Origin of the sequence: Paraburkholderia ginsengiterrae (genome assembly GCF_001645125.1) — a bacterium.
Taxonomy (GTDB): domain Bacteria; phylum Pseudomonadota; class Gammaproteobacteria; order Burkholderiales; family Burkholderiaceae; genus Paraburkholderia; species Paraburkholderia ginsengiterrae.
The window spans coordinates 1-56,981 of sequence record NZ_LXKA01000243.1 but is presented as its reverse complement, the minus strand read 5'-3'; the positions used below and the strand labels follow the sequence as shown (position 1 = coordinate 56,981).

52 protein-coding genes and 2 pseudogenes (1 of these 54 running past the window's edge) are annotated in these 56,981 nt (G+C 64.6%); 33 read left to right on the top strand and 21 right to left on the bottom strand.

Annotated elements, in window-relative coordinates:
• The 3 genes in view from A6V37_RS19080 to A6V37_RS19070 are tightly spaced (at most 27 nt apart) and all read left to right on the top strand, a layout consistent with a single transcriptional unit that may run on beyond the window.
• Positions 1–49, top strand: the 3' portion of a protein-coding gene (locus A6V37_RS19080; RefSeq protein WP_082902925.1) for an aromatic ring-hydroxylating dioxygenase subunit alpha. Its footprint begins 1,028 nt before the window's first position; the window shows 49 of its 1,077 coding nt (coding positions 1,029–1,077); its start codon lies beyond the left edge, outside the window; its stop codon occupies positions 47–49.
• Between the two features lie 27 nt (positions 50–76).
• Positions 77–244, top strand: coding sequence for a rubredoxin (locus A6V37_RS19075; RefSeq protein ID WP_064272164.1), 168 nt, complete (start codon positions 77–79; stop codon positions 242–244).
• Positions 241–1,425 (top strand): NAD(P)/FAD-dependent oxidoreductase, encoded by a 1,185-nt coding sequence (locus A6V37_RS19070; protein WP_064272163.1) that lies wholly within the window; start codon positions 241–243, stop codon positions 1,423–1,425. Before A6V37_RS19075 ends, A6V37_RS19070 begins: the two co-directional genes overlap by 4 nt.
• A gap of 157 nt (positions 1,426–1,582) precedes the next feature.
• Here the strand turns inward: A6V37_RS19070 and A6V37_RS19065 are convergent, their stop codons facing one another.
• The gene (locus A6V37_RS19065) at positions 1,583–2,503 is read right to left on the bottom strand and encodes a LysR family transcriptional regulator (protein ID WP_064272162.1); all 921 of its coding nucleotides are present in this window, start codon (positions 2,501–2,503) and stop codon (positions 1,583–1,585) included.
• 407 nt (positions 2,504–2,910) lie between these two features.
• On the opposite strand from A6V37_RS19065, the gene A6V37_RS19060 reads away from it, so the two are divergent.
• On the top strand, positions 2,911–4,608 hold the full coding sequence (locus A6V37_RS19060; RefSeq protein WP_064286222.1) for a putative bifunctional diguanylate cyclase/phosphodiesterase: 1,698 nt from the start codon (positions 2,911–2,913) through the stop codon (positions 4,606–4,608).
• Positions 4,609–4,623: 15 nt separating this feature from the next.
• Here A6V37_RS19060 and A6V37_RS19055 read toward each other — a convergent pair whose 3' ends face one another.
• From A6V37_RS19055 to A6V37_RS19025, 7 genes are all read right to left on the bottom strand, one after another.
• Entirely contained in the window at positions 4,624–5,715 is a 1,092-nt protein-coding gene (locus tag A6V37_RS19055; RefSeq protein ID WP_064272161.1) for an extracellular catalytic domain type 1 short-chain-length polyhydroxyalkanoate depolymerase, read from the bottom strand.
• Between the two features lie 50 nt (positions 5,716–5,765).
• The gene (locus A6V37_RS19050; RefSeq protein ID WP_064272160.1) at positions 5,766–6,191 is read right to left on the bottom strand and encodes a hypothetical protein; all 426 of its coding nucleotides are present in this window, start codon (positions 6,189–6,191) and stop codon (positions 5,766–5,768) included.
• A gap of 281 nt (positions 6,192–6,472) precedes the next feature.
• The gene (locus A6V37_RS19045; protein WP_064272159.1) at positions 6,473–7,576 is read right to left on the bottom strand and encodes a YncE family protein; all 1,104 of its coding nucleotides are present in this window, start codon (positions 7,574–7,576) and stop codon (positions 6,473–6,475) included.
• A 95-nt stretch (positions 7,577–7,671) separates the two neighbouring features.
• Positions 7,672–8,226 carry a hypothetical protein gene (locus A6V37_RS19040; RefSeq protein WP_064272158.1) on the bottom strand — a complete coding sequence of 185 codons (555 nt, stop codon included), beginning with the start codon at positions 8,224–8,226 and terminating at the stop codon, positions 7,672–7,674.
• A gap of 138 nt (positions 8,227–8,364) precedes the next feature.
• On the bottom strand, positions 8,365–9,465 hold the full coding sequence (locus tag A6V37_RS19035; protein WP_064272352.1) for a PstS family phosphate ABC transporter substrate-binding protein: 1,101 nt from the start codon (positions 9,463–9,465) through the stop codon (positions 8,365–8,367).
• A gap of 180 nt (positions 9,466–9,645) precedes the next feature.
• Positions 9,646–10,110 (bottom strand): hypothetical protein, encoded by a 465-nt coding sequence (locus A6V37_RS19030; RefSeq protein WP_064272157.1) that lies wholly within the window; start codon positions 10,108–10,110, stop codon positions 9,646–9,648.
• A 98-nt stretch (positions 10,111–10,208) separates the two neighbouring features.
• The gene (locus A6V37_RS19025) at positions 10,209–11,420 is read right to left on the bottom strand and encodes a PstS family phosphate ABC transporter substrate-binding protein (RefSeq protein ID WP_244174045.1); all 1,212 of its coding nucleotides are present in this window, start codon (positions 11,418–11,420) and stop codon (positions 10,209–10,211) included.
• Between the two features lie 296 nt (positions 11,421–11,716).
• Here A6V37_RS19025 and A6V37_RS19020 point away from each other — a divergent pair, with 296 nt between their 5' ends.
• From A6V37_RS19020 to A6V37_RS19000, 5 genes are all read left to right on the top strand, one after another.
• On the top strand, positions 11,717–13,270 hold the full coding sequence (locus A6V37_RS19020; protein ID WP_242665983.1) for a substrate-binding domain-containing protein: 1,554 nt from the start codon (positions 11,717–11,719) through the stop codon (positions 13,268–13,270).
• 183 nt (positions 13,271–13,453) lie between these two features.
• Entirely contained in the window at positions 13,454–14,461 is a 1,008-nt protein-coding gene (locus A6V37_RS19015; RefSeq protein ID WP_064272156.1) for an ABC transporter substrate-binding protein, read from the top strand.
• Between the two features lie 89 nt (positions 14,462–14,550).
• Positions 14,551–15,369 carry an ABC transporter ATP-binding protein gene (locus A6V37_RS19010; protein WP_064272155.1) on the top strand — a complete coding sequence of 273 codons (819 nt, stop codon included), beginning with the start codon at positions 14,551–14,553 and terminating at the stop codon, positions 15,367–15,369.
• 69 nt (positions 15,370–15,438) lie between these two features.
• On the top strand, positions 15,439–16,266 hold the full coding sequence (locus A6V37_RS19005; protein WP_242665987.1) for an ABC transporter permease: 828 nt from the start codon (positions 15,439–15,441) through the stop codon (positions 16,264–16,266).
• Between the two features lie 89 nt (positions 16,267–16,355).
• Positions 16,356–17,165 carry a transporter family protein gene (locus A6V37_RS19000; RefSeq protein ID WP_064272153.1) on the top strand — a complete coding sequence of 270 codons (810 nt, stop codon included), beginning with the start codon at positions 16,356–16,358 and terminating at the stop codon, positions 17,163–17,165.
• 33 nt (positions 17,166–17,198) lie between these two features.
• Here A6V37_RS19000 and A6V37_RS18995 read toward each other — a convergent pair whose 3' ends face one another.
• On the bottom strand, positions 17,199–18,614 hold the full coding sequence (locus A6V37_RS18995) for an ATP-binding protein (RefSeq protein WP_064272152.1): 1,416 nt from the start codon (positions 18,612–18,614) through the stop codon (positions 17,199–17,201).
• Positions 18,611–19,276: a response regulator transcription factor gene (locus tag A6V37_RS18990; protein WP_064286214.1), complete on the bottom strand. Its 666-nt coding sequence runs from the start codon at positions 19,274–19,276 to the stop codon at positions 18,611–18,613. Before A6V37_RS18990 ends, A6V37_RS18995 begins: the two co-directional genes overlap by 4 nt.
• A gap of 286 nt (positions 19,277–19,562) precedes the next feature.
• Here A6V37_RS18990 and A6V37_RS43030 point away from each other — a divergent pair, with 286 nt between their 5' ends.
• The 7 genes from A6V37_RS43030 to A6V37_RS18955 all read left to right on the top strand — a co-directional run bounded on the left by A6V37_RS43030 (position 19,563) and on the right by A6V37_RS18955 (position 32,400).
• Positions 19,563–21,623, top strand: coding sequence for a PepSY domain-containing protein (locus tag A6V37_RS43030; RefSeq protein ID WP_064286213.1), 2,061 nt, complete (start codon positions 19,563–19,565; stop codon positions 21,621–21,623).
• Between the two features lie 122 nt (positions 21,624–21,745).
• A complete protein-coding gene (locus A6V37_RS18980) occupies positions 21,746–24,625 on the top strand; it encodes a TonB-dependent siderophore receptor (protein ID WP_064272349.1) in 2,880 nt (959 codons plus the stop codon).
• Positions 24,626–24,669: 44 nt separating this feature from the next.
• A complete protein-coding gene (locus A6V37_RS18975; RefSeq protein WP_064286212.1) occupies positions 24,670–25,473 on the top strand; it encodes a hypothetical protein in 804 nt (267 codons plus the stop codon).
• A 22-nt stretch (positions 25,474–25,495) separates the two neighbouring features.
• Entirely contained in the window at positions 25,496–26,536 is a 1,041-nt protein-coding gene (locus A6V37_RS18970; RefSeq protein WP_064272148.1) for an ABC transporter substrate-binding protein, read from the top strand.
• Positions 26,537–26,579: 43 nt separating this feature from the next.
• Entirely contained in the window at positions 26,580–28,037 is a 1,458-nt protein-coding gene (locus tag A6V37_RS18965; RefSeq protein ID WP_167361444.1) for an efflux transporter outer membrane subunit, read from the top strand.
• Positions 28,034–29,239, top strand: coding sequence for an efflux RND transporter periplasmic adaptor subunit (locus tag A6V37_RS18960; RefSeq protein ID WP_064286210.1), 1,206 nt, complete (start codon positions 28,034–28,036; stop codon positions 29,237–29,239). Before A6V37_RS18965 ends, A6V37_RS18960 begins: the two co-directional genes overlap by 4 nt.
• Positions 29,236–32,400: an efflux RND transporter permease subunit gene (locus A6V37_RS18955; protein WP_064272145.1), complete on the top strand. Its 3,165-nt coding sequence runs from the start codon at positions 29,236–29,238 to the stop codon at positions 32,398–32,400. Before A6V37_RS18960 ends, A6V37_RS18955 begins: the two co-directional genes overlap by 4 nt.
• A gap of 58 nt (positions 32,401–32,458) precedes the next feature.
• Here A6V37_RS18955 and A6V37_RS18950 read toward each other — a convergent pair.
• A pseudogene (locus A6V37_RS18950) lies at positions 32,459–32,659 on the bottom strand (ribonuclease E/G); the annotation flags it as partial.
• Positions 32,660–32,925: 266 nt separating this feature from the next.
• Between A6V37_RS18950 and A6V37_RS18945 the strand changes: the two are divergent.
• The 3 genes from A6V37_RS18945 to A6V37_RS18935 are packed head-to-tail and all read left to right on the top strand — an operon-like array spanning position 32,926 to position 33,819.
• Complete coding sequence (locus A6V37_RS18945) at positions 32,926–33,240, top strand: hypothetical protein (RefSeq protein WP_064272143.1); 315 nt, start codon at positions 32,926–32,928, stop codon at positions 33,238–33,240.
• A gap of 10 nt (positions 33,241–33,250) precedes the next feature.
• A complete protein-coding gene (locus A6V37_RS18940; RefSeq protein WP_064272142.1) occupies positions 33,251–33,628 on the top strand; it encodes a hypothetical protein in 378 nt (125 codons plus the stop codon).
• On the top strand, positions 33,625–33,819 hold the full coding sequence (locus A6V37_RS18935; protein WP_064272141.1) for a hypothetical protein: 195 nt from the start codon (positions 33,625–33,627) through the stop codon (positions 33,817–33,819). Before A6V37_RS18940 ends, A6V37_RS18935 begins: the two co-directional genes overlap by 4 nt.
• A gap of 153 nt (positions 33,820–33,972) precedes the next feature.
• On the opposite strand, the gene A6V37_RS42410 is transcribed toward A6V37_RS18935, so the two are convergent.
• On the bottom strand, positions 33,973–34,554 hold the full coding sequence (locus tag A6V37_RS42410; protein WP_242665982.1) for a hypothetical protein: 582 nt from the start codon (positions 34,552–34,554) through the stop codon (positions 33,973–33,975).
• A gap of 619 nt (positions 34,555–35,173) precedes the next feature.
• Here A6V37_RS42410 and A6V37_RS40820 point away from each other — a divergent pair.
• Entirely contained in the window at positions 35,174–35,311 is a 138-nt protein-coding gene (locus A6V37_RS40820) for a hypothetical protein (protein ID WP_157447889.1), read from the top strand.
• A 137-nt stretch (positions 35,312–35,448) separates the two neighbouring features.
• Here A6V37_RS40820 and rng read toward each other — a convergent pair whose 3' ends face one another.
• The 9 genes from rng to upp all read right to left on the bottom strand — a co-directional run bounded on the left by rng (position 35,449) and on the right by upp (position 43,981).
• A complete protein-coding gene (gene rng, locus A6V37_RS18920; RefSeq protein ID WP_064272140.1) occupies positions 35,449–36,918 on the bottom strand; it encodes a ribonuclease G in 1,470 nt (489 codons plus the stop codon).
• A 9-nt stretch (positions 36,919–36,927) separates the two neighbouring features.
• The gene (locus A6V37_RS18915; protein ID WP_064286209.1) at positions 36,928–37,557 is read right to left on the bottom strand and encodes a Maf family protein; all 630 of its coding nucleotides are present in this window, start codon (positions 37,555–37,557) and stop codon (positions 36,928–36,930) included.
• A 127-nt stretch (positions 37,558–37,684) separates the two neighbouring features.
• The gene (gene rlmH / locus A6V37_RS18910; RefSeq protein WP_064272138.1) at positions 37,685–38,155 is read right to left on the bottom strand and encodes a 23S rRNA (pseudouridine(1915)-N(3))-methyltransferase RlmH; all 471 of its coding nucleotides are present in this window, start codon (positions 38,153–38,155) and stop codon (positions 37,685–37,687) included.
• Between the two features lie 58 nt (positions 38,156–38,213).
• Positions 38,214–38,672 (bottom strand): ribosome silencing factor, encoded by a 459-nt coding sequence (gene rsfS, locus A6V37_RS18905; protein ID WP_064272137.1) that lies wholly within the window; start codon positions 38,670–38,672, stop codon positions 38,214–38,216.
• A gap of 3 nt (positions 38,673–38,675) precedes the next feature.
• Positions 38,676–39,392, bottom strand: coding sequence for a nicotinate-nucleotide adenylyltransferase (locus A6V37_RS18900; RefSeq protein WP_064272136.1), 717 nt, complete (start codon positions 39,390–39,392; stop codon positions 38,676–38,678).
• A gap of 49 nt (positions 39,393–39,441) precedes the next feature.
• Complete coding sequence (gene hemF / locus A6V37_RS18895; protein WP_064272135.1) at positions 39,442–40,365, bottom strand: oxygen-dependent coproporphyrinogen oxidase; 924 nt, start codon at positions 40,363–40,365, stop codon at positions 39,442–39,444.
• 203 nt (positions 40,366–40,568) lie between these two features.
• A complete protein-coding gene (gene purD, locus A6V37_RS18890) occupies positions 40,569–41,867 on the bottom strand; it encodes a phosphoribosylamine--glycine ligase (protein WP_064272134.1) in 1,299 nt (432 codons plus the stop codon).
• Positions 41,868–42,094: 227 nt separating this feature from the next.
• Positions 42,095–42,823 (bottom strand): YebC/PmpR family DNA-binding transcriptional regulator, encoded by a 729-nt coding sequence (locus tag A6V37_RS18885; RefSeq protein WP_064272133.1) that lies wholly within the window; start codon positions 42,821–42,823, stop codon positions 42,095–42,097.
• A gap of 507 nt (positions 42,824–43,330) precedes the next feature.
• Positions 43,331–43,981 (bottom strand): uracil phosphoribosyltransferase, encoded by a 651-nt coding sequence (upp, locus tag A6V37_RS18880; RefSeq protein ID WP_064272132.1) that lies wholly within the window; start codon positions 43,979–43,981, stop codon positions 43,331–43,333.
• Positions 43,982–44,196: 215 nt separating this feature from the next.
• On the opposite strand from upp, the gene A6V37_RS18875 reads away from it, so the two are divergent.
• From A6V37_RS18875 to A6V37_RS18815, 13 genes and pseudogenes are all read left to right on the top strand, one after another.
• Positions 44,197–44,976, top strand: coding sequence for an SDR family oxidoreductase (locus A6V37_RS18875; RefSeq protein WP_064272131.1), 780 nt, complete (start codon positions 44,197–44,199; stop codon positions 44,974–44,976).
• Positions 44,977–45,069: 93 nt separating this feature from the next.
• The gene (locus A6V37_RS18870) at positions 45,070–45,459 is read left to right on the top strand and encodes a methylglyoxal synthase (RefSeq protein ID WP_064272130.1); all 390 of its coding nucleotides are present in this window, start codon (positions 45,070–45,072) and stop codon (positions 45,457–45,459) included.
• 49 nt (positions 45,460–45,508) lie between these two features.
• Positions 45,509–46,483, top strand: a complete 975-nt coding sequence (locus A6V37_RS18865) for a quinone oxidoreductase family protein (protein WP_064286208.1) — start codon at positions 45,509–45,511, stop codon at positions 46,481–46,483.
• A 235-nt stretch (positions 46,484–46,718) separates the two neighbouring features.
• Positions 46,719–46,832, top strand: coding sequence for a hypothetical protein (locus A6V37_RS18860; RefSeq protein ID WP_064272128.1), 114 nt, complete (start codon positions 46,719–46,721; stop codon positions 46,830–46,832).
• Complete coding sequence (gene kdpF, locus A6V37_RS18855) at positions 46,829–46,921, top strand: K(+)-transporting ATPase subunit F (protein ID WP_011487462.1); 93 nt, start codon at positions 46,829–46,831, stop codon at positions 46,919–46,921. The genes A6V37_RS18860 and kdpF overlap by 4 nt, the downstream gene beginning before the upstream one ends.
• Positions 46,918–48,723, top strand: a complete 1,806-nt coding sequence (kdpA, locus tag A6V37_RS18850) for a potassium-transporting ATPase subunit KdpA (protein ID WP_064272127.1) — start codon at positions 46,918–46,920, stop codon at positions 48,721–48,723. Before kdpF ends, kdpA begins: the two co-directional genes overlap by 4 nt.
• 56 nt (positions 48,724–48,779) lie before the next feature.
• Entirely contained in the window at positions 48,780–50,864 is a 2,085-nt protein-coding gene (kdpB, locus tag A6V37_RS18845; protein WP_064272126.1) for a potassium-transporting ATPase subunit KdpB, read from the top strand.
• A 30-nt stretch (positions 50,865–50,894) separates the two neighbouring features.
• A complete protein-coding gene (kdpC, locus tag A6V37_RS18840; protein ID WP_064272125.1) occupies positions 50,895–51,473 on the top strand; it encodes a potassium-transporting ATPase subunit KdpC in 579 nt (192 codons plus the stop codon).
• Positions 51,474–51,634: 161 nt separating this feature from the next.
• Entirely contained in the window at positions 51,635–54,481 is a 2,847-nt protein-coding gene (locus tag A6V37_RS18835) for a DUF4118 domain-containing protein (protein ID WP_064286207.1), read from the top strand.
• The gene (gene kdpE, locus A6V37_RS18830) at positions 54,474–55,172 is read left to right on the top strand and encodes a two-component system response regulator KdpE (protein ID WP_064272123.1); all 699 of its coding nucleotides are present in this window, start codon (positions 54,474–54,476) and stop codon (positions 55,170–55,172) included. Before A6V37_RS18835 ends, kdpE begins: the two co-directional genes overlap by 8 nt.
• Positions 55,173–55,328: 156 nt before the next feature.
• Complete coding sequence (gene sugE, locus A6V37_RS18825) at positions 55,329–55,649, top strand: quaternary ammonium compound efflux SMR transporter SugE (RefSeq protein WP_064272122.1); 321 nt, start codon at positions 55,329–55,331, stop codon at positions 55,647–55,649.
• A 268-nt stretch (positions 55,650–55,917) separates the two neighbouring features.
• Positions 55,918–56,529: a DUF4126 domain-containing protein gene (locus tag A6V37_RS18820; protein WP_064272121.1), complete on the top strand. Its 612-nt coding sequence runs from the start codon at positions 55,918–55,920 to the stop codon at positions 56,527–56,529.
• Positions 56,526–56,981: pseudogene (locus A6V37_RS18815) on the top strand (ABC transporter permease); the annotation flags it as partial. The gene A6V37_RS18820 and the pseudogene A6V37_RS18815, both read left to right, overlap by 4 nt.

The window sequence follows — 56,981 nt, the reverse complement described above, 5'->3', positions numbered from 1 at the left end:
CCGGCGCGCGCTGGCCGAGATCGGTCTCGGCCAGGCTTATGTGCGCTGAAACACGCGGCGATTCGGGAGAGATGTGATGAAAGTATGGGAATGTGTGATCTGCGGCTTTCGCTATGACGAGGCGCTGGGTTTGCCTGAAGCGGGCATCGCGCCGGGCACGCGTTGGGAGGATGTGCCGGACGACTGGTTGTGTCCGGATTGCGCGACCGGCAAGCACGACTTCGAGATGCAGGTGGTCGTATGACGGCCGCGCAGCAGGCGGGCAAGGAGCCGCCGGTGGTAATCGTGGGCACCGGCATGGCGGGCTATACCGTTGCGCGCGAATTGCGCAAGCTCGACAGCACGGTGCCGATCGTGATGATCAGCCGCGACGACGGCAGTTTCTATTCGAAGCCCATGTTGTCGAACGCGCTGGCGATGAAGAAAGAGCCGCAAACGCTGGTCAGTTTCGACGCGATGGCGATGGCCGCGCAACTGGGCGCGTGGATTCGTGTGCGTCAGAAGGTCGAGCGCATCTTGCCGGCGGAGCACACGCTGGTCGTGGATAACGCGCTGGTTGGCTACGGCAAACTGGTGCTGGCCACCGGCGCCGATCCGCGCCGCCTGCGACTGGAGGGTGACGGTGCGGGCGACGTGTTGTCGATCAACGATCTCGACGACTACGCGCGCTTCCGATCGGCGCTCACGCCTTGCCGTTCAGTGGCAATTCTGGGCGCGGGCCTGATCGGCTGCGAATTCGCCAACGATCTGGCGGCCGCCGGCTATGCGGTCAACCTGATCGATCCTGCCGCGACGCCGCTGGCGCGTTTGCTTCCGCAAGAAGTCGGCGAGATTTTTGCGCGCGGCCTCGGCACGGGTGGCATCCGCTTTCATCCCGGGCGCAGTGTGCAGCGGATCGACCGTTTGCCGGACGGTTACCGGCTGAGCTTCGTGGAAGGCGAGCCGATCGCCGCCGACCTGGTCGTGTCGGCGATCGGACTTGCGCCGCGCACGGCATTGGCCGCGGACGCAGGACTCGAAATCGATCAGGGTATCCGTACCGATGCGTGGTGCCGCACCAGCGCGCCGGATATTTATGCGCTCGGCGACTGCGCGGCTATAGATGGCAAAGTGCAACCGTACGTTCTGCCAATCATGCACGCCGCGCGGGCACTTGCACGAACGCTCGTAGGCGAACCGACGCGCGTCGCCTTTCCGGTCATGCCGATCACGGTGAAAACGCCGGCGAGCCCGGCAGTCGTCGTGACGCCCGAAGGCGAGGGCGCGTGGTCGATCGAAATGGGCGCCGATGCGGCCGACCACGCGGCACGTGCCGTGTGCAAGGACGCCGCGAGTGAACGGCCGTTAGGATTCGCACTGCTCGGCGCCGCGGTGGAAGGCAAAGCGGCACTCGTCAAGGCGATGGCCGCGGGACGCGCAAACTAACCCATAACAATGTTCCGTCTGACCGACCTCACTTTGTGATCGCTCGGTGTCTGAAAGGGGCCTGTCACCTCGAAGGTATCCGATGATTGCATTCACGCCGCAAGCTCTGCTTGCGGCGTTTTTTTTGCATGCAGAAGGAAAGCGCCTGGCCGTTGGATCAGGAAGCCAGCTCTTTGGCGACAGTGGCAATCAGCCTGCGCAGCCATACCGCGGCCACGCTGCGATGCGTGCGGTCGTGCCAGAGTTGGTAGTAGGTGAGAGCGCGCGGCTCCCCTGGCACCGGCTCGATACGCAGCGGCAAGAGTTTTGTGTAATGCGTGGCGAGTGCGCGAGTGGTGGTGAACAGCAGGTTGGAGCGCGCAAGAACATAAGGCGCCATGCCGAAGTACGGCAGCGTTGTCGTGACGGTACGCGACAGGCCATTGCGTGCGAGTTCCACATCGACCGTGCCCCACGCCGTGGTGTTGTAGGTCGTGACGGCCAGATGGTCGGCCTCTTCATAGACGGGCTTGCTCAGGTGTCCCGGGTTGATCGGGTGGCCGTTGCGCATCAGGCACACCAGTTCGTCCTTGCACAGAGGCTGCAAATGCAGATGTTCCGGCGGCGTGCGCCAATTGCCGATCACCAGGTCGAGAAAGCCGCTTTCCAGACCGTGTTCGTAGCCACCATCCACCATCATCAGGTGCCGGAATTCGAGCTTGGCGTGCGGCGCTTCGCGATGAAACGCATCGACCACGGCGGGCACGAAGAACGCGTCGAGATAGTCCGGCGATCCAATGCGAAAGGTCTGGCTGGTGGTGGCGGGATTGAACGACGTGGTGGGATTCAGTATCGCCGCGATGCTGCTCAGTGCCTGCGCGGTCGGTTCGATTAGTGTCAGCGCGTGCGCCGTGGGCACCATCCGGCTGCCGCTGCGCACCAGCAGCGGATCGCCTGTCATCTCCCGCAGTTTGCGCAGCGCCACGCTCACAGTGGGCTGCGATTGTCCGAGCAACGCCGCCGTGCGCGACACGCTTGATTCGGTCAGCAGCGTGTGCAGCACCTTGAGGAGGTGCGAGTCAATGACTTCCTTGGACATGAAATGCGGAGCGCCGGCGCGCGCGGATTCGCGCGGCGCAACAGCGGTTTTTAGAGGGGAATCGTCATCGAAATATATATACGGATATAACGGTCGTCAATCCGGCACAGCCCTGCATGCGAGCTTCGAGTGCCCTTGTGCATTGACTCATGAAGGATGGGGTATCCTGGCAATAGCGAGCCGTGTATGGTGCGGGTGCCGGTTTGAATAAATGGAGGGCCAGCCGATGGAAACGACAGACGTGAAGAATGTACGGCCGGTGAGGGAGCGGGGAGCAGGAAAGCCGCTATCATACGGACGGTTGGCCGGATCGGGACCGAAATTGCCCGGCCTTACCGTTGGCTTCCGACGCGCCAACAGCTCGCTTGATGCCTTTCACCACCCATAAATATCAACAGACCGGCGCGATGCAAGACGACCTCTACGCCGAAACACGTCCACACGACGCCGTGCTTGCCTCGGCGCCCAACGGCATGTTCATCTGCGCCGCGGATGGCACGCTCGAATCCGTCAATGCCGCTTTCGAAAAGCTGACTGGATTCGCGGCCACGGAGTTGATTGGGCGCCGTACGTTTGAGTCTTTGCTCGATCCGGCCGAGTTCGCCAAGCGCCGCGCCGAACTGCCGCCGCTGGCGACGGTGAGCACGCGCTATGAAGGCGAATGGATTGTGTTGCGGCGTAACGGCACGCCGGTTCGCGTGGTCCTCGCGCTGGCGCCGCTCGTTACGGAGACGGCGCAGGCGGCCTGTCCGCCGGGCTACGTTGGCATCGTCGTCGACATGACGCGCTATGCGCAATCCGAAGCGCGCCTGTGGTACGTCGCCCATCACGACGGCGTGACTCGCCTGCCGAATCAGACGCTGTTCACCGAACGCCTGGAGTTGACGATCGCGCGTTGTCAGCGCAGCGGCAGCGGCTTTACCGTGCTGATCGCCGAACTCGATCATCTGCGCAAACTGCGCGACGCGCTGGGTTTGCACGCGGCGGAACTCGTGCTGCAGATTGTCGGCGAACGGTTGGGCGGCCTGTTTCCGAACGACGGCACGATTGCGTCGATTGGCGGTACGCAGTTTGCGCTGCTGATCAACGAAAGCGGCGCGGCCGCTGATGCGTTTGCTGCCGAGGCGCTGGGCCGCATCGCCGAATCGATCGACTACGCCGGGACCGCGCTGAGCATTACCGCGAGCATCGGCATCGTGGCTTATCCGGCCGACGGCGCCGATGCCCCTACGCTGATGCGCCGCGCGGGGGTGGCATTGTCGGCGGCATCGGCGGTGAGCGGCAACGCGGTGCGGCGGTTTTCCACCGCGCTCGAAGGCCAGGCGGCGCGACGCTTCGAACTGGCGGCGATGTTGCGCGAAGCGATTGCGCGTCAGCAACTGCATCTGGTGTATCAGCCGCAGGTGACGCTCTCCAACGGACACATCGCACAAGTGGAGGCGCTGCTGCGCTGGAATCATCCGCAGCGTGGCTTGATCAGCCCGCTAGAGTTCGTGCCGGTGGCGGAAGAGGCCGGCCTGATTGAACAGATCGGCGAGTGGGTGATCCGGACCGCGTGCCGCGACGCGGGTAAATTGCTGAGGCAGACCGGCAACTTGCCGCGTTTCGCGGTGAACGTCTCGCCGCAACAGTTTCAGCGGCACAACCTGTTCGAAACGATTCAGGAAGCGCTGGCCGACGCCGCGCTCGATCCTTGTTATCTCGAGGTGGAAATCACGGAGGGCGTGTTGCTCGACGATACCGAGCAGGCCTTGCAGACACTGCATGCGTTGCGTGAACTGGGGGTGGAGGTCGCGGTGGACGACTTTGGAACCGGCTACTCGAGCCTCGCCTATCTCACGCGCTTTCCGCTGCATCGCCTGAAAATCGATCGCTCGTTTGTGATGCGCATGAACACCGATCCGCAGAGCGCGGCGCTGGTTGGGGCGATCATCGCGATGGCGCATTCGCTCAAGCTGCGTGTGACGGCGGAAGGCGTCGAAACCGCAGAGCAGGCCGTGCAACTTGAGGCGCTCGGTTGCGACGAGGCGCAAGGCTTCTGGTTTTCGCGGCCGATCACCGTCGCGGCGCTGCGCAATTTGTTGAGGCCTTTGGGCGCGATTTGACGCGCCGGGCCTTGCTCACTGAGCGCGCGGATGAGCGAGAAAAAATCTAACCATTTCCGCGGCGGCGTCGGGCCCGGACGGGTCCGTGTAGGAGCCCCGCTGACTGCCGCCGGCCCACGCGTGGCCTGCGCCGTGGATGACCCAATATTCCGCTTCGACACCGTTCGCCGCGATGCGACGTTGCTGCGTGTAGGCGCGGCGGTTGCTCGTGCCGGTCGCGCCGCTCGATTGCGTGCTGATGTGGGCATCGAATGGCGCAACGATCTCGGTGGCGTTGGCCGGATGAACCGTCGAATCCGCGTCGCCATGGAACACGATGAGCGGGCGCTGCGGCGCGCCATGCGAGCGAGTGTGGCGCACCTTGCCGCCTTTCATCGCGGCGAGCGCCGAGGGAAGATCCCGTGCGCTGCCATAGGCGAGGCCCGAATGCACACCCGCTGCCGCGTACAGATCGGGCGAGGTTTTCAGCATGACGTCCGCCATGGCGCCGCCTGCCGATAAACCGGCCACGTACACGCGCGCTGGATCCACGCGATAGTGTTCCATCACTTCGCGTGTCATGCCGGCAATCAACGAGGGCTCGCCGTGATCGCGCTGCTGGTCGGCAGGCCTGAACCAGTTCCAGCACACCGAATGATTGGCCGCTTTCGATTGATTCGGGTAAGCGACGATGAATCCGTGGCGCTCGGCCAACGCGTTCATGCGCGTGCCGGCTGCGAAGTCGTCGGCGTTCTGGGTGCAGCCGTGCAGCATCACGATCAGCGGCAACGGTTGGCCGTTGTAGACGGCCGGCACGTACAGCTTGTACTGGCGTTGTCCCGCTGCGTTGCTGAACGTGTGTGTGCTGAAGGTGCCGGGGGTGTCGGCGTCGAAGGTCGGCGCGGCAGGGGCGTGTGGTGTGGGGTTCGTTTGCGTTTGCGTCTGTGTCCAGGCTTGCGCCCAATCACTGGCCGTCGATGGCGCCTGCGATGCTCGTGTGCGCTGCACATGGCCCTTGCTGCCGGAGAGCGCGCGTTGAATCGCCGCAGTGGCTTCTTTCGGACCCTTCGTGCGCAATAGCTCGAAGGCGTCTTTCATCGACTTCAGGAAGTCGTCGTTCATCTTGATGATGACCTGGGTTGGCCTTGGTTAGTGGCGGAGATGGGGAGCCGACGAGCCTAGCTGATGCGGCCGGCGAGGGCTGCCTTGACGGCGGGCGACGCGTGAAACGCGCCGAGCACCACCACCGAAGCAATTGTGGCCGCGGCAAGTTCGGGCGGCACATCTGCTGCGATGCTGGCGAGGCCGAGCACGTGAATGTCGAGTTGCTCTTTGGCGGCCCGAGCAGCTTCGAGGTCCTGCCGCGAGAAGTGCTGCAGGCCAAGCACCATTTCGCGCCGGGTCACCGTTTCCGACACGACTTGAGCATGCACCGCGAGCTGGTTGCGGATGGCGGTGCGGATCAGGTCGGTGCGGTTCGTATAAAAACCTTCCTCGACCAGCAGATCGATCTGGCCGAGGTCGACCGGGCCGAGGTTGATGGTGATTTTTTCGGTCTCGCCGCCCTTGGGGCGCGAGGTGTCGATGAGGCTGAGTTTGGGCATTTGCACTCCCGGAGGCATCTGATCGCCATCCGTATAACATCCAATGGGATGGTTATACGCCTTGCGGCGGAGCGCGGTCAATGGGGAAAAAAGGGGGCATTACCTGATTGTGTGGGTCATGCCAACCCCTGAACTATTGAGGTTGATCCAGCGCCGCGGGCGGGCTAGTCAGGCGACGACAATTCACATCAGCGCAATATCGTACTGCTCTATTTTTCAGCTAGTGTCCTTTGCTGGCTGCCCGGGATCTGTTGATCCTCGCTGCAAAGGCGCGCCAGTACCTACTTCCCCGCGACCGTCTTCACCCCATTACCCGGCAGCACGTTGAAGCGCAGCACCTTGCCGCCCGCGCCGGACTCGCCGGGTGAGACCGCGATGAACAGCGCGTGGCGCTCGGGCACGAGGATCGCTGTCTTTGCGCCCTTGGCAGTCGGCACGTGCGCGATCTCCTGGTAGTGGTCGGCATCCTTCTGCTCGATCACGCCCAGATAGTCGTCGCCGGCCATGTAGATGCGCCGGTTCGCTTCGTCGAAGATCACCTGATTAGTACGTTGCGGCGCATCGAATGACGCGATCGTGTTGCCGTTGGCCGCATCGAGCACGAGCAGCCTGAACGGCTTGCGCGTGCCGACGAACAACCGGTGGTGCTTTTCGTCGAACGCCATCGGCGCATTGAGCTCCGCACCGTGGATCGGCCAGTTCGCGGTCACGTTGCGCGTCTTCTTGTCGACGACCGCCAGCGTACTCTGGCCGGTCACGTTGACGAACAGGCGATTGCCGTGCTGCTCGGCCGCCATCGATTCGGTGAAGTCGGTGTCGAACGTCACGTCGCCGATGTGGCTGCCGGTACGCGGATCGACCTCCGAGACGACCGTCTTCGCCATCTTTGGCTCGGCGTTCTTGCCGCCGGTCACGACGTACATGTGCCGGCTCGACGGATCGTAGAGCATCGAGTCCGCGCCGACGACGAGCGGGATCGAGCCGATGATCCGATAGCTCGCGCCGTCGACGATGCGCGTCATGCCGGTGCCGCTGTCAGTGACGACCAGGCGGTTCACGTCGGGCAGGAAGAGCGGCGCGTGCGGCTGATCGAAGCCCTTGATCGTATGCAGATGCTTGCCGCTGCCGAGATCGAACACTTCGAGCGTTGCGCCGTCTTCACCGGCAAGGAACAACCGGCCGCCGGCCACGTCGACCGCGAAGTGGTCGAAATCGCCTTTGTAGTCGGGCAATAACGTGCTGCTGGCAAGCCGCAGCGGCGTGCCGACTGGTGCGGATACGTCGGACGCCGGCGTCGTGGCGAGCGCGTTGTCCGGCAGCGTCGCGCCCAGTCCCGCGACCGCGAATGCCGCCAGCGACAGGATCACGGAAATTCGCACACGCATGTTCAATCTCCTGAAAGGGGGATCGTTAAATAAAGCGCCCCACCGGTCCTACCGGAGAAGGCGCTTCAAAGAGTCAATGCCGGGTCGCGCGCCGCTTACTTGGCGGCCTCGAACAGCGTGCCGAAGGTCGGAATCTGCTTGGCAAGCGCATCGCGCAGGTGCGTCGACGCGAGGAAGAACTGCGTCTCGCTCTTCGTGTGCGCGGCGTCGTTCTTGTACGCGAGCACGATTTCGCCGACGTTATTGCCTTTCGCGTCACGCAGCGGCAGCATCATGACGAACTTCTGGACGGTATCGTTCGGGCGGTGCCAGCGCGGATCGACGATCGTGATGCCCTTCTTCGAGATGTCGATGTCATCCGGATCGTCGGCGTTGCCGATGCGGTCGTGATAGGAGCCGGCGAACATTGTGTACCCATCCGTCATGCCCGGAGGTGTGCCGTGGAACGTCACGCTGAGCAGTTCGGGGTGCTGCGCCATGATCTGGTCGGACAGCTTTTGCGCGTAGATCTTCTCGCTCGGCGGCGTCCAGTTCTTCGGGTGCGCTTCAGGGGCGGCGGGAGCGGCAGGCGCTGCATCGGCCGCGTACACCGCGGATGCCGACATGGCGCCGAACATCGCGATGAGAAGGGTTTGGGTCAGGGTCTTCATGTCTCTCCTCTGTTTGTCATACGAGCGTGATGAAAGCAGGTGCGAGTCGAGTGTAGGTTCGCCACCTTGAACGAGCGTTAACGTCATCTGAATGCGAATTCAGCTTGCAACGGCGCGCCCGCCCGCGCGGTTGCGCATTCAACTCGCCTGATCGAGCTTCGCCAGCTCTTCCTTCACGACGGCCGGGGTCAGCGGAATGTAGACGCCTTCCTTCGCAACGACGTCCTGGCCCTGCTTGCTCAGCACGAGCTTCAGGAACTCCTTGATCTTCGGCTGCAGCGGCTCGCCGGGCTTCTTGTTCACGAAGATGTACACATAGCGCGACAGCGGATACTGGTGCGTGTAGACGGTCTGCACCGTCGGCAGTACGAACGGCTGCCCGTCGGTTGTGGCGAGCGGCACGACCTTCACGTTCGGCCTGACGTTCGCGAGCAGCGCGTAGGTGAGTCCGCCCGGATGCGTTGCCATGTCCTCGGCAGCGACCGTGAACGCGTGCGTGAAGCCTTTGCCCTTCACGAACTGGATGTTGTCCTTGTAAGCGCCGCCTTCGAGCACGTTCATCTGCAGGTAGTACTCGATGCCGTTGACCGGCTTCAGGCCGTACAGGTGTATCGGCCGGTTGGCCCAGTCGCCGCCGAGCCCCAGATCGCCCCATGTGCTGATGTCGGCGTGTCCGCGATTGCGCGTCTTCGAATAGATCGCGTCGAGTTGCGCGAGCGTGAGGCCTTTGATCGGATTGTCCTTGTCGACGATCACGACCGACGCCGCGGTCTTGCCGAGCGAGCCGACGCTGCCGGTCGCCACGCGGATCGCGAGCGGCTTGTAGCCGTACTTGTCGACGAACGCTTTCTCCTCGGCGGGCAGCAGCTCACGTCCGACTGGCGCCAGATCCGCCGTTCCCGCGGTGAGCGCCGGGCCGCCCGAGCCGGACGCCCGCGCTTCCATCGTCACGCTCAGGCGCGGATACGCCTCGCGGAATTCCTTGATCCAGCCGAGCGTGATTTCGTCCATCACGTCCGCGCCGACAATGTTCAGTTCCTCTTCGGGGTGCACGTCGACCGGGCCCGGCTGCCAGCTCGGAATCGACGAGTCGACCGTGAGGTGATGCTCGACCGCTGCATATTTCAGCGCGAACGCGGACGGCGACGCTAGCGTGCCGAGCGCCGCGATGCCAATCATCGCTGCGCTCGAGACTGCCGCGTACTTGCGCAAAACGCGCATCTCCTTCTGTTGCTTCATGGACGTCTCCTGATTTGTGTCGTCGTTGTCGATCGGGTGGCCGCGCATGCAGGCCCGACGGCGGTGGCGGAGCCGGTGCGTACCGCGCTCAATGAGGTCGCCTGTCAATATCGTCGTCCACGAAGTTAAAGCCGACCTGAAGTTCGTCTGAATGAAAATTCAGGAATGCGCCGGCGACGTTCAGTGTGCCGGCTGGAACAGCGCGGACAGCGACGGCGTGCGGGCAGCGAGTTCGTCGCGCACGCGCTCGGCCTGCTGCACGATTACGTCGCGGTCGCCGCCGGGCGTGTAGTGGAATGTCGAGCCGATCACGCCGATGGTCTGGCCCGCGGCGTCGCGCATCGGCAGCTCGACCGAGAGGTCGCCGGTCTTTGTGGTCTCGACACGCGGCTTGCCGCTGCCGAGCACGGCCAGATCGTCCGCGTCGGCCGGCTTGCCAATGCGGCCAATATTCGACGCGATGATCACGTTTTCCGCGCCGGCGGGCGGCGTGACGTGAAGCGCGAGAATCGTCAACTCGGGATGCGCGGCGAGCGTGGTGTCGACGAGTTGCTGCGCGTAAGGCGCGGCTTGCATCCCGGCGCGCGCGGGCAGCGCGAATGCGAGCAGCAGCGCCGCGGTCGCGGCTCTGGATGAGCGGTGCATGGGGAAGCTCCTGAAGAAGTTGCCGCCCGCAAACGAAAAAGGCGAGCGGGCGGCACGGGATACGGCGGAAGTGAGGCGGCGAAAGTTCAGCGGAAGCGTCAGGGGCTCAGCATCGCGCGCGAGCTGTCTACTTGCTGCGCGCGCAGCGGCATGTACATCCCGTGGTCGAGCACGGCTTGCTGGCCCTGCTTGCTGAGCACGTAGCGCAGAAACTCGGCGATAGCAGGTTCGAGCGGCTTGCCTGGCGCCTTGTTGGTGTTGAAGCAGATCAGGCGGCTTAGCGGGTACGTTGCACGCGCGACGTTTTCGTAAGTCGGCGCGACGAACGGGGCGTTGTCCGAAACGGCGAGCGGCAGCATCTTGACCGGCGCGTCGATGTACGCGATGCCGGAGTAGCCGATGCCGTAGCGATCGTCGGCAACGTCCTTCGCGAGCGGGAACACCAGCTTGTCGTAATGGATGTCGTCGCGCCACTCGCCGCGCTGACCGTCGGTGCTCAGCACGCGTTGCCGGACGAACTCCTCGAAACCGTTCCACGGCTTGATCGCGTAGACGTGCACGGGCTTGTCCGCCCAGTCACCGGTCAGCCCGAGATCGCCCCAGGTCTTGATCGGCTTGCCGCCGCGCAGGTGCGTGCGCGAGAACAGCGCGTCGATCTGCTGATACGTCAGCTTCTCTATCGGGTTGTCCTTATTGACGAAGAAGCCGACGGCGTCGAGGAAGCCGAAATGCCGGTACGAGCCGCCGGAGACCGGAACGCTCAGCGGGTCGTAGCCAAATTTGGCCTTGAAGTCGGTGATGTCGCTCGGCTTCAGCTCGCGCGACACGAACACGAAGTCGAGCTTCTGCTTGACCAGTTCCTTCGCGCCGAGGCTGCCCGCGTACGGCGGCGCAATGTGAATGTCGACGTTTGGATAGTACTTCTTGAAGCCTTCGATCCAGCGTTGAGCGAGAAATGGCAGCACGTCCGAGGTCGCGCCCGCGAACGAGCCTGACAGTTTGAGGTCGGTGCGGGGCTGATAGTCGGGCAATGCGGCGTCGAGGCGTGGCTGCAGGATTTCCGGCTCGGGCAGCGCGCGTCCCGACTTCTCGCCCTCGTCGGCTTGCTCCTTGGTCTGCGGCGCGACTGTTTTCAGCGCAGGCACAACCCATTCGACCATCGGCGGTGCGGTGGTGCCCTGGGCGTCCGCGCATTCGGCGTTCATCGCCCATGACGCGGCTGTCGCAGCGGCCGCGGCCACGGCCAGATAGCGCAGATGGTGGGCCGGGCCGGACGCGGGCGCCGCGAAACAGGGTTCGTTTCGATTCACGAGATATCTCCTCCTTTTTTGAATGCGTGCGTTTTACGGACCGCTTCGATGTGTGGTCGGCGGCGCCAATAGGTCAATTGTGAGCGTAGTGCCGACCGGCGCGAAATCAGGCAAACCAGGGAGCGAGCCAATGCGAAATCACGATACCGCCGTTGAATGAACGCAGTCTGAAGGCATCCTGAAAATGCGTTCATGGAATGCCGGGCCGAGGATGAACGAAATTTCAGCGTTGATTCAGGTTCGCTTCAGCGTGCCGCCGTACCGTTGGGACGGTTTTTATCAGGCAGGAGACACACGTGGTCCCTTTCGGTTTTTCCTTGTGGCGCGCCCGGCCGCTCGCGCGCGCGTCGCGCCCCTCCCAGTTTCACGCGCAGGGCTTGCGACCGGTGCTCCGGCGCGGTGCCGCGGCCGGTCTCGCACTGGCCGCCTGTCTCGCGTTCGCGGCGGATCCCGGCGCCAGCCTGCCCACCTATCGACCCGACGCGAATCTGAGCGGAGCACTGAATTGCGTCGGCGACGATGCGATGGGGCCGCTGCTCGACGCATGGCTGGCGGCATTCGAGCGATACCAGCCCGGCATCCGGCGCGGGCCAAACTGGCGTCACGCGGGCAGTGCGACCGCGTTCGGCGGGCTGATGTTCGGCGACGCCGACATCGCGCCGCTCGCGCGCGAGCCGTTGCCGACGGAGTTGCAGCCGTACGCGCATCAGTACGCGGGCGACATGATGAAGGCGCCGCTGCTCGTGCGCGTCGCGGATCGCGACGGTCAGCCCGCGTATCTCGCGGTGAACCGGCGTCCCGGCGCGCCGTTACCGCCCAGGATCAAGGCGTTTCTAGAATTCGCGCTGAGCGGGGAAGGGCAGTCGATCGTCTCGGCGCAGCCGCATTACACACCGCTCACCGCCGATGATGCGGCTCGCGAACGCGCGAAGCTCGACGGCTTCCTGCCGCCCCTGGATGCGGCGCTGCCCGGCTATCGTCCGGTGGCCGGCTTGCACGGCGCGATCGACAGCATCGGCAGCGACGGCATGAAATCGCTAATGGACACTTGGATCGGTGCATTCGAGCACGTGCAGCCGGGCGTGCAAAAGGGCGAGCGATGGGAGCATCTCGGCACGCTGAACGGTTTTCACGCGCTGCTCGACGGGGACACCGAGATCGCGCCGATGGGCCGCGAGCTGTGGCCGGACGAGCGGGCAGCATACGCGCAGGTCCGTCACGGCGCCGAGCCGCTCGAAATTCGCGTCGCACGCGGCGGTTTCAACACGCCGCAGCGCACGACGGCGCAGGCGGTCTTCGTGCACCCGGACAATCCACTTACCGGCATCACGCTGACACAGCTCGCGTCGATCCTGCAGCGCAACCCCGGCATTACCCGCTGGGGGCAGCTCGGCCTGACCGGCGCGTGGGCGGACCGTCCGATCACGATCTACATGCCGCCGCACGTCGCACCCAACGCGATGTCGATGCAGATCATGGTGCTTGGAGGCGGGCCGTGGAACGCTGCCGTGCAGGAGGGCTCGATCGACGATACCGCGCGAGCGATCGCCCGCGATGCCGGCGCAATCGGTTTCGGCGGGCTCGAGGAAGGCGGCCCCGGCCTGAAGACCCTCGAGGTAGCGCGACGCGCGGGCGAGCCGTTCTACACGCTCGATGCGCAGAACGCGTCGAGCGGCCGCTATCCGCTGACGCGCTACATGTACATCCGGATCAACCGTCCGCTGAGTGCGCCGGTGAAGGCGTTCCTGCGCTACATCCTGAGCCGCGAGGGTCAGGAGCCGGTGCGCTATTCGGCTTATTTCCCGCTGACCGCGGCCGAGGCGCGCGAGGAACTGGCGAAGCTACGGTAGCCGCCGTGCGGGTCCGTTCCGGCGGTCCCTGAACGGACATTCATTTTCGGTTCAGCCTGATTTTAAGGTTGCTCCGTATAACTGACAGCAGTCCGTGAGTCCGCACATGCAGATCCGGAACACGGCGCGGCCGCCGCATCGAGCGCGGCACGCGACCCATATCGAACCTGAGGAGAACATCTGATGAAACAGACAATCCTGCGCCTTGCCGTTGGCGCGCTGTCGCTCGGCGCCCTGGCCCCGGCCGTCCACGCCGACGAGAAGCTCACGCTGATTGTCGGCGGCATGGAAAAGCAGATCTATCTGCCGGCCAAGCTCGCCGAGCGTCTCGGCTATTTCAAGGAACAGGGCCTCGACGTCGAGCTCATCAACGAGGCGGCCGGCGTCGATGCCGAGAACGAACTCGTCGCCGGAACGGTGCAAGGCGTCGTCGGCTTCTACGATCACACGATTGACTTGCAGGCGAAGGGCAAGTACATCGAGTCGGTCGTGCAGTTCAGCCATACGCCGGGCGAAGTCGAGGTGATCTCGACGAGGCTGGCCAACAAGGTCAAATCGCCAGCGGACTTTCGCGGGCTGACGCTCGGTGTCACCGGGCTCGGCTCGTCGACGAACTTCCTCACGCAGTATCTGGGCGTGTCGCACGGGGTGCAGACGTCGGAGATGACTTCGCTCGCGGTCGGCGCCGGCAACACGTTCATCGCCGCCATCAAGCAGGGCAAGATCGACGGTGGCATGACGACCGAGCCAACGGTCTCGCGCCTCGTCAACGGCGGCGACGCGAAGGTGCTGATCGATCTGCGCTCGCCGGAAAGCACGCAGAAATGGCTAGGCGGACTCTATCCGGCAGCAAGCCTTTACATGCAGAACGACTGGGTGCAATCGCACAAGGCGACGGTCCAGAAGCTCACGAATGCGTTCGTCAAGACGCTGCACTACATCAACACGCATAGCGCCGACGAGATCACCGCGCAGATGCCCACCGACTACTACGCGGGCGATCGCACCGCGTACGTGAAGGCGCTCGCTGGCGGCAAGGTCACGTTCATCCCGGATGGCCGCATGCCGGAATCGGGTCCGCCGACCGTGCTCAAGGTCCTGTCGTCGTTCGACAAAGCGGTGGCGGGCCACAAGATCGATCTGTCGAAGACTTACACGACCGAGTTCGTCAGCGCCGTGCAGGTCAAGTAACCGCGCCCGCCGCGATGTTCCTCCGCCGGACAGTCGCGGGCACTTCGTCGATTTCAATCTGGCCCAATCTGGCTAAGGCAGGCAATCCAATGACAGCCCCCAAGGTAACCGCGCTGCACACCTGCGCCGGCAACGACGTGCCGGCGATCGAGCTCGATCGCGTCAGCCGCCGCTTCGTCAGCCCGGAAGGCAAGGCGATCATGGCGCTGCGCAACTTCAGCATGACTGTCGCGAAGGGCGAGTTCTGCGCCGTCGTCGGCCCGACCGGCTGCGGCAAATCCACCACGCTGAGCCTCATCACCGGTCTTGCGAAGCCCAGTGCCGGTAACGTCCGCATCTGGGGCAATCCGGTGAGTGGCATCGATCCGCGCATCGGCTTCGTGTTCCAGGCCGACGCGGTATTTCCGTGGAAGAGCGTGCTCGACAACGTCGCGGCCGGTCCGCTGTATCGCGGAGAGAACAAGTCGGCGGCGCGCGACCGCGCGATGGAATGGATTCGCCGCGTCGGCCTCGTGCGCTTCGAGCACCACTATCCGCACCAGCTCTCGGGTGGCATGCGCAAGCGCGTCGCGCTCGCGCAAACCTTTATTAACGAGCCCGAAATCCTGCTGATGGACGAGCCGTTCTCCGCCCTCGACGTGCAGACGCGCACGCTGATGCAGGACGAGCTGCTGCACCTGTGGAGCGCGAACGGCGCATCGGTGGTGTTCGTCACGCACGACATCGAGGAGGCGATCGCGCTGGCCGACAAGGTGTTCGTGCTGACGGCGGGGCCCGCTACCGTCAAGACGTCGTATGAGATCGATCTGGCGCGCCCGCGCGATGTCGGGGAGGCGCGCTATTCCCCCCGCTTTATCGAATTGTCGCGTCAGATCTGGAACGATCTCCGCGACGAGGTCCACATCTGAGCGCTTCGCGGCGCGTTGAGGAACAGCATGAATACACCGATGACAGGAACCGCCCCGCACGAAGCCGAGATGCGTCAGCTCGAAACGCGGGCTCAGGAGAGCATGCGCCGGCGCAAGATGCTGGTGCACACGTTGCAAGTCGCCGTGCTAGTCGTGACGCTCGGCGGGTGGGAGCTGGCCGGCCGGCTCGGCTGGATCGATCCGTTCTTTTTCTCGACGCCCTCGCTGATCGCCGCGCAGATCTGGCAGTGGTTGACCGAGGGCACGTCGCAAGGGCCGTTGTGGGTGCAGGTGCTGGTGACGCTCGAAGAGACTTCGCTCGGCTTCCTGATCGGCGCGGTGGGCGGAGTGGTAGCCGGGATCGCGCTCGGCCGGAACAAGCTGCTCGCGGACGTGTTCAGCATCTACATCAAGATCGCCAACTCGATTCCGCGTGTGGTGCTCGGCTCGGTGTTCATCATCGCGCTCGGGCTCGGCATGGCGTCGAAGGTCGCGCTGGCGGTCGTGATGGTGTTTTTCGTGGTGTTCGCGAATGCGTTCCAGGGCGTGCGCGAGGCGGATCGCAATCTGATCGCCAACGCGCACATCCTGGGTGCAACAAATCGCGATGTGACGCTGACGGTCGTGCTGCCGGCCGCGATGAGCTGGATTCTCGCGAGTCTGCACGTGAGCTTCGGCTTTGCGCTCGTCGGCGCCGTGGTCGGCGAGTTTCTCGGCTCGAAGCAGGGCATTGGCCTCCTGATCTCGACCGCGCAAGGCGCGTTCAACGCCGCCGGTGTGTTCGCCGCGATGATCGTGCTCGCCGTCGTCGCGCTCGGCGCCGAGTTCATCCTCACGCAAGTCGAGAACAAGCTGCTGAAGTGGCGCCCGCCGCAGTTCTCCGACGCAGGTCATTGACCCTATCTCCATCCCGCCGGTCCGTCAGTCTGCCGGACCGGCGCGGCGCGCAGTGCATGGTTCAACTTCCGATCAGGAGTATCGGCTTCATGTTATTCAGCCGTCATTCGACGCCGCGGCAACCAGCCGCACGGCGCAGGCCGCGTCGCGTCCGGATCATTCATGCGATGCTCGCGCTCGGTGCCTGCCTTGCCAGTCATGGCGCGTTCGCCGGCCCGCCGTTCGTGACCGACGATCCCGAGCCCATCGACCGAGGGCACTTCCAGATCGACGCCGCCGCGATCGGCACCGTGCGCGAGGGCAGCCACAGCGGGATGCTGCCGGGTCTCGAAGTCAACTATGGATTGCTGGACAATCTGGAGATCGGCACGAAGTTCGGCATGGCGTTCACGCACGAGTCGGGCAACCCGACCCGATACGGTTTCGGCGATATCGACCTCGGTGCGAAATATCGCTTCATTACGGAGGACGAAGCGGGCTGGCGTCCGCAGGTCGCGTTCTCGCCGAGCGTGACGCTGCCGACCGGCAACGATCACCTGGATCTTGGCACCGGACATGTGCAGGTGCTGCTGCCGCTGTGGATGCAGAAGTCGATCGGCGACTGGACAACCTTCGGCGGCGGCGGCTACGTCGTCAACCGTCACGCGGGACAGAAGGGCTACTGGACCGCCGGCTGGGCCGTGCTGCGCAAGTTCGGCGACAAGCTCGAACTCGGCGGCGAGCTGTTCTACACCGGCGCGGCGACCACGATCGATCCTTCCGCGCTCGGCTTCAACGTTGGCGGCAGCTACGGACTGAGCGAGCACGATCGGATCCTGTTCTCCGTTGGGCGCGGCATCACGCACGTCAACGACACCAATCGCTTTTCCTACTACGTCGGCTATCAGCGCGACCTCTGATGCGCGTCCCGGATGTGCGTCCCTGAGCCGCGCTCAGGCGGCGTCGGTCAAATGCGGGGTGCCGAACGGCACGCTGCCGGCATCGTCGGGAGACGTTGTTGCCGGAATCTCGAACACCATCGACAGCCCGTGGCCACCGGGGCCGGCTTCTGCGAAGATGCGGCCGCCGTGCAGCGCGACGATGCTGCGGCAGATCGCGAGGCCGAGGCCGCTGCCCTTGTCTTCGTTGCCGGGGCGATTGATGCGGACGAAACGCTCGAAAATCCGCTCGCGCTGCTCGGCTGGCACGCCTGGGCCCTCGTCCTCGACACGCACTTGCCAGCAGCGATTGACCAGCGTGGAGCGCACAGTCACGCGGCTGCCCGGCGGGGACGCCGACAGCGCATTGCTGAGCAGGTTAAGCAGCACCTGGCGTATCCACTTCGGCTCGATTGCAACCTGCCCCGCGCCGTGGTGCGTCAGGTTAAAGCGCTGCTCGCGATACTCGGCGAGCACGTGCGCGTCCTGCGCGAAGCTCTGCAGGAACGGTTCGGGATCCTGCTGCCGCAGATCGAGCGTGATCGCGCACGCGTCGGCGCGCGACAGAAACAGCAGATCCTCGATGATCCGGTTGAGTTGCGCGAGCTCCTTGATCTGGATCTGCACCGCATGTTCCTGCGCCGGCGTCAACTGGCCGTCGACGACGAGCTTCTCGGCCTGCAGGCGCACGAGGGTCAGCGGGGTTTTGAGTTCGTGAGAGGCCTCGGCGGTAAACCGGCGGATCTGGGTGAACGACTCTTCGAGGCGGTCGAACATCTGATTGAGCAGGCGCGCGAGATCCGAAATCTCGTCACGCGCACTCGATACCGGAATGCGTTCGCTCAGATTGTCCGAGCGGATGCGGTCGGCCGTATCCTGAATCAGCCGCAGCGGACGCAGTGCCATACGGCTGAAGCCATAGCCGATCACGCTGCTGACCGCGATCATCACGAGCAGCAGCCCGTAGAACGTGCGCTCGTATCCGCTCATGACCACGCGCACGTGGTGCTTCGTCGTCGCTATCACGACCGTGTACGGGCCGAGCGCGAACTTGCCGGCGCGCAGCTCGTCGAGGCCCGCAAGATTGACGTTGAACTCCTGATCGCGGGCAGACGGAATCATGTCGAATCCGCGCAGCCCGGGCGAGCGATAGACGATCGTGCCGCCGGGCCCGTAGATCTCGGTGAAGAACAGTTCGAGATCGTTGCGCGTCACAGCCTGCATGCGCTCGCGCAGCGCCGCTTCCGGCGGCGTCGGACCAAGCGCGGCGACATTCGCGCGGATCTGCTCGAACTCCGAATGGATGACCAGGTCCAGCGCGTGGATTGCGTGATATTCGACGAAATACCGCCCGGTCAGGAACAGTGCCGCGAAGGTAATGGTCGACGCGAGAACGTAGCAGATCGCGAGGCGCGCGCCGATGGATTTCATAGCAGCTGATAGCCGACGCCGCGCACCGTCTTGAACAACGGCTTGCCGAGCGGCGCCTCGAACTTGCCGCGCAGGCGGCTCATGTAGACGTCGAGCAGATTGGTGTCAACGTCGTAATGGGATTCCCAGATCTTTTCCGCGATCAGCGTGCGCGTGAGGATGCGGCCCGGATTCTGCAGGAAGATCTCGAGCAGCGCGAATTCGCGGCTCGTCAGGTCGACCGGTTTGCCGTTCAGGTGAACGGTGCGGCTCAGCAGGTCGAGCTTGATGCCCTGATGCTGGAGCACGGTTTCCTTCACCGACGACTGGCGCCGCAACAGCGAGCGCATGCGCGCGAGCAGCTCTTCGAGGCTGAATGGCTTCGGCAGGTAATCGTCCGCGCCGACGTCGAGTCCCTTGATGCGATCCTCGACCGCGTCGCGCGCGCTCAGGATCAGCACCGGCTCGTTGAAGCCGGCCCCGCGCCACTCGCGCAGCAGGTCGAGACCATCGCCGTCGGGCAGGCCCAGGTCGAGCACGATCACGTCGTAGCTCGATTCGCACAGCGCTTCGCGTGCCTGCGCGCAGCTTTCGACCCAAGTCACGGTGTACGCGCGTTCGGACAGCGCCTGCTTGAGGAAAAGACCCAGCTTGCGTTGGTCTTCGAGAATCAGGATTTTCATGATAAATGGGCCAGTCGACGGTAACTTCAGGCTAGCGCACGCAGATTGACGTGACAAGCGAAGCATCGCGATGAGCCGGGTTTCTCCCGATATTCCTGAATAGAAATTCAGGAAGCGTTCATGCCCGTTTCAGGTTCGCGGTGTGTTCGGTCGTATCGGCGCCGCATGCGATCTTCGCATGCAGATCACCTATCGGGACTTACCCCGACGCAGCCCTAAATTCAGCTTTCATTCAGGTTTGCCGACAAAGATGGTGGATGTAAACCGTCGTCGCTTAGGCAACCTTATGAAATCGGTCTTTCGTCCTTTCGTGCTGCAAGTCCATCGCTGGTGCGGCTTGACCTTTGGATGCGTGATTCTCCTGATGGCGATCACCGGCGCATCCATCGTCTTCCGTTCCGACCTCGAGGCCGTGCTCGAGCGTGACCTGCTGACGGTGCCGACCTGCACCGAGCGCGTGCCGCTCGATACGCTGGTCGACAACGCAGCACACGTCCGGCCGACTGCGATGCCCGATTACATCCGGCTTGTCGCCGGCAAAGAGGGCGAGCCGCGCATGCCCGCCGCGATGGTGCGTTTCAACGATCAGCATTCGGTCTATCTCAATCCGTGTACCGGCGCGGTGCTGGGAGAGCGCTCGCGCTATGGCGGCCTGCTCGGCACGATCGAGCAGATTCATCGCTTTCGTTTCATGAAGCACGGCAGCCTGATCACCGGCACGAGCGCGATGTCGTTCGGATTGCTGCTGATCGTGGGCGGTGTCGTGCTCTGGTGGCCGCGCACGCGTCGTGGCTGGCGGTACGCGGTCACGCTTGGCGCCGCTTCGCGAGGCCCCGCGTTCACGTTCCGGCTGCATCGAACAGTCGGCGCGTATGCGAGCGCGGTGCTGTTGTCGATGGTACTGACCGGATTGCCGTGGGCATTCGACTGGTACGCGCACGGCATCTATGCGATCGCCGGCTCGCCGCAGCCCGCCAAGGCCCCGCAGTCGGCGGCGCCGGCGGACGGCGCGAAGCGCCTGCCGCTCGAGACGTTCTGGCGCACCGCTCAGTTGCTGTCGCCCGACCCGCAGGATGCGCTGATGCACATCCCTGAGACGTCGCGCGACCCGGTCGAGATGTATCTGATCGATCGCTACGCGCCGCATCCGAATGCGCGCACGATGCTGGACCTCGACGCGTATTCGGGCAACGTGCTGCGCTTCGTGCCGTATTCGACGAGCAGCGCCGGGCACAAGCTGTACTTCTGGGTGCTGTCATGGCATACCGGCGCGGTCGGCGGCGTGTTCGGGCAGCTGCTGCTGCTGTTCGGCGCGCTGGCGGTGCCGGTGCTCGCTTACACCGGCGTGCGCAACTTCCTGCGCCGCATTCGCGGCGCGGCATCCGGCGACGCCCGGCTGACAGTGCGCGTCGCGAAGAAGACGATCGAAGCCGACGGCGTGTGCGCGTTCGAATTGATCGACCCGCGCGGACGAAAATTGCCGCCGTTCGCCGCCGGCGCGCATATCGACGTGTTTCTCGGCGACGGCCTCGTGCGTCAGTACTCGCTGTGCAACGCTCCGAGCGAGCGACGGCGCTACCTGATAGCCGTGCTGCGCGTCAACGGATCGCGCGGCGGATCGACCGCGTTGCACGATCGTGTTCGCGAAGGCGACCTGCTCGACATCGGCGCGCCGCGCAATCGCTTCGCGCTGGATGAAGCGGCGCCGCGTTCGCTGCTGCTCGCGGGCGGCATCGGCATCACGCCGATTCTCGGCATGGCAGAGCGCCTCGCGCGACGCGACGCCGACTTCGAGATGCATTACTGCGCGCGTTCACGGCCCCGCGCGGCGTTCCTGAACCGGCTCGTGCGTGCGCCGTTCGCGAATCGCGTGCAGTGCCACTTCAGTGACGGCCCCGTCGAGCAGCGCTTCGATATTGAGCGTGTGCTCAACAGGCAGTCGCCGATCACGCATCTGTACGTCTGCGGACCCGCCGGCTTCATCGACGCGACGATGTTCGCGGCGCGGCGGCGCGGCTGGCCGGAGCGGCAACTGCACTGCGAGCGCTTCGCCGCGCACGCGGGCAAGCCGAAGCTCGCACGTGCCTTCGACGTCCAGCTCGCGAGCACGGGGCGGATCTACCGGATCGCGGAGCACAAGACCATCACCGCGTCGCTGGCCGAATACGGCATCCGTATCCCGACCTCGTGCGAGCAAGGTTTCTGCGGCTCCTGCGTGACGCGCGTGATCGACGGCGAGGTCGAGCACCTCGACTGCGTGCTGACGGCTGAGCAGCGCGAGGACGACGGGCATTTCACGCCCTGCTGCTCGAGAGCGAAGAGTGATTTGCTGGTGCTGGACATTTGATCGGAGGGCGGGCGGCGGCGTTGCACGCGTGCGGATCCGACGCGAAGCTTGACCGGGACGATTTGGATATCGACATTACAAGTAACGTGGAGGAGACAGTGATAAAAAGGACGATGGTGGCGATGGCCGTCTTGGCCGTGTTTTCACCCGCGCTCTACGCGCAGGCGGACAACGCTCCGCAGGGGGGGGCGCAGGCTGAACAGCCGGGGCAGTCGAAGACTTACGCGCAGCAGCTGGTCGACCGCACGACGGCACGGCACCCGGAGCTCGTCGAGCTTGATCTTCACATGCGGCCGCCCGGCAGCACCACAAGCGTCATCGTCGCCGCGAAATCGGCGAAGCGGATCGGCGCGAAGTCGGACCCGGACGATCTTGCGGTCGTCAAGACCGATACGCCCTTCATCGAAATCAATAAGCGCGCCGATCAGAACGTCGAGGTGCATTTGCCGCTCCTCGACGTGACGCGCAAGGTGATCGGCGAAGTCGAGATGTCGTTTCCGTATCCGCCGGGATCGAGCATGGATAAGGACGCGCTGATCAGCGCGGGCGCGCTCATTCGCGACGAACTGAGCCGGCAGATCCGCTACGCCAATGAGATGTTCGACCCAGTGCTCGCCGATACCGGCATCCCGGCGAATCCGTATGCGCAGAACCTCGTCGACGACGTGATCAGCAAACGCCGGGACGTGATGGTGCTCGCGATGCACGCCGCGCGCCCGGGCCCGAGCGGCGACTATCCGATCGTCGCGTCGAACATCGGACGCATCGGCAAGCCCGCCGATGCGGACGACCTGGCCGTGATCGAATCGGGCAAGCCGCATGTCGAAGTCGGCCATGACGGCGATCGCCTGGAAGTGGAACTGCCGCTGCAGGATGCGGCAGGGGCGACCGTCGGCGCGCTCGGCGTCGTGATGCCGTATCGCAGCGGCGACGAGCAGGCGGCGCTCGTGAAGAAAGCGGAGAAGATCCGCGACGAACTGCGCCCGCGCATCCGCGACGCGGCCGCGCTCTACGTACCGACGCGCTCGCAGGCTGCAACGTCGGTGATCGCAGAGCAATTCGCTCAGGAATCGGTCGGCAACACCGATTCGATGCCGGTGAGCAAGCAGGTGACGGGCGCCGCCGCGCTGCAGAGTGCGCAGGACGGCGTGACCGACGCGGTCAAGAACCAGGCCGGCGTGTCGCCGACCAACTCGTCGGGCAGCCCGGCGGATGCGGCGCAGATCCGCGGCATCAAGGTCAACCTGTTCGCGAACTACCGGCTCAACGGCGGCCTCCCGACCGCGAACGTGATGTCGGTGCCGTCGGAGGACAAGCAACGCGTCGAAACGCTGAAGGGCGCGAACGCGCTGATGTTCGGCGTCGCGAGCCCGGCGGGCATCATCAACATGGTGACGAAGCGCGCGCCCGATCAGGACGTGGCGTCGCTCGCGATACTCGGCAATTCGTTCGGGCAAATAGGTGTCGCGGCCGACGTGAGCCATCGGTTCGGCAACGAGAAGCAGTTCGGGATCCGCGTCAATGCGTCCGATACGCATCTCGAGAATGGCGTGCGGGGCACGGGCGGACGCGGCTGGTTCGGCAGCGTCGGCGCGGACTGGAACGTGACCGACCGGCTGCACGTCGAGTTCGACTACGAAGCGTACAGCAAGCAGGTGGTCGAACAGGCCGGCATCAGTCTGCCGAAGGCCGTCAACGGCCAGATCACGGTGCCGCGCGTGCCGGACCCGAGGATTCTGCTGTCGGGCCCGTGGGCGCTATTCAACGCCAGGATAGAGAACGTGCAGGGGCGGGTCGACTACACCATCGCGCCAGGCTGGCAGGCCCTCGCCGAAATCGGTCAGTCGGACGGCGACCGCTCGCGCCTGACCACGCGGATCGGCGGCTACAACGTCTTTACGGGCGCCGGCGGCGTGCCGACGGTCAGCGAGATCTCGGCGAACTACTTCAACAAGTACAAGCGGGCCGAATTGCAGGGTGTGTTCGACACGGGGCCGGTGGGGCACAACCTGACCCTCGGCGTGTCGGACAGCCAGCGCATCGACGAGACGCTCTCGCAGAACACGATCGTGATTCCGGTGAAGACCAACATCTTCGATCCGGTCGCGCTACCCGCGCCCGTGCCGACTCATCCGGGCACGGCGCTGCCGATCCAGATCGACGAGGATGTCGGCTTGTATGCGTATGACAGCATCTCCTTGGGGCCGAAGTGGAAGGTGCTGCTCGGCTTCCGCGAGAGCCGGTCCACCGCGACCACCGGCGACAAGTCGGCGTCGGTGTGGGTGCCGTCGCCCGCGGCCGGCATCCTCTACGAATTCCTGCCGGCAACCACGCTGTTCGCGAGCTACATGAAGGGCCTCGAAGACGGCGGGGTCGCGCCGGAGAACGCGAAGAACGCGTACCAGATTCTCGCGCCGGCCGTGTCGACGCAGTACGAGGTCGGTGTGCGCGAGAACTACCTCAAGTGGCTGCAGTTCACGGCCTCCGTGTTCCAGATCACTCGCGCCAACGCGGTGACCGACCCGATCACGAACGTCTTCGCGAACGACGGCACGATCAAGTATCAGGGGATGGAGGCGGTGCTGACGCAGGACATCTCGCGTCAGTGGTCGGTGTCCGAAGCCGTGGAGTATCTGCATGCGGTGCAGAACCCGATGTACGACATGCTGATTCGCGGCCTCACGCCGGAAAACACGCCGAAGTGGATCGGCAACATCGCCCTGACGCACCGTCCGGTATGGCTGCCCGGCCTGTCGCTGACGGCGCGGGCGTCGTTCATCACGAAGCGTCCGGTGAACCCGCAGGATCAGGGCTACATTCCCGGCTACACGATCTGGTCGCTCGGCGTCGGGTACGTGACCACCATCGCCGGCAAGCGCGTCGATTTCAAGGCGGCCATCGACAACCTGTTCAACAAGCGCTACTGGAATTCCGTGCAGACCGGCACGCTCGGCATCGGGATGGACCGCAGCATCAAGTTCGTCGCCAAGGTGGATTTCTGATGCGGCGCGCGGACCTCTCTTTCCCTTTCGTTGAACGAACCCTCATGAAATCCTTCCCAATTGCGGCGATCGGCCGTGCGCTCGTCGCGTTTGCTGCATGGGCCATGCTGGCCGCCGTGCTTCACGCCGGCGTTGCACATGCCGTACAGGCGTCGGACAGCGACGCGCTGTCGCTAATCATCACCTACCAGACCGCGCCCGCGAACCGGCCTGCGCTGCGCCGCGAGCTGCAGCAATCGACCGCGCGCGAACTCGCACGGTGGAAGCACGACGGACGGATCAGGCAGTACAGCCTGCTGTTCAATCGCTATGCCGATTCGGACAATTGGGACGCGCTGGCGGTGCTGACGTTTGCGACGCCGGACGATCTCTATCGCTGGCGCACGATCGAGCAGGCGCGCCCCGCGGCGCTGTCCGGGAAGGCGCTCGCGGTGACGGCCTCGATCCATACCACGCCGGTCGACATGAAACGCACGGTCGCGCGCGATGCGCAATCGCCGAATGCGGTGTACGTCGTCATTCCGTACAAGACTTTGGTGCCGGAGGACGAATACGAGAAATATGCGGACGGCTACGTGCTCCCGCAGTTCAACGGCTGGATGGACGAAGGCGTGCTGTCCGGCTATGCGCTCTATACGAGCCAGTTTCCCGCCGGCCGGCCCTGGAACGCGATGGTGGTGCTGCAATACAGGAACGAGACCGCGCTCAGCGCGCGCGAGGCGGTAGTCGCGCGGGTGCGTGAGCGCCTGAAAAGCAATCCGGAATGGAAGGCGATCAGCGACAGCAAGACAAACGTGCGCACCGAGGAGCAGGTGGTGATCGCCGATCCCGTCGCCGTCGATCAATGAAAACGCTCACAGGAAATATCCGATGAAAAAGCTCATGTTCGCGCTGGCTGTCGCGTGCGTCGCCGGCGGCCATGCGTTGGCCGGCGAACCGGCCAACGCGGCCGATCAGGCCATGCCCGGCGCGTCGCCGCAACGCATCGTCTTGCTCGTCGACGAGATCAAGGCGATCCGCAATTTCCCGGTCGTGCTCGCCGAGCGGCTTGGCTACCTGAACGACGGCAACGCGACCGTCACGGTGATGAACATCCGCGATGACGTGCCGAGCGCCGATATGCTCAAGGACGGGCGGGTCGACGCGGTGGTCGCCTATTACCATCACAACGTCGTCAATCAGGCGCACGGCATCGACACGGAAGCGGTCGTCACGCTCGGCGTCACGCCGGGCGCGAAGGTCCTCGTCGCGAATCAGGCGAAGGAGAAGTACGGCAGCGCCGCCGACCTCAAGGGCGCGCGCTTTATCGCGGGTGGCGCGGGCTCTTCGAAGAGCACGGTCGCGAATGCGCTCGTGCTCGCGGGCGGTCACGGCATTGCGGACTACACGCGCCTCGGGACCGACGGCAAGGACAAGAATGTCGACGCGCTGCGCAACGGCTCGGCGGATTTCGTCGTCGCGCCGACGCCTGACGGAGACGTCTACGAGTCGAAAGGCGTCGCCACGGTGTTCGCGGATCTGACCTCGGTCGACGGCACGCGCAAGAGCTTGGGTGCGCTGTTCCCGTCGAGCACGGTCTACATGTCGAACGCGCGTGTGAGCGCGCACCCGGAGATCGCGCGGCACCTCGCGGACGCATTCGTGCGCACGCTGCGGTATATCAACACCCATACACCCGAGCAGATCATGGCCGTGATTCCACCGGAAATCAGCGGCAAGGATCGCGGCGCGTATCTGAAGGTGCTGAAGGAGGAGATTCCGATGTTCGCGAACGACGGGCGGATGCCCGACGACGCCGCGACGAAGGAATGGCAGGTGCTCACCGCGGCCAATCCGGTCTATGCGTCGGTGAAGGTCGAGCGCACCTATACGAACGCGTTCGTCGACGAAGCGCTGCGGGCGTTGCATTGAGCGAGCACATTCGTCCATGGTGCGTTTTCCACGGTTCCTCCTCATGAGCGCCGCGTGTGTCATCGTCTGCGCGTTGAGCGGCTGCTCGCTCGTGCCCGCGTACCAGCGTCCCGACACGCCGGTGCCGGCGCAGTGGAGCATGCCTGGCGCGGCGCCGCTCGCCGGCGCGATACCGGTCGAAAGCGGCTGGTGGCGCGCGTACGGCGATGCGACGCTCGATGCGCTTGTCGGGCGGGCGCTCGCGCACAGCGACTCGCTCGCGTCGGCCGTCGCGACCGTCGACGCCGCGCGCGCGAACGCGGAGAAGTCCGGCGCGCCGCTCTATCCGGCGCTGACGCTGAACGGCACATTCGAGCGCGGCCACAGCCCGTCGAGCGGCTCGGGATCCGCGAAGCAGAGCCTGTTCGCCCAGGCATCCTACGAAATCGACTTCTGGGGAATGAATGCCGCGAATGCGCGGATGGCGGCGCTGCTCGCCCGCGCGTCCGAATACGATCGCGACGTCGTCGCGCTGACGCTGACCGCATCCGTGGCCGATACGTATTTTCAGGTGCTGTCGCTGCGCAGGCGGCTCGCGCTTGCGAACACGGTGGCGGACGACGCCGGCCGGCTGCTACAGCTCGTGCTTGCGCAGCAGGCAGCTGGCGTCGCAACCGAGCTGCAGGTGCAGCAGCAGCGCAATGCGCGCGCGACGTTCCAGGCCGCGGTGCCGACGCTCGAGCAGCAGCTCGACCAGAACCTGCATCTGCTCGCGATGCTCGTCGGCACGGTGTCGGCGCAGCTCGACGTCCCTGACATCGCGCTCGACGCGATCGCGATTCCGGACGTGCGCCCGGACCTGCCTTCCGTCGTGCTCGAAACGCGTCCGGACATTCGCGCGCAGGAGGCACGGCTGCAGGCGGCGAACGAGAGCGTCGGGGCGGCGCGCGCCGCGTTCTTTCCGAATCTGGTGCTGACCGCGCAAGGCGGAACCAGCAGCCGGTCGCTGCTGCGGTTCCTGACGGATCCGGTCGGCGCGGTTGGCGCATCGCTCGTCGCGCCGCTGTTCGAAGGCGGCGCCCTGACCGGGCAACTGCATATGAGCCGTGCGACGTTCGGCAGGAACGCCGCCGCCTACCGGCAGACCGTCGTCGTGGCGTTTCAGGACGTCGAGGATGCGCTGTCGGCCGCGTACGAACAAGGCCGCGCGGAAGCGATCGATGCCGAGGCCGCCGACGCTGCGGGCAAGACCGCGACGCTGGCGCGGGCCGAATACGTGGCCGGTACCGTCGACTTCCTGACCGTGCTCGATGCCGAACGCACCCGCTACCAGGCCGAAGACACGCGCGAGCAGGCGCGGCTCGCGCGTCTGCAGGCGTCGGTCGGCGTGTTTCGGGCGTTCGGCGGCGGCGTGATCGCGGGCGTGGCCGACGGCAGCTTGCGCGGCGATCAAATGGCACGAACGGCCGATGCGGCGGAGGCCGGGTCGCGCACGCAGCGCAGGGAGTCCTTCGCACCATGAGCCAGGCGATTGAGGAAGTGTGTGTTGAACGCCTCAGCCGCCGACGCTGGCGCGTCGTGTTCGGCGTCGCGAGCGTGGCCGCGCTCGCGCTCGGCTGGGGGCTGCGGATCACGCCGCGCCACGCGCAGCCGGCACTGCCGGCGCCGGTGCCGATCAGTGCGGGCCATGCGATCGTGACCGACTTCCCGGTCTATGTGGCGGCGGTCGGCACGGTGACGCCGCTCAACGTGACGGACGTCAAGGTACGCGTCGACGGTTCGCTGCAGCGGATCGCGTTCACCGAAGGCGAGGACGTGAAGGCGGGGCAGGTGCTCGCGGAGCTGGACCGCGGCGTGCTCAGCGCGCAGCTCGATCAGGCGCGGGCGGCGCTGAGCAAGGACCGCGCGAGCCTCGAGAACGCGCGGTTCGATCTCGAGCGCTACCGGAAGCTCGGTCCGATCGGGGCCGCGACGGCGCAGAGTATCGATACGGCGAAGGCCCGGGTCGACGAGCTGCAAGCGACGGTCGCGGCCGACGCTGCGCAGGTGCGCAACGGTCGGCTGCAAGTCGGCTTCACGACGCTCGTTGCGCCGTTCGATGGCCGCGCCGGCGCAAAGGAGGCCGACGTCGGCGCGATCCTCCACCCGGGCGACGCCAAGGGGATCGTCACCGTCACGCAGATGGAGCCGATCGACGTGCAGTTCTCGGTGCCGCAGGACGTGCTGCCGGAGCTGCTTGCGTCACGGCAGGCGGGGGCGCTGCCGGTCGAGGTCTTCGCGCACGCTGGCGGTGCACCGCTGTCGCGTGGCACGCTGGCGTTTGTCGACAGCCACGTCGATCCCGCGACTGGCGAGGTGATGGTGAAAGCGTCGTTTCGCAACGCGGACCGCCGGCTCTGGCCAGGCCAGTTCGTCGATGCGCGGGTGCGTCTGCGCACCGATGCCGGGCGCGTCGCGGTGCCAAGCCGCGCGATCGTCCATACCCAGGACGGCTCGCAGGTCTACGTCGTGGATGCGCACGGCAACGCCGGATTGCGGCCCGTCGAGACGGGCGCGAGCGCGGACGGCATGACCGAGGTGAAGCGGGGCGTCGCGCGGGGCGACGTCGTCGTCTTCGACGGCCAGAGCCGGCTGAACCCGGGCGTTCCCGTCGCGCCGACGATTGTCGACGCGAAGGCGGCCGCGCGCGCCGGCGCGGCGGCCGATACGGACATGCCGTCATGAAGCTGCTCGCGCTGCTGATCCAGCGTCGCGTGGCGACGTCGTTCCTCGCGCTCGCGGTCCTGCTCGTCGGCGCGGCCGCCTACGTGAACCTTCCGGTCGGGCCGCTGCCCCAGGTCGATTTCCCGACCATTCAGATACAGGCGACGCTGCCCGGCGCGAGCGCGCAGACGATGGCGACCTCCGTCGCGACGCCGCTCGAGCGTCAGTTGTCCAACATTTCCGGCGTTGCGCAAATGACGTCGGCGAGTTCAGCGGGTACAACGAGCATCGTGATGCAGTTCGATCTTGCGCGTGACATCGGCGGCGCGGCGCAGGACGTGCAGACGGCGATCAATGCGGCCGCGGGGATGCTGCCGAAAAACATGCCGAACCAGCCGACCTACGAGAAGGTAAATCCGGCCGACTTCACGGTGCTGTCGATTGCGCTGACATCGCCAACGCTGACGCTGACCCAGCTCGACGGCTATGCGGAGAATTTTCTCGCGCAGCAGATCTCGCAGATGCCCGGTGTCGGCCTCGTCGATTTCCACGGGCAGCAGCGCGCGTCGGTGCGAATCCGGCTCGATCCTGACAAGCTTGCCGCGCGCGGCCTCACGCTCGAGGACGTGCGCTCGATTGTCGGCGTCCAGACGGTCAACACGCCGAAGGGCGCGCTGAACGGCCCGGACCGGTCGATCGTGCTCAACGCGACCGATCAGCTCGTCGCACCTGGCCAGTACGGCAACATGATCGTCGCGTACCGGAATGGCGCGGCGATCCGCGTGAGCGATCTCGGGGAGGTCGTCGGCGGGCCGGAGGACCAGTGGCAGGCGGCGTGGCTGCAACGCGAGCGCGCGATCATCATCGACGTGCACAAGCAGCCCGGCTTCAACGTCGTGCAGACGATCCGCAATATCAAGGCACGCCTGCCCGCGCTCGAAGCGAATTTGCCCGCGGCGGCGCATGTGCGTGTGGTCGGCGACCGCACGCAGACGATCGACGCGTCGGTGCGCGACGTCGAGTTCACGCTGCTGCTGACGGTGGCGCTCGTCGTGATGGTGATCTTCGTATTCCTGCGCAACGTCTGGGCGACGATCATTCCGAGTCTCACGATTCCACTGTCGATCGTCGGCACCTTCGGCGTGATGTATCTGCTCGGCTATAGCCTCGACAACCTGTCGCTGATGGGGCTCACGATCGCGGTCGGTTTCGTCGTCGACGATGCGATCGTTGTCATCGAGAATGTGATGCGGCACGTCGAGAAAGGTGAGGCGCCGGTCCGCGCGGCACTCTCCGGCGTGATGGAGGTGCGCTTTACGATCGTGTCGATGACGGTGTCGCTCGTCGCGGTGTTCATTCCGATCCTGATGATGAGCGGCATCGTCGGCCGGCTGTTCCGGGAGTTCGCGGTGACTGTGAGCGTCGCGATCGTCGTCTCCGCATTCGTGTCGCTGCTGGTCACGCCGATGCTGTGTGGCTGGTTGATTCGCGATACCGGCGTCGAGTGCGACGAGCGTTGCCCAAGCCGTCTCGAACGGTGGTTCGAAGGGGGGTTCCGCTGCGTCGAGGCACGCTATGCGCGCGCGCTCGACTGGGTGCTCGCGCGGCAGCGGCTGATGCTGGCGGCGATGGTCGCGACGGTCGTGGCAACCGGCACGCTGTTCGTCTGGATTCCGAAGGGTTTTTTTCCGCAGGCGGATTCGGGTTTGATCATCGGAGTCGCGCAGGCGGCGCCCGACATCTCACCTGCCGCGATGGCGACGAAAATGCAGCAGCTCGGGCGGATCGTCATGGCGGACCCGGCGGTCGGCAACGTCTACTACTGGATCGGCCCGAACCCGACGATCAGCCAGGGGCGCTTCATGATCAACCTGAAGCCGTTCGACCGGCGCCGGGCCGGCGCGGCCGAGGTGCTCGCGAGGCTGAAGCGCGGCACGGCGCACGTGCCGGGCATCGTGCTGTCGATGCAGTTGCGCCAGGACATTCAGGTCGGTGGGCGGATCAGCGCGGCGCAATACCAGTACACGCTGCAGGATGCGAACGTCGGCGAGCTTGCGCAGTGGGCGAACACGCTAACGAAGCGCTTTGCGGCGTTGCCCGAGATCGTCGACGTGTCGTCGGACCTGCAGGCGAGCGCGACAAGCGCGACGCTCGTCATCGATCGCGATACGGCGTCGCGCTTCGGCATTACTGCCCAGGCGATCGACGATACGCTGTACGACGCGTTCGGCCAGCGGCAGATTGCAACGATGTTCACGCAACTCGATCAATACCACGTCGTCGAGGAGGTCGGCCCGGCGTTTCAGGTCACGACCGCCGCGCTGTCACGTCTTTACGTGCGCTCGCCGGCGACCCAGGGGCTCGTACCCTTGAACCTGCTCGTGCATGTCGAGAACGATGTGTCGCCGATCACCGTCAATCATCAGGGACTGTTTCCGTCCGTGACGATCACGTTCAATCTCGCGCCGGGTCAGTCGATCGGCAACGCGATCGACGCGGTCCGGCGCGCAGAGACGGCGTCGGGCAAGCCCGACACGCTGACCGGAACGTTCCAGGGGACCGCGCAGGCGTTTCAGGCGTCGCTCGCGAGCGAGCCGTGGCTGATCGCGGCCGCGCTCGTCGTCGTGTATCTCGTGCTCGGGATGTTGTACGAGAGCCCCTTCCATCCGCTCACGATCATTTCGACGCTGCCGTCGGCGGGGCTTGGCGCGTTACTGGCGCTGACGATCTGCGGGCAGGACATGTCGGTGATGGGGCTGATCGGCATCATTCTGCTGATCGGCATAGTGAAGAAGAACGCGATCATGATGATCGACTTCGCGCTCGTCGAAGAGCGCGAGCGGCGCGTGCCGCCGTTCGACGCGATCCGGCAGGCGTGCCTGCTGCGCTTGCGGCCGATTCTGATGACGACGCTCGCCGCGTTGTTCGGCGCGCTGCCGCTTGCGCTCGGTCATGGCGCGGGCGCGGAGCTGCGCGTACCGCTAGGGATCGCGATCGTCGGCGGGCTGATCGTTTCCCAGATCCTGACGCTTTTCACGACGCCCGTCGTTTACCTGTGGTTCCATCGGCTGACTGCGCGCAGGCGGGCCGTGACGGGCGGGAATTTCTCCTCGGCCGGTGTTGCCGCGAATCCGATGGCGAGCGGATCTTCAGATATATGCCGCACCACGTCCACAGACTGATGCAGTTCGGTGCTGCCGCGCGTCAATGTTTGTCCGCCGAGGCCGGCCTTCGCGGGGACTACATCAGCACAATATCGTACTGCTCCTGACTTAGATTCGACTCCACCTGCAACGACACCGGCTTGCCGATGAAATCGATCAGCATCGCCAGATGCTGCGACTCTTCCTCAAGAAACAGATCGATCACCTGCTGCGACGCCACCACGCGAAACTCGCGCGGATTGAATTTCCGCGACTCGCGCAGAATCTCGCGCAGCACCTGATCGCGATGCTCGCTTTGGGCATTTGCACTCCGGGCGAGGTCTCAATGCCGTCCAGATCACATCCAGTGGGATGGTCATAAGCCTTGCGGCGGAGTGCAGTCAATGAGGAGCAAAGGGGCTCGTTCTTCTGGGCAATGCGCGCCGCTTCTTGACGATGTTTTGCAGATCCTCCGGGCTTGCGTGCTAGGTATCCACACCTCAAATCGACGTGGAGGAAGGGTGTGTATGGAGATAGTCATACAGATATGGCCCGGAGCGCGCCGTGTCATATAACGGACTGACGGTCCCGCTCGACTATGGCACGTGGTGTTGCGAGCTGGTGCCCGCTAGCGACTACGAAGGTACCGGTGGTGGCCGGCTTCCCTTCCTGAGTGCCGGCGAACGCAGGCAACTCGAGGAGGATTGCCGCGCCTTCGACCTGTACTTCCGACCCAACTACGACTTCCGGCGAACGATCACCACCGATATCGATTTCGATCACGTGCACAACGGATTGCAGCCGCACGCTCACAATTGGACCAACGGTGTCCGTGACGGTGGAGACGACGTTGTACCCTTTAGCCCTTGGAATCCCTAACGAGCTAGCGATGGAAACTCTCAAGAAATTCGAATCATTTCACGACTGGTATCTGATGGGCATCTCCGCAGACATGAAAGCCGGGGTCGTTGAATTGGCATTAATGTTCGACGACGGGAAGGCACGTGCCCGCGTGCGCTTCAAAGGTGCATCTCGCTGTCATATGAATGATTTCTTGATTCAGAACATCATTTATGACGCAAAGATTCTTACCGACTACAGCGCCAGTGAATACAAGCGCGCGCTCGATTCGCTTGAAACGTCGTACTTTGGAAAGGAAAACCACCAACCAAAGCCAATCGCGGTTTTCGCCGCAACGCTTGGTGCGGAGTTACTCGTCGAATTCGAGACGGTCGACGTAGTTTCAGGCTCCACGGAATTGCCGTGAAAAAACTAGATCAGCGCATGGTCGGGCAACTTGGCTGTTTCGTTCAGACGTATGCCCGCAAGGCGCATGCCGGCTACGATCCCAACGACCGACGATACGACAAGCAAATGGAGGAGGCGATGCAAAGATTGCGGCCGGTAGATTTCTCGGATTTGTTGTCAGGCGACGGCGAACTGGATGCTGCAGATTGAAGCCAGAGTCGAGCGCATCTCCAACCACCTGGGTATGACGATCGAGGCGTCGATGAGGAGGACATGCTCATGCGTTCCGCCATGGCCTTACGGAGATATCTGAACCGCGTCAGAAAGCGCGGCCCCTGCGCAGGCCGCCTTGTGTGGCACTTCTCAGTGTTTAACCGCCCTCAGCACGACACCATCCCACTCGAACAGGACGCGGTGTTCGTCCATCCGGTACACCGCTGTGCAGTTCGAGCTGTCCAGTAGTGCCGTGTTGGCCGGTAGTCCAGTGTCCTCGAGATTGATGCCGAAATCATCTTTCAGCCGCGATGCGGTATCGACCATAGCGATGCCGACCTTATGCGGCTTGCAGCGCTCACGATCGAACTCGATGCCGCCGGCCGAAATGCTCAGCACCTTACCTAACAGCTTCTTTGCTTCTGGTATTCCGCCCGAGGTATTGCCATAGCCGACAACATCGGTAACGGTCCACTTCCCTTGAAAGTCATCAATGGAGGGGGTGGTAGCCTGCGCAGTGCTCAGGGACGCGAATAAACAGAGGGCAACGCCCGTACAAAGTCTACGCACAGTTAGTGTCCTCCCTGCCGGAACGGGGCGGTTTCGCGCTGTCGCCTGTTCCGGAAGCACGGTGCGCTGCAACTCTTCCTGCGTGCAGGGGCCGAGGTGCGCGAGCGTACCGATACCCCAGGTGCAGTTGCCGTTGACCGGGGCGTCGTTGTAGTAATGCATCACAACACCCTCATTAAAACGGAGAGCGGCGTAGCCCGCCGCACTTATCCGCATATTCTCGTTAGGCAGGTGTTACCTCCACTTCGGTCGGCCGCCAAACCGGCCGGCGTCAAATATTGACACAAGAGAGGGGAGAGCACATGGACACCTATTGGTTTGGATAGGTTGCTTGCCGCTTTACACAGGTTGTGAAGACTACACATCCAGTGGGATGGACATACGGCTTGCGGCGGAGTGCAGTCAATGAGGAAAAAAGGGGCTCGTTCTTTCTGGGCAATGCGCGCCGCTTCTTGACGATGTTTTGCGGATCATCCGGGCTTGCGTGCTAGGTATACGCGTCTCAAACGACGCGGAGGAAAGCTGCATATGGAGACTCTCATACAGATGTGGTCCGGAGCGCGCCATGTCGTATGACGGACTGACGGTCCCGCTTGACCATGGCACGTGGTGTTGCGAACTCGTCCCCGCTAGCGATTGCCGCGGTGCTGATGGCGGCTGGACATGGTAAAAATTTGAAGTTCATCCCACCAAACCCATCAGATAGCCGCGCGCCACGAGGTTCTCGCCAACGCGGTATAGTGGTAAAAAAACGTGCTGGGGGTTCCTCTAGGGGAACAAGATGGCAGCGGTGTTTTACTACTTGAGCGCTGCGTTTGTCGGCGGCGGCTTGGGGACAAGCGGGATTATCGGTCAGTTCTTTCTTTGGAGCGCGGCCATCCTGCTCACCGCTTCATTCGCGTTCAAGGAAGGCGACTGATGGAGGCATCGTGAGCAAAGTCACGAGCCGGATCCATGAGGATGCTCTGGGAGCGGGCGCGCCCTCAATAGGTAGCCAGAAGCTAAATTGAGGCGTGGTGGTTGCGCGAAATCCTTTGTGGATAAGGATTTGCGGATTTACATCAGCACAATATCGTACTGCTCCTGACTCAGATTCGACTCCACCTGCAACGACACCGGTTTGCCGATGAAATCGATCAGCATCGCCAGATGCTGCGACTCTTCCTCAAGAAACAGATCGATCACCTGCTGCGACGCCACCACGCGAAACTCGCGCGGATTGAATTGCCGCGACTCGCGCAGAATCTCGCGCAGCACGTCATAGCACACCGTGCGCGCCGTTTTGACTTGGCCCTTGCCCTGGCAAACCGGGCAGGGCTCGCACAGCACATGCGCGAGGGATTCGCGCGTGCGCTTACGTGTCATTTCCACGAGGCCAAGCTGTGAGAAACCATTCACGGTCACGCGCGTGCGGTCGCGCGACAGCGCCTTCTTCAACTCGCCCAGCACCTGATCGCGATGCTCGCCATTTTCCATATCGATGAAGTCGATGATGATCACGCCGCCCAGATTGCGCAGCCGCAGTTGCCGGGCAATGGTGTGCGCGGCTTCGAGATTGGTCTTGAAAATCGTATCGTCGAAATTGCGCGCGCCGACATAGCCGCCGGTGTTCACGTCGATGGTGGTCATCGCTTCGGTCTGGTCGATCACCAGATACCCGCCCGACTTCAAATCCACCCGGCGCGACAACGCGCGCTGAATTTCCGTCTCGATGTTGTACAGATCGTAGAGCGGCCGCTCGCCCGTGTAGTGGTGCAGCTTCGACGAAACCGCAGGCGTGAACTCGGCGGCGAAGTCGGCCAGCATCTGATACGTCTCGCGCGAATCGACCTGAATGCGCGATGTTTCGTCGTTGACGAAATCGCGCAGCACACGTTGCGCGAGATTCAGATCCTGGTAAAGCAGGCTCGTCGGCGGCATGCGCTGTGCTTGCGACAGAATCGTGGCCCACGTCTTGCGTAAATAGGCGACGTCGCCGGCCAGCTCTTCGCTGGTCGCGTCTTCGGCAATGGTGCGGACAATGTAGCCGCCTTTTTCGTCGCTGGGCAGCACGGCGGTCAGACGCGCGCGCACGGCTTCGCGCTCGGCTTCGCTCTCGATCTTCTGCGAGATGCCGATGTGCGGTTCCTGCGGCAGATACACCAGCGTGCGCCCGGCGATGCTCACTTGCGTGGACAGGCGCGCGCCCTTGGTGCCGATCGGATCCTTCACGACCTGCACCATGAGTGTCTGTCCCTCGAAGACGATTTTTTCGATGGGCTGATGCGGTGCCTGATGCTGCGGTTCGCCGGCAATGCGCGGGTGCCAGATGTCGGCCACATGAAGAAACGCGGCGCGTTCGAGACCGATATCGATAAAGGCGGACTGCATGCCCGGCAACACGCGCACGACCTTGCCGAGATAGACGTTGCCGACACGGCCCCGCGACAGTGTTCGTTCGACGTGAAGTTCCTGGACGGCGCCTTGCTGGACGAGCGCGACGCGCGTTTCCTGCGGCGTGACATTGATCAGGATTTCTTCATTCATGGTGTTATTTTAGAAGTCGATGCGTGCTGCGCGCAGGAGGGCAGCAGATTCAAAAAGCGGCAAACCCATGATACCTGAATAGGACCCGTCGATATGCTCGATAAACTCCGCGGCGCGTCCCTGCACACCATACGCGCCCGCTTTGCCGAGCGGTTCCCCGCTCGCCGCATAGCGACGGATCGCGTCTGCGTGCAGCGCAGCAAAACGCACCTTCGAGACGGACAGCGCGGCCGGCAGCAAGCGGCCCTCGGCATCGACCACCGCCACGGCGGTCAGCACTTCGTGGTCCCGGCCGGCGAGGCGGGTGACCATGGCGACGGCGTCGTCGGCGTCGACCGGCTTGCCGAGAATCGCGTCGTCGATTGTGACGGTTGTATCCGCAACCAGAATCGGCCGCTCGGCATGGCCGCCGGCCACGAGGCGCGCACGGGCGGCTTGCGCCTTGGCGACGCACACGCGCTGTACATAGTCGTGCGCGCGCTCGCCGGGCAACTCGGCTTCGAGCGCTTCGGCGTCTTCGTCGGGGCGCGGCAGCAGGAGTTCGAAGCGCACGCCAAGCTGTTGCAGCAATTCCTGGCGGCGTGGACTTTGCGAGGCGAGGTAGACGAACGGATGCAGTGAAGCGGCGGGCGTGGACATGAACGGGTCTCGATGAAGCGAAGTGCGTGTCGGGTGCATGAGCGGCGCATGAGCGGTGCATGAGCGCACGACGCATGGCTAACAAGACACCGCTAGAAACACGCGACCCGTGCGCCGCCTCGCTCGCTCACACGCGATGATAGGGGTGATTTTGCGTGATGGTCCACGCGCGGTAAAGCTGTTCGGCAAGCAGCACGCGGACCATCGCGTGCGGCAGTGTCAGGCTGGAGACGCGCAGCAGCATATCGGCGCGCCCTTTCAGCTCGGGATCGAGCCCGTCGGCGCCGCCAATCAGAAACGCCACGTCGCGGCCGTCCTGCTGCCAGCCGGGCAGGGCGCCGGCGAGCTGCATGGTGGTCCAGTCCTTGCCGCGTTCGTCGAGCGCCACGATGCGCGCGTTCTTCGGCAACGCGGCTTCGATCTTCACCCGCTCGGCCGCCATCACGCTTTCCGCAGGCCGCCCCGACGAACGCTGCTCGGGCTTGATTTCACGCAACTCGATGCGCAGCTCGGGCGGCATGCGCTTCGCGTACTCGTCGAAGCCGGTGGCGATCCAGTCCGGCATCTTGTGGCCGACGGCGAGGATATGCAGTTTCATGACCGATAAAAACGCAGAAGCAAGCGTGGACTGTGACGGCGAGCCGGTCCGAGGCCGCTCACTTGCGGCGCGTAGCCGTCTTGCGAGCGGGCTTCTTCACGGCCGGCGCTGCTTCGTCTTCGTCCTCATCCTCATCGGGCTCGCTCGAGCGCGCGCCGCCGAACGGATCGGGCGTGGACAGCTTGATGCGCACCGGCTTGTCGCCCCAGATTTCCTCGAGGTTGTAGTACTGGCGCAGGGCCGGTTGCAGGATGTGCACGATGGCGTCGCCGCAATCGACCAGCACCCATTCGCCGATGTCCTCGCCCTCGGTGCTGACGATGTCGCCGCCTGCTTCCTTGACGCCCTCGCGCACGCTCGATGCGAGCGCCTTGGTTTGCCGGTTCGAGGTGCCGCTCGCGACGATCACGCGATCGAACAGCGCGGTCAGGTGGCTGGTGTTGAACACCTTGATGTCTTGCGCTTTGACGTCTTCGAGAGCGTCGACGATCACGCGTTGCAGTTTGCGAATATCCATGGGTTACCGGTGGTACAGATGATGTTGAAGAATATAGTCCCACACCGCGGTGGGGACATGGCTCGCCGCCTGGCCTTGCTGTTCGCCGCCCGCGAGGGCGAGCCGCCGGTTCACCTGTTCACGCAGATGCGCGCGAATGTCGGTGGCCGAGACGTTGAACGCAAGCGTCGTATCGATCAGCAAGTGGCCGCAGGGCGTGGCTTGCAGAACGTCGGCGCGGGCACGGCGCGCGTCGATTTCTTGTGCGACCGCCGGCGGAATCGACCCGAGGTCGAAGCCGGGCCGGGTGGCCGCGCAGATGTGGGCAAACTCGAACAGGCGCCGCCAGTCGCGCCATGTGTCGAGATGCACCAGTTGGTCCGCGCCGATCAGGAGCGCAATCGAGGCGTCCTGACCTTCGCGTTCACGCCAGCGTTGCAGCGTGTCGATCGTGTAAGTCGGGCCGTCGTGATCGATTTCGTCGGTCGCGACCCGCACGCTCGCACCCGGCAACACCAACTCGCCCGCGGCCGCGCGCGTCATCGCGAGGCGATGCACGGCCGGCGACACGTCCGCTTTTTGCCACGGCTGGCCGGCCGGCAGCAGCACGAGTTCGGTCAGATGCAGCACCTGGGCGAAACGCCGTGCGAGCGCGAGGTGGCCGTCGTGGATCGGATCGAACGTGCCGCCGAGCAGTCCGATCCGGCGGGGCAGGGCGACAGGTTGAGCGTTTGGCTTCAGGTGAGGATCCTTTGTCGTGACGATGCGGGGACTGAGCGGGCGCGGCCCGTCACACCCACTCGCGCGGCACGAGAAAATCGCTGTAAAGACGCGCTTCCGGCGTGCCTGGTTCGGGCTGCCAGTTATAGCGCCAGTTCGCCACCGGCGGCATCGACATCAGGATCGACTCCGTGCGTCCGCCGCTTTGCAGCCCGAACAGTGTGCCACGGTCGAAGACCAGATTGAACTCGACGTAGCGCCCGCGCCGGTATGCCTGGAAATCGCGCTCGGCTTCGCCGTACGGAATGTTGCGGCGCTTTTCGATGATCGGCAGGTACGCTTTGAGGAACGCATCGCCGACGCTTTTCGCCATTGCGAACGATTGAGCGAAGCCCGGCGCGGAAAAATCGTCGAAGAAAATCCCGCCGATGCCGCGCGGCTCGTTGCGGTGCTTGAGGAAGAAATACTCGTCGCACCAGCGCTTGAAACTCGGGTAGAGGTCCGCGCCGTAAGGCTGCAGCGCGTCGCGGCAGGTGCGATGGAAATGCTGCGCGTCTTCCTCGTAGCCGTAGTACGGCGTCAGATCCATGCCGCCGCCGAACCAGAACACCGGCTCTTCGCCGGCCTTGGTTGCGATCAGCAGGCGCACGTTCATATGCACGGTCGGGCAGTGCGGATTGTGCGGGTGCAGCACGAGCGACACGCCCATCGCCTCGAAACCGCGGCCTGCCAGTTGCGGACGCGCCGCGCTCGCCGAGCCAGGCAAGGTGTCGCCCGCGACGTCCGAAAAACCGATGCCGGCGCGCTCGAAGAACTTGCCGCCTTCGAGAATCCGCGTGCAGCCGCCGCCGCGCAGCTTTTCGCCGGGCGCGCGCTGCCACGCGTCGGTGGCGAACGGCGTGCCGTCGAATTCGCCGAGCGTGTCCGCGATATGCGTTTGCAGGCCTTGCAACCAGCTGCGCACGGCCTGTGCGTCGTAGCTCGAATCGGTCATGAGTGCAGATGCTGAGGGCGGCACGTATATCGTGCCGCGGGTTCTTCGTGAAGGGCGGTGGGCGGGCCCGCCGTGTGGCGCCGGGAGCGAGCGGTTTGCCGCGAAATCCTGCTCGAGCGCCGCCGCAAAAGCCGCCACAAGTGGTGCCACCGCCCGCAGTGTAGCGCCGTTGGCGCCGCACGCGAGCGAGTGGGAGCGGTGGCTTAGTGCTTGCCGTCGGTCTTGACGTCGTGCTTGCGGTTCAGCGCACGGTAGCCGATGTCGCGGCGGTACTGCATGCCGTCGAACGAGATCTGATTGATCGTTTCATAGACGACCGACTGCGCGCTGCGCACGGAATCCGCCAGACCGACCACGCACAGCACGCGGCCGCCCGAGGTGGTCAGCTTGCCGTCCGCGAGCGTGGTGCCGGCGTGGAATGTGACCGAATCCGTGGTTTCGGCGGGGATGTCGCTGATACGGTCGCCCTTGCGCGGCGTGTCCGGATAGTTGTGCGCGGCGAGCACCACGCCGAGCGCGGTACGGCGGTCCCATTCCAGTTCGACCGTGTCGAGCGTGCCGGCGATGGCCTGCTCGACCACCTTCGAATAGTCGCCCTTCAGACGCGCCATGATCGGCTGCGTTTCGGGGTCGCCCATGCGGCAGTTGAATTCGAGCGTTTTCGGATTGCCTTGCGCGTCGATCATCAGGCCGGCGTACAGGAAGCCGGTGTAGCGGATGCCTTCTTTCTCCATGCCACGCACGGTCGGCAGGATGATTTCGCGCATCACGCGGGCATGCAGTTGCGGCGTGACGATCGGCGCGGGCGAGTAGGCGCCCATGCCGCCGGTGTTCGGGCCCTGGTCGGCGTCGAGCAGGCGCTTGTGGTCCTGGCTCGACGCGAGCGCCAGCACATGCTTGCCGTCGACCATCACGATGAAGCTGGCTTCTTCGCCGGCGAGGAATTCTTCGATCACGACACGCGCGCCGGCATCGCCCAGCTTGTTGTCCGACAGCATCATGTCGACCGCGGCGTGCGCTTCTTCCAGCGTTTGCGCGACCACCACGCCCTTGCCGGCGGCAAGGCCGTCGGCCTTGATGACGATCGGCGCGCCCTTGGCGTCCAGATACGCGTGCGCGGCGGCGACGTCGGCGAAGGTTTCGTACTCGGCGGTCGGAATCGCGTGGCGCTTCATGAACGCCTTGGCAAAGTCTTTCGAGCTTTCGAGCTGGGCGGCTTCCCGGCTCGGTCCGAAAATCTTCAGACCGCGCGAGCGGAACAGATTGACGATGCCGGCCGCGAGCGGACCTTCCGGCCCGACCAGCGTGAAGGCGATCTGCTCCTGTTCGACAAAATCGGCGAGCGCGGCCGGATCGGTAATGTCGATGTTGCGCAGACGCTCGTCCTGAGCGGTGCCCCCGTTGCCTGGCGCGACGTAGACGAGCTGAACCCGCGGCGATTGCGCGAGCTTCCATGCGAGCGCATGTTCGCGACCGCCGGAACCGACGACGAGTAACTTCATGTGAATCCCCGAGACTTAAAAACCATGAACGGCTGGCGCCAGGCGCTCAGCCGTGAAATAACTGCGCGGATCGCTCCGGGTCCGCAGCCAGGTGGCGGCGCGGGCACAGTGCGAACCGGGGTGGACGCGACGCGGAAGACACACGACGCCCGCTCAGCAGCAACGCGAGGGCCGGCCGGCAGCGTGGCGCGGATGGAACCCGCGCGCCACGCGCTGCCGGGGCACGCTCATTCGTCGGCGATCGCGGCGTTCGTATAGACTTCCTGCACGTCGTCCAGATTTTCCAGCGCGTCGAGCAGCTTCTGCATTTTCACGGCGTCCTCGCCGGTGAACTCGACTTCCGTCTGAGGTTTCATCGTCACCTCGGCCAATTCGGCCTTGAAGCCCGCCGTTTCGAGCGCGGTCTTCACCTTCGGGAAATCGTTCGGCGGGCACAGCACCTCGATACTGCCGTCTTCATTCGTGACGACGTCGTCGGCGCCGGCTTCGAGCGCGGCTTCCATCAGCTTGTCTTCAGCTGTGCCGGGCGCGAACAGGAACTGGCCGACGTGATCGAACATGAACGACACCGAGCCGTCCGTGCCCATGTTGCCGCCGTTCTTCGAAAACGCGTGACGCACTTCCGCCACCGTACGCGTGCGGTTGTCGGTCATGGTGTCGACGATCACCGCCGCGCCGCCGATGCCGTAGCCTTCGTAGCGGATTTCTTCGTAGCTTGCGCCGTCCACGCCGCCCACGCCACGCTGGATCGCGCGGTTGACGTTATCTTTCGGCATGTTGGCGTCGTACGCCTTTTCGACGGCGAGCCGCAGGCGCGGGTTCGAGTCGATGTCGCCGCCGCCCATGCGCGCCGCAACCTGAATTTCCTTGATGAGCCGCGTCCAGACCTTGCCGCGCTTGGCGTCGGCCGCTGCTTTCTTATGCTTGATGTTGGCCCATTTCGAATGACCCGCCATACCTTTCTCCATCGCGCGCGCCGGTTCGGCGCACGCATAGTGCAATTGTCGTTGCGATGCCGGGCGCTTGCGCGTGTGATTGCGAGCGCGCGCCTCGATGTCAAACCGCCCGGTGCCCCGGTGCTTAATCTGCCAGCTTGATCTGCCAGGTTAACCTGCCAGGTTAACCTGCCAGGCGAGCCAGCCAGATAAACCACCCGGTTCAAACCGTCTCGAGCCTGCTCACGCCTGAACGAACCCGGCCGGGCCCCGCTAGCGGGACCGCCGGTCTGCAGCGCGGTTGGGGCAAGGTGGTGCGGCGAGACCCTGCGGGGAAGCCGCACCGGCCTGCCGGGCCTTGCAAAAGGCGCGGTGCGAGAGGCGCAGGGCAGTTGAGCCGCTCTTGGAGCGGATTCGAATTTTATCACGCCGCGGGGGTGCGGCAGAGGGCGGAGTCGCCGGAAATCGTGCGAAAACTGCGCGGCGGCGGGGTTTTACTCGCGCCGTCACGCGGTTTTCAGGTGGCTTTCAGTTTTTCGTGCCGAACAGGCGGTCGCCGGCATCGCCGAGACCCGGGACGATGTACGCGTGCTCGTTCAGATGCGAATCGAGCGAGGCGACGTACAGCTTGACGTCCGGATGCGCGTCCTGGAACACCTGCACGCCTTCCGGCGCCGCGACCAGCGCGAGGAACAGGATGTTCTCGGCGGGCACGTTGCGGCGCTTGAGCACGTCGACCGCGTGCACGGCCGAGTAGCCGGTCGCGACCATCGGATCGCACAGAATGAAGATGCGGTCCTCGAGGTCCGGCAGGCGCACCAGATATTCGACCGGACGGTGGTCTTCCGCGCGATACACGCCGATGTGGCCCACGCGCGCCGACGGCACCAGCTCCAGCAGGCCGTCTGACATGCCGATGCCGGCCCGCAGCACCGGTACGATGGCCAGCTTCTTGCCGGCGATCACCGGCGCGTCGATGTCGACGAGCGGGGTGGAGAGGCGGCGCGTGGTCATGGGCAGATTGCGGGTGATTTCGTAGCCCATCAGCAGCGTGATTTCACGCAGCAGTTCGCGGAACGTGCGAGTCGACGTATCCCGGTCGCGCATATGCGACAGCTTGTGCTGGATCAGCGGGTGATCGAGGATGAAAAGATTGGGGAAACGGCTGTCCTGAGTCATGGCGGGGGCGCACGCGGCGGCAAGAGGGATCGGTTCGGCGCGCCCGCGCACCGGAAACCGGCTGGCTCGGCGGACGCGCCACGCCGCAAGTTTACCGAAAGAGTGCCGCCCTTAGATACCGGAGATTGCAACGGCCCGGCGCAGTCCGGCACCGATTCTTCTAGAATCGGGGAAACTTTGCCTTCAGAGCGCACCACCTAGCGAGGAGAACGCACATGGACTTGGGTATCGCCGGACGTACCGCGCTGGTTTGCGCGGCCAGCAAGGGACTGGGGCGCGGCTGCGCGGAAGCGCTCGCCGCCGAGGGTGTCAACCTGACGATCGTCGCGCGCACCGCCGAGACGCTGGAGGCGACCGCGGCGGAGATCCGCCGGCAAAGCGGCGTGCAGGTGAAAACGGTGGCGTGCGATATCACCACGCCGGAAGGCCGCGCCGCGGCGCTCGCCGCCTGTCCGCAGCCGGACATCCTGGTCAACAACGCGGGCGGCCCGCCGCCGGGCGACTTTCGCAATTTCACGCATGAGGACTGGATCCGCGCGCTCGAGAGCAACATGCTCACGCCGATCGAACTGATCCGCGCGACCATCGACTCGATGAGCGCGCGTGGCTACGGGCGCATCGTCAACATCACGAGTTCGGCGGTGAAGGCGCCGATCGACGTGCTCGGCTTGTCGAACGGCGCGCGTTCGGGGCTGACGGGCTTCGTCGCGGGCCTCGCGCGCAAGGTGGCGCCCACCGGCGTGACCATCAACAATCTGCTGCCTGGCCTGTTCGACACCGACCGCATCGCGGTCACGTTCGAGGCGCAGGCCAAGTCGCAGAGCATTTCCATCGACGATGCGCGCAAGCAGCGCATGAAGACCATCCCCGCCGGCCGCTTCGGCACCAGCGACGAATTCGGCCGTGCCTGTGCGTTCCTGTGCAGCGTGCATGCCGGCTACATCACCGGGCAGAACTGGCTGATCGACGGCGGCGCTTATCCCGGCACCTTTTGAACGGGCGCGTTCTGCCGTTCTTATCAAGCAGCGTTTTTCTCATCGCCACAACAACGACAATCACAGCAACAACGGTTTCAGGAGTCTTACGTCATGACCACCCGCATTGCGCTGATCGCGCACGATCACAAGAAAGACGACATCGTCAAACTGGCCGGCGAATACGTCGAGACGCTGCGCCGCTGCGACATCGTGGCGACCGGCACCACGGGCGGCCGCATTAGCGACACGCACGGTTTGACTGTCGAACGGATGCTGTCCGGCCCGCACGGCGGCGACTTGCAGATTGGCGCGCAACTCGCGGAAGGGCGCGTGGACATGGTGATTTTTCTGCGCGACCCAATGACGCCGCAACCGCACGAACCGGATATCAACGCGCTGGTGCGAGCATGCGACGTGCACAATATTCCGTGCGCGACCAACATTTCAACGGCGCGAATGATTCTCGACGTGCTGACTTTGCGCATGAGCCAGCAGGTTTGAGCGCGCGCGCACGGCACGTTCCAACGCTACTCAACATCAAGGAGACGTGATGGCCAAAGCAATCCGATTCGAAAAAACCGGCGGCCCTGAGGTGATGAAATGGGTCGATGTCGACGTCGGTGAGCCGGGCGCGGGCGAGATCCGCATCCGGCAGACGGCGGTCGGGCTGAACTATATCGACGTGTATTTCCGCACGGGCCTGTATCCGTTGCCGCTGCCGGGGGGGCTCGGCATGGAGGCGGCCGGCGAGGTGACGGCGCTCGGCGCGGGCGTGACCGGCCTCAAGGTGGGAGACCGCGTCGCCTACGTGGCGCGCCCGCCCGGCGCGTACGCGCAGGAGCGCGTGCTGCAGGCGGCGCTCGTCGTCAAGGTGCCTGACGCGTTGAGCGACGAGCAGGCGGCGTCTGTCATGTTGCAAGGCTTGACCGCGCAATATCTTTTGCGCCGCACGTATCCCGTCAAGGCCGGCGACACGATCCTGATCCAGGCCGCGGCGGGCGGCGTCGGTCTGCTGGTGTGCCAGTGGGCGAAGGCGCTCGGCGCGACGGTGATCGGCACAGTCGGCTCGGATGAGAAGGCCGAGATCGCGAAGGCGCACGGCTGCGATCATCCGATTGTTTACACGCGCGAGAACTTCACGAAGCGCGTGCGCGAGATCACCAACGGCGCCGGTGTGCCGGTGGTGTACGACTCGATCGGTAAAGACACGTTTACGGGCTCGCTCGATTGCCTCGCGCCGCTCGGCATCTTCGTGAGCTTCGGTAACGCGTCGGGCCCGTTGCCGCCGATCGATTCGTCGGAATTCGCCGGACGCGGCTCGCTGTTCTTTACACGCCCGACGTTGTTTACGTATATCGGCAAGCGCAGCGACTACGAGGCGATGTCCGCCGAGTTGTTCGACGTGCTGGTGTCGGGCAAGGTCAAGACGAGCATCAATCAGCGTTATGCGCTGACGGATGTCGGGCAGGCGCACGCGGATCTCGAAGGGCGGCGCACGACGGGGTCGACGGTGCTGCTGCCGTAATTCACCGCGGCAGCTGTAAAAAGGCCGCCTGCGCATTGACACCGCGGCGCGCTGACTGAGCCGGCGAAACCGCCCGCAAACCCATGCCCAGCAACACAAGGCCGTTCCATCCCACGATGGAACGGCCTTTTCCGTTTACGCGATTTTTATACTCGCCTCCCTATCTTTGACCAGGCCTTTACGCGCTTCGGCATACCGTTGCACCTATCCAAATTCCGTGTCGTGGAGAACAAAAATGGATGTGCTGTATGTCGGGGGGCTGGTGCTGTTTGCCGCGCTGACCTTCGGTTTGATTGCGGGCTGCGAGAAGTTGATGCAGTTCCGTCGTGGTCAGGGAGCGCGGTCATGAACTGGATCCTCTGGTTGTCCGGCGCGGCCACCGCGCTGCTGTTTGTGTACCTGGTCTATGCGCTGCTGCGCGCGGAGGACATTGAATGAACTCGAACAATGTCCTGCAAGCGGGCCTGTTCATCGTCGTGCTGCTGGCAGGCGCGGTGCCGGTGTCCCGTTATCTGAGCGCCGTGATGGACGGCAGCTCGCGCGTGGTCCGCTTCGGCGGCCCCATCGAACGTTTGCTGTACCGCATCGCGGGCGTCGATCCGTCGACGGAAATGAGCTGGAAGCACTACGCGTTGGCCACCATCGCGTTCAACGTGCTCGGCACGGTGTTCCTGTACGCGCTGCTGCGCGTGCAGCAATGGCTGCCGGGCAACCCGCAGCAGTTCGGCCCGATGACGGTCGACGGCGCGTTCAACACAGCCATCAGCTTCGTCACCAACACCAACTGGCAGGATTACACCCCTGAGCAGACGGTGGGCTATCTGACGCAGATGCTCGGCCTGACCGTGCAGAACTTCTTCTCCGCGGCCACCGGTATCGTCGTGGTGATCGCGCTGATCCGCGGCTTCGCGCGTCACACCGCGCAAACCATCGGCAACTTCTGGGTCGACCTGACACGCGTCACGCTGTATGTGTTGCTGCCAATGGCAGCGATCGTCGGCGCGCTGCTGATGAGCCAGGGCGTGATCCAGAACTTCAAGGCCTATCAGGACGTGCCGACGCTGCAAACCACCACCTACGCCGCGCCGAAGCTCGACGCGCAAGGCAACCCGGTGAAGGACGCGAAGGGCAACGCGGTCACGGTCGATACGCCGGTGAAGACGCAAACCCTCGCGATGGGTCCGGTTGCCTCGCAGGAAGCGATCAAGATGCTCGGCACCAACGGTGGCGGCTTCTTCAACGGCAACTCGGCGCATCCGTATGAAAACCCGACGCCGTTCTCGAACTTCCTGCAGATCTTCTCGATGCTGATCATTCCGGCGGCTCTCGCGCTGGTGTTCGGCCGCATGATCATGGACCGCAAGCAGGGCGTGGCCGTGCTCGCCGCCATGACGATCGCATTCGGCGTGTGTGTGTTCGGCGAAATCGGCGCGGAGCAGAGCGGCAATCCGGCCATTACCGCATTGCACGTCGACCAGTCGGCTAATGCGCTGCAATCGGGCGGCAATGCGGAAGGCAAGGAAACGCGCTTCGGCATCGCGCAGTCGGGCATCTTCACGGTTGCGACCACGGCGGCTTCGTGCGGCGCGGTGGCCAACACGCACGACTCGCTCACGCCGATCGGCGGCCTCTATCCGATGCTGCTGATGCAACTCGGCGAAGTGATTTTCGGCGGCGTGGGTTCCGGTATGTACGGCATGCTCGTGTTTGCGTTGCTGGCGGTGTTCGTGGCGGGCCTGATGATCGGCCGCACGCCGGAATACGTCGGCAAGAAGATCGAAGCGTACGAGATGAAGATGGTGTCGATCGTCGTGCTGCTCACGCCGCTGCTGGTGCTGGTCGGCACCTCGATCGCGGTGTTGACCGACGCGGGCAAGGCCGGTATCGCCAACCCCGGCGCGCACGGCTTCTCCGAAATCCTTTACGCGTTCAGCTCGGCGGCCAACAACAACGGCAGCGCGTTCGCGGGCCTCACCGTGAGCACGCCGTTCTACAACTGGCTCACGGCGATCGCGATGTGGTTCGGCCGCTTCGGCACGATCATCCCGGTGCTCGCGATTGCGGGTTCGCTCGCCGCGAAGAAGCGCATCGGCGTGACGGGCGGCACGCTGCCCACGCACGGTCCGCTGTTCGTCGTGCTGCTGCTCGGCACGGTGCTGCTGGTCGGCGCGCTGACTTATGTGCCTGCGCTTGCGCTCGGTCCTGGTGTTGAACATCTGATGATGCTGGGCGCCCATTGAGGCGGCCCTTTCAAGCCAACGAGTGAACAGGCGCAAACGGGAAATTCGAGGATTCAATGACTGAACATAATGCAACCAGGTCCATGTTCGACCCGGCGCTGCTGCGCCCGGCGATCGTGGACTCCTTTAAAAAGCTGACGCCGCGCACGCAGTTCCGCAATCCGGTGATGTTCTGCGTGTACGTCGGCAGCATTCTGACGACCATTCTCTGGATCGCCGCGCTCGGCGGCCAGGCCGAGGCGCCCGCGGGCTTCATTCTCGCGGTCACCTTGTGGCTGTGGTTCACGGTGCTGTTCGCCAACTTCGCGGAAGCGCTCGCTGAAGGCCGCTCCAAGGCCCAGGCGGCATCGCTGCGCAGTGCGAAGAAAGACGTGATGGCCAAGAAGCTCAACGAGCCGCATCCGAAGTCGCCGATCCGCATTCTGACGGCTTCCGATCTGCGCCGTGGCGACGTCGTGCTGGTCGAAACCGGCGACGTGATCCCGGCCGACGGCGAAGTGATCGACGGCGTCGCCTCCGTCGACGAATCGGCGATCACGGGCGAATCCGCGCCGGTGATCCGCGAGTCGGGCGGCGACTTCTCGTCGGTGACGGGCGGCACGCGCGTGCTGTCGGACTGGATCGTGGTGCGTGTCACGGCGAATCCGGGCGAGGCGTTCCTCGACCGCATGATCGCGATGGTCGAAGGCGCGAAGCGTCAGAAGACGCCGAACGAAATCGCGCTGACGATTCTGCTGGTCGCGCTGACGATCGTGATGCTGCTGGCCACCGCCACGCTGCTGCCGTTCTCGATGTTCTCGGTTGAAGCCGCGAAAGCCGGCCACGTGGTGACGATTACCGCGCTGGTCGCGCTGCTCGTGTGTCTGATTCCGACCACCATCGGCGGGCTGTTGTCGGCGATCGGCGTGGCAGGCATGAGCCGCATGATGCAGGCAAACGTGATTGCCACCTCGGGCCGCGCGGTCGAAGCGGCCGGCGACGTGGACGTGCTGCTGCTCGACAAGACCGGCACCATCACGCTCGGCAATCGCCAGGCTTCGCAGTTCGTGCCGGCGCCGGGTTTGACGGAAGAATCGCTCGCCGATGCCGCGCAACTGTCGTCGCTCGCCGACGAAACGCCGGAAGGCCGCAGCATCGTCGTGCTGGCCAAGCAACGCTTCAACATCCGTCAACGCGACATGGGCTCGCTGCATGCGGAGTTCCTCGGATTCACCGCCCAGACGCGCATGAGCGGCGTCGATCTGCCGGGCCGTGAAATCCGCAAAGGCGCAGCCGATGCCGTCAAGACGTATGTCGAGAATAACGGTGGCCGCTTCCCGAATGAAGTCAGCAACGCCGTCGCCGAAGTCGCGCGGCGCGGCAGCACGCCGCTGGTGGTCGCCGAAAAGAGCGAGCAGGGCGCGCGCGTGCTGGGCGTGATCGAGTTGAAGGACGTGGTGAAGGGCGGCATCAAGGAGCGTTTCGCCGAACTGCGCAAGATGGGCATCAAGACCGTGATGGTGACCGGCGACAACCGGCTGACCGCTGCAGCTATCGCCGCGGAAGCCGGCGTGGACGACTTCCTCGCCGAAGCCACGCCGGAAGCGAAGCTCGCCACGATTCGCGCGCACCAGGCCGAAGGCCGTCTGGTGGCGATGACCGGTGACGGCACCAACGACGCCCCGGCGCTCGCCCAGGCCGACGTCGCGGTGGCGATGAACACCGGCACGCAGGCAGCCAAGGAAGCCGGCAACATGGTCGACCTCGATTCGAACCCGACCAAGCTGATCGAGATCGTCGAGATCGGCAAGCAGATGCTGATGACGCGCGGCTCGCTGACGACGTTCTCGATTGCGAACGACGTCGCCAAGTACTTCGCGATCATTCCGGCCGCGTTCGCCACGACCTATCCGGCGTTGAACGCGCTGAACGTGATGCATCTGGCCACGCCGACCTCGGCGATCATGTCAGCGGTGATTTTCAACGCGCTGATCATCGTGCTGCTGATTCCGCTGGCGCTCAAGGGCGTGAAATACCGGGCGCTGGGCGCGGCGATCCTGCTGCGCCGCAATCTGCTGATTTACGGTCTGGGCGGGATCATCGTGCCGTTTATCGGCATCAAGCTGATCGATATGGTGCTGGCCGCGTTCGGCTGGGTTTGAAGCGCGGCAGCCTAAGAGGAAATATTCATCATGAAAAATCTGTTCCGTCCGTTGATCGTGATCTTTGCGGTGCTCACCGCCGTCACCGGACTTGCTTATCCCGCGGTCATGACCGCCGTCGGTCAGGCGGCCTTCCACGATCAGGCCAACGGCAGCCTGATCGAACAGGACGGCAAGGTGGTCGGCTCGAAGCTGATCGGCCAACAGTTCGATGCGCCGCAGTACTTCTGGGGCCGCCTGTCGGCCACCAGCCCGATGCCGTACAACGCGACGAACTCGGGTGGTTCGAATCTCGGTCCGACCAACCCGGCGCTGCTCGACGAAATCAAAGGCCGTCTCGACGCCTTGAAAGCCGCCGGCACGGATATGTCGAAGCCGGTGCCGGTTGATCTGGTGACGTCTTCGGGCAGCGGTCTCGATCCCGAGATCAGCCCGGCAGCCGCGGCTTACCAGATCGAGCGCGTGGCCAAGGCGCGCAAGCTCGCGGTGAACGATGTGCAGGCGCTGGTCGACCGTTATACGAGCGGCCGTCAATTCGGCATTCTGGGTGAGGCGCGCGTGAACGTGCTGCAACTGAACCTGGCATTGGACGAGTTGAAGCGCGGCTGATTCGCGCAGGCCGTTACAGTGGCCCTGCCCAAGGCGGCGTCGGTGCGACGCCGCCTTGGCCTTTTGAGCGGCGCGCCGTCGGGCGCCGTCATTTGCGGCCGGGCTGTCAGCGTGTCACCATGCACACAACGACGCCAGCCTAACGATGAAAACCATTGAGCATGAACCGCCCCGATCCTGATGAGTTGCTAGACAAGCTGCAACGCGACGAAGAAAAACGTCAGCGTGGCAGGCTGAAGATTTTTTTCGGCGCGTCGGCGGGCGTGGGCAAAACCTATGCGATGTTGCAGGCCGCGCGGCGCCGTCATGAGGAAGGCGCGGACGTGGTGGTCGGCATCGCGGAAACGCATGGCCGCACGGAAACCGCCGCGCTGCTCGGCGGTCTCGACGTGCTGCCGCTCATGCAGATCGAGTATCGCGGCCGCAAGCTCGGCGAGTTCGATCTCGACGCCGCGCTCGCGCGCAAGCCGCAACTGATTCTGGTCGACGAGCTCGCGCATTCGAACGTGCAGGGCGCACGGCATCTGAAGCGCTGGCAGGACGTCTACGAATTGCTCGACGCGGGCATCGACGTGTACACGACCGTCAACGTCCAGCACCTCGAAAGTCTGAACGACGTGGTGGGGCAGATCACCGGCATTCGTGTCTGGGAAACTGTTCCGGACCGCGTGTTCGATCGTGCCGACGAAGTCACGCTGGTCGACTTGCCCGCCGAGGAGCTGCTCGACCGGATGCGCGACGGCAAGGTGTATATGGCGCAGCAGGCCGAGCGCGCGGTACGCAACTTCTTTCGCAAGGGCAACCTGATCGCGCTGCGCGAGCTGGCGCTGCGCCGCACCGCGGATCGCGTGGACGCGCAAATGCGCGAATATCGCGCCGACCGTTCCATCCAGCGCATCTGGCAGGCGCGCGAGCGCTTGCTGGTGTGCGTCGGTCCAGGCCCGGAAGCGCCGATGCTGGTGCGCGCGGCGGCGCGCCTCGCCGCGAGTCTGAAGGCCGACTGGATCGCCGTTTATGTGGAAACGCCCGCCTTGCAGCGTTTGCCCGACGAGCGCCGCGAACGCACACTGAACGCGTTGAAGCTAGCCGCTGAACTCGGTGCCGAAACCGCGACGCTCGCGGGCGCCGATGCGGTCACCGCACTGATCGGCTATGCGCAGGCTCGCAATGTATCGAAGCTGGTGGCCGGCGCCTCGGCGCGCACGGGCGTCAAGCGCTGGCTGCGCCGGCCGCTTGGCGACCGGATTGCCGAAAAGACCGGCGATCTCGATCTCACGCTGATTCGCGCGTCTTCCGCGGGCGATGGCGGCGAACATCGCCATTTGCTGAACACCACCGCGAACGCGTGGCGCGAGGCGCTCAGCGCGGCGCGCGAACGCCGTTCGCCGCCGCGTGCCTACGGCTTCGCGGTGGCAATCTGCGCGGCCATTACGGCGTTGTCGAGCCAGCTGATCGACCATATCGATCTGACCAATCTGGTCATGCTGTATCTGCTCGGCGTGATCTTTACCGCGGTGAAGCTGGGGCGCGGGCCAGGCGTGGTGCTGTCGTTCCTCAGCGTGGCCGCGTTCGATTTCTTCTTCGTGCCGCCGCGCATGTCGCTGTCGGTTTCCGATACGCAGTATCTGCTGACCTTCGTCGGCATGTTGCTGACGTCGCTGGTGATCAGCCATCTCACCTCGAGCCTGCGCCGTGAGGCTAGCGTGGCGCGTCGCCGCGAGCAACGCACCGGTGCGATGTACGCGATGGCGCGCGAGCTGGCCGCGGCGCTGACCACCGAACAGATTGTCGGCATCGGCAGCCGTCACGTGAGCGAAGTGTTCGGTGCGCGCGTCGCGATGCTGTTGCCGGACAGCGCCGATCAGGTCAAGCAGAAGATCGAGGATCCCGACGCGGCGATCACGCTCGAAGGTGAAATGCTCGATAGCGATGTCGGACAATGGGTCTACGATCAGCAGAAGCCGGCCGGCCACGGCACCGACACGCTGCCGGCCGCCGCCGCGCTGTACTTGCCGCTCAAGGCGCCGATGCGTACGCGCGGGGTGCTCGCGGTCGTGATGCGTGACGAGGGCGAGCTCGACGTGCCGGAACAGCAGCGCATGCTCGATGCGTTCGCGGCGCAGATCGCGCTCGCGCTGGAACGGGTTCACTACGTGGATATCGCGCGCGACGCGCTCGTCAGCATGGAGTCGGAGCGTCTGCGCAACTCGCTGCTGTCGGCGATTTCGCACGACCTGCGCACGCCGTTGACGACCATCGTCGGCTTCTCGTCGATGCTGGCTCAAGCGCACGAGGCCGATGCCGTGGCACAGCCGAACGGTCAGCTGGTCGAAGCGATTCACGAAGAAGCGCTGCGCATGACCGGCATCGTGACGAATCTGCTCGACATGGCGCGCTTGCAGGCGGGCAGTTTGCAACTGAATCAGCAGTGGACGCTGCTCGAAGAAACGGTGGGCGCCGCGTTGCGTGCGTGCAAGCGCGTGCTGGCGAATCATCCGGTGCAGGTCAGGTTGCAGGCCGATCTGCCGCTCCTGCACCTCGACGCCGTGCTGATGGAGCGGCTCTTCTCCAACCTGTTCGAAAACGCCGCCAAATACACCTCGCCCGATACGCCGTTGCTGGTCGGCGCGCAACGTCTCGACGCGGACGGCAAGTCGTTCGTCCGTGTCACCGTTGACGACAGCGGCCCCGGCCTGCCCGCCGGCATGGAGGCGCGCGTGTTCGAGAAATTCACACGCGGCGAGAAGGAATCGGCCAAGCCGGGCATTGGCCTCGGGGTGGCGATCTGCCGCGCGATCGTCGAAGCGCACGGCGGTACAATCGGCGCGCTCAATCGCGTGTCGGCGGATGGCCGCGTCGAAGGCGCGCGCTTCTGGTTCACGCTGCCGGTGGAAACGCCGCCCGAAGCGCCGGATGTGCTGGAAGACGAGAGCGACGATCCTCTAACGCACGCCGGGACCGACGGCGCCTCAAATCTCAACCCGCTTTCCAAGCCCGCTCATGAGTGACCCCAGTATCACAGTCGTTCTGATTGAAGACGAAAAACAGATTCGCCGCTTCGTGCGAACGGCGCTGGAAGGCGAGGGCATCGTCGTGCACGACGCCGAAACCGGCAAGCAGGGTCTCGTCGAAGCCGCCACGCGCAAGCCGGATCTGGTGATCGTCGATCTCGGCCTGCCTGACACCGACGGTCTCGACGTGATCCGCGAATTGCGCGGCTGGAGCGAGTTACCGGTGATCGTCCTGTCGGCGCGCACGCAAGAGGGCGAGAAAGTCGCTGCGCTCGATGCCGGCGCGGACGACTACCTCACGAAGCCGTTCGGTGTGTCCGAGCTGCTGGCGCGCATTCGCGCGCATATGCGGCGGCGCAATCAGGGCGGCGCGAACGAATCGCCGCTGGTGCGCTTCGGCGCGGTCAGCGTCGACCTCGCGCTGCGGCAAGTGAGTCGTGACGGCGTGGCGGTGCATCTGACGCCGATCGAATACCGGCTGCTGGCAACGCTGGTGCGTCACGCCGGCCGCGTGCTGACGCACCGGCAGTTGCTGCGCGACGTGTGGGGGCCGTCGCACGTGGAGAGCCATCACTATCTGCGCATCTACATGGCGCATCTGCGCGGCAAACTGGAGCGCGACCCGGCGCAGCCGGAGCACATCATTACGGAAACGGGCGTCGGATACCGGCTGGTAGGCGCGGCTTGAGGTCTTCTGTCGGGCGTTGCGGCCGGGACGCTCGTTGCCTGTCGCCACTCAGCCCTCAGCGGGCTCACACCAGGGTTTGCTATAATTACATTCCGTAAGGACGGCCTTACGCATTGCGCCAACGGGGACGGCCCCATCTGATCATGGAGCAGTCTCATGTCCTGGATTATTCTGTTGCTCGCCGGTTTGCTCGAAGTTGCCTGGGCCGCCGGTCTCAAAACCTCTGAAGGCTTTACTCGTCTCTGGCCGTCCGTGTTCACGCTGGTGACCGCGCTCGGCAGCTTCGCGCTGCTCGCCGTCGCCATGCGCCAGTTGCCGCTCGGCACGGCCTACGCCGTGTGGACGGGCATCGGCGCGGTTGGCGCGTTCATTTTCGGCATTGTGATGATGGGCGAGGCGTTGACCGTCGCGCGGGTGGCCAGCGCGTCACTCATCGTGCTCGGATTGATCGGGCTGAAGCTGTCGTCGGGGCATTGAGCCGCGAGTTCGGCCCGTTATTCAGTCGGTTACCGGTCTGGCGACACGAGCTTGCCTGAGCCGCGCTCGCACCCCATTCAAACCGCCATTTTATTGCCGCTCTGCGTTCTGCGAATTTACGTGGCTATAATGAGACTGAATCCAACCTGAAATTGCCCGCGTCCTCTATGGCGCGGCCGGCTTGGCGCGGGTCTGACGACTTCGGTGCGGCCCCCTTTTTATCGGCCCGTTGAAGCGCCCGGCACGCACAGCGCGCCCGGAGGCGGCCATGCTTGAATCACTTTCGCTCGCTGCGGGCCTCTCATGGGGCAGCGGTCTGCGCCTCTATCTGACGGTCCTGCTGGCCGGCGTATTCGCCCGTCTTGGCCTCATTCACCTCCCCGATACGCTGTCCGCGCTGTCCTCGCCGTGGGTTATCGGCGTGGCGGGCGTGCTGACGGTCACCGAGTTCCTCGCCGACAAGATTCCCGCGTTCGATTCGTTGTGGGACGCGATCCATACTTTCATCCGCATTCCGGCCGGCGCGGTACTGGCGGCCGGCGCGCTCGGCCACGCCGATCCGGCGCTTCTGACCATCGCCGCGCTGGCGGGCGGCACGCTCGCGGGCACGGCCCATCTCGCCAAAGCCGGTACGCGTGCGCTGATCAACCTGTCACCGGAACCGGTGTCGAACATCGTGACTTCCACCGCTGAAGACGGCCTCGTGTTCGGCGGCGTGTTGCTGGCGCTGTTCGTGCCGATCGCGTTTCTGGTGTTGATGGTGGGATTTCTGATGCTGGCCAGTTGGGCGTTGCCGGCACTCTGGCGCGGGGTGCAGGGCGGTTTTCGCGGCATGGCGACGCACATGGTGTCGCGCTTTGCCAGGAGCAGGCACGATTGAGCGATACGGTACGGGGTTCCGCGGCGCGCACGGCCGCTCTGCCGACGCGCCGCTTTGGCGCCAGAGATCTGGTGCACCAGGCCGTCCGCATGACGGCGCGCGACTGGCGCGCGGGCGAGCTGACGATGCTGCTGCTGGCGCTGTTGCTGGCCGTGGCGGCGTTGTCGAGTGTCGGCTTTCTGGCTGACCGTCTGCATCAGGGGCTCGAGCGCGATGCGCGGCGCATGATCGCCGCCGACTTCATCGTGCGGGCCGATCATCCGGTCGATTCGCAATTCGCGGACAAGGCCAAAGCGCTCGGTCTGGATACCGCCAGCACGGCGATCTTTCCCAGCATGATCAATTCGACCGGCACGCAGCCGGTCTCGCGGCTTGCTGCGGTCAAGGGGGTGTCGCCCGGTTATCCGCTGCGCGGCGCGCTGCGGATCGCGGCGGCACCGGGCGCCCCGGAC

Excerpts from the sequence above, each read along its gene's own strand:
- A6V37_RS19075 (WP_064272164.1), top strand. The coding sequence starts at position 77 with ATGAAAGTATGGGAATGTGTGATCTGCGGCTTTCGCTATGACGAGGCG.
- A6V37_RS19070 (WP_064272163.1), top strand. The coding sequence starts at position 241 with ATGACGGCCGCGCAGCAGGCGGGCAAGGAGCCGCCGGTGGTAATCGTG.
- A6V37_RS19065 (WP_064272162.1), bottom strand. The coding sequence starts at position 2,503 with ATGTCCAAGGAAGTCATTGACTCGCACCTCCTCAAGGTGCTGCACACG.
- A6V37_RS19060 (WP_064286222.1), top strand. The coding sequence starts at position 2,911 with ATGCAAGACGACCTCTACGCCGAAACACGTCCACACGACGCCGTGCTT.
- A6V37_RS19050 (WP_064272160.1), bottom strand. The coding sequence starts at position 6,191 with ATGCCCAAACTCAGCCTCATCGACACCTCGCGCCCCAAGGGCGGCGAG.
- A6V37_RS19045 (WP_064272159.1), bottom strand. The coding sequence starts at position 7,576 with ATGCGTGTGCGAATTTCCGTGATCCTGTCGCTGGCGGCATTCGCGGTC.
- A6V37_RS19040 (WP_064272158.1), bottom strand. The coding sequence starts at position 8,226 with ATGAAGACCCTGACCCAAACCCTTCTCATCGCGATGTTCGGCGCCATG.
- A6V37_RS19035 (WP_064272352.1), bottom strand. The coding sequence starts at position 9,465 with ATGAAGCAACAGAAGGAGATGCGCGTTTTGCGCAAGTACGCGGCAGTC.
- A6V37_RS19030 (WP_064272157.1), bottom strand. The coding sequence starts at position 10,110 with ATGCACCGCTCATCCAGAGCCGCGACCGCGGCGCTGCTGCTCGCATTC.
- A6V37_RS19015 (WP_064272156.1), top strand. The coding sequence starts at position 13,454 with ATGAAACAGACAATCCTGCGCCTTGCCGTTGGCGCGCTGTCGCTCGGC.
- A6V37_RS19010 (WP_064272155.1), top strand. The coding sequence starts at position 14,551 with ATGACAGCCCCCAAGGTAACCGCGCTGCACACCTGCGCCGGCAACGAC.
- A6V37_RS19005 (WP_242665987.1), top strand. The coding sequence starts at position 15,439 with ATGCGTCAGCTCGAAACGCGGGCTCAGGAGAGCATGCGCCGGCGCAAG.
- A6V37_RS19000 (WP_064272153.1), top strand. The coding sequence starts at position 16,356 with ATGTTATTCAGCCGTCATTCGACGCCGCGGCAACCAGCCGCACGGCGC.
- A6V37_RS18995 (WP_064272152.1), bottom strand. The coding sequence starts at position 18,614 with ATGAAATCCATCGGCGCGCGCCTCGCGATCTGCTACGTTCTCGCGTCG.
- A6V37_RS18990 (WP_064286214.1), bottom strand. The coding sequence starts at position 19,276 with ATGAAAATCCTGATTCTCGAAGACCAACGCAAGCTGGGTCTTTTCCTC.
- A6V37_RS43030 (WP_064286213.1), top strand. The coding sequence starts at position 19,563 with ATGAAATCGGTCTTTCGTCCTTTCGTGCTGCAAGTCCATCGCTGGTGC.
- A6V37_RS18980 (WP_064272349.1), top strand. The coding sequence starts at position 21,746 with ATGGCCGTCTTGGCCGTGTTTTCACCCGCGCTCTACGCGCAGGCGGAC.
- A6V37_RS18975 (WP_064286212.1), top strand. The coding sequence starts at position 24,670 with ATGAAATCCTTCCCAATTGCGGCGATCGGCCGTGCGCTCGTCGCGTTT.
- A6V37_RS18970 (WP_064272148.1), top strand. The coding sequence starts at position 25,496 with ATGAAAAAGCTCATGTTCGCGCTGGCTGTCGCGTGCGTCGCCGGCGGC.
- A6V37_RS18965 (WP_167361444.1), top strand. The coding sequence starts at position 26,580 with ATGAGCGCCGCGTGTGTCATCGTCTGCGCGTTGAGCGGCTGCTCGCTC.
- A6V37_RS18960 (WP_064286210.1), top strand. The coding sequence starts at position 28,034 with ATGAGCCAGGCGATTGAGGAAGTGTGTGTTGAACGCCTCAGCCGCCGA.
- A6V37_RS18955 (WP_064272145.1), top strand. The coding sequence starts at position 29,236 with ATGAAGCTGCTCGCGCTGCTGATCCAGCGTCGCGTGGCGACGTCGTTC.
- A6V37_RS18940 (WP_064272142.1), top strand. The coding sequence starts at position 33,251 with ATGGAAACTCTCAAGAAATTCGAATCATTTCACGACTGGTATCTGATG.
- A6V37_RS42410 (WP_242665982.1), bottom strand. The coding sequence starts at position 34,554 with ATGCATTACTACAACGACGCCCCGGTCAACGGCAACTGCACCTGGGGT.
- A6V37_RS40820 (WP_157447889.1), top strand. The coding sequence starts at position 35,174 with ATGGCAGCGGTGTTTTACTACTTGAGCGCTGCGTTTGTCGGCGGCGGC.
- rng (WP_064272140.1), bottom strand. The coding sequence starts at position 36,918 with ATGAATGAAGAAATCCTGATCAATGTCACGCCGCAGGAAACGCGCGTC.
- A6V37_RS18915 (WP_064286209.1), bottom strand. The coding sequence starts at position 37,557 with ATGTCCACGCCCGCCGCTTCACTGCATCCGTTCGTCTACCTCGCCTCG.
- rlmH (WP_064272138.1), bottom strand. The coding sequence starts at position 38,155 with ATGAAACTGCATATCCTCGCCGTCGGCCACAAGATGCCGGACTGGATC.
- rsfS (WP_064272137.1), bottom strand. The coding sequence starts at position 38,672 with ATGGATATTCGCAAACTGCAACGCGTGATCGTCGACGCTCTCGAAGAC.
- hemF (WP_064272135.1), bottom strand. The coding sequence starts at position 40,365 with ATGACCGATTCGAGCTACGACGCACAGGCCGTGCGCAGCTGGTTGCAA.
- purD (WP_064272134.1), bottom strand. The coding sequence starts at position 41,867 with ATGAAGTTACTCGTCGTCGGTTCCGGCGGTCGCGAACATGCGCTCGCA.
- A6V37_RS18885 (WP_064272133.1), bottom strand. The coding sequence starts at position 42,823 with ATGGCGGGTCATTCGAAATGGGCCAACATCAAGCATAAGAAAGCAGCG.
- upp (WP_064272132.1), bottom strand. The coding sequence starts at position 43,981 with ATGACTCAGGACAGCCGTTTCCCCAATCTTTTCATCCTCGATCACCCG.
- A6V37_RS18875 (WP_064272131.1), top strand. The coding sequence starts at position 44,197 with ATGGACTTGGGTATCGCCGGACGTACCGCGCTGGTTTGCGCGGCCAGC.
- A6V37_RS18870 (WP_064272130.1), top strand. The coding sequence starts at position 45,070 with ATGACCACCCGCATTGCGCTGATCGCGCACGATCACAAGAAAGACGAC.
- A6V37_RS18865 (WP_064286208.1), top strand. The coding sequence starts at position 45,509 with ATGGCCAAAGCAATCCGATTCGAAAAAACCGGCGGCCCTGAGGTGATG.
- A6V37_RS18860 (WP_064272128.1), top strand. The coding sequence starts at position 46,719 with ATGGATGTGCTGTATGTCGGGGGGCTGGTGCTGTTTGCCGCGCTGACC.
- kdpF (WP_011487462.1), top strand. The coding sequence starts at position 46,829 with ATGAACTGGATCCTCTGGTTGTCCGGCGCGGCCACCGCGCTGCTGTTT.
- kdpA (WP_064272127.1), top strand. The coding sequence starts at position 46,918 with ATGAACTCGAACAATGTCCTGCAAGCGGGCCTGTTCATCGTCGTGCTG.
- kdpB (WP_064272126.1), top strand. The coding sequence starts at position 48,780 with ATGACTGAACATAATGCAACCAGGTCCATGTTCGACCCGGCGCTGCTG.
- kdpC (WP_064272125.1), top strand. The coding sequence starts at position 50,895 with ATGAAAAATCTGTTCCGTCCGTTGATCGTGATCTTTGCGGTGCTCACC.
- A6V37_RS18835 (WP_064286207.1), top strand. The coding sequence starts at position 51,635 with ATGAACCGCCCCGATCCTGATGAGTTGCTAGACAAGCTGCAACGCGAC.
- kdpE (WP_064272123.1), top strand. The coding sequence starts at position 54,474 with ATGAGTGACCCCAGTATCACAGTCGTTCTGATTGAAGACGAAAAACAG.
- sugE (WP_064272122.1), top strand. The coding sequence starts at position 55,329 with ATGTCCTGGATTATTCTGTTGCTCGCCGGTTTGCTCGAAGTTGCCTGG.
- A6V37_RS18820 (WP_064272121.1), top strand. The coding sequence starts at position 55,918 with ATGCTTGAATCACTTTCGCTCGCTGCGGGCCTCTCATGGGGCAGCGGT.